The organism is Streptomyces sp. NRRL S-920 (assembly GCF_000717945.1).
GTDB lineage: Bacteria > Actinomycetota > Actinomycetes > Streptomycetales > Streptomycetaceae > Streptomyces > Streptomyces alboniger.
Genome location: NZ_JODF01000016.1, coordinates 1 through 57671 on the forward strand (window position 1 = coordinate 1; position 57671 = coordinate 57671).

General features: G+C 71.8%; 43 protein-coding genes and 1 riboswitch (1 of these 44 running past the window's edge). Of the genes, 16 read left to right on the forward strand and 27 right to left on the reverse strand.

The features are described 5' to 3' along the window. Nucleotides 1-11: 11 nt before the first annotated feature. Nucleotides 12-2369: a DUF5682 family protein gene (locus IG54_RS0113845; protein ID WP_030782299.1), complete on the reverse strand. Its 2358-nt coding sequence runs from the start codon at nt 2367-2369 to the stop codon at nt 12-14. Next, nucleotides 2366-3562, reverse strand: coding sequence for an ATP-binding protein (locus IG54_RS0113850; RefSeq protein ID WP_030782302.1), 1197 nt, complete (start codon nt 3560-3562; stop codon nt 2366-2368). Before IG54_RS0113850 ends, IG54_RS0113845 begins: the two co-directional genes overlap by 4 nt. A 153-nt stretch (nt 3563-3715) precedes the next feature. Between IG54_RS0113850 and IG54_RS0113855 the strand changes: the two genes are divergently transcribed. Together IG54_RS0113855 and IG54_RS0113860 are read left to right on the forward strand one after the other, a co-directional pair. Next, nucleotides 3716-5062, forward strand: a complete 1347-nt coding sequence (locus tag IG54_RS0113855) for an SWIM zinc finger family protein (RefSeq protein ID WP_037897081.1) — start codon at nt 3716-3718, stop codon at nt 5060-5062. 65 nt (nt 5063-5127) lie between these two features. Continuing rightward, nucleotides 5128-6795 (forward strand): DUF5691 domain-containing protein, encoded by a 1668-nt coding sequence (locus IG54_RS0113860; protein ID WP_030782307.1) that lies wholly within the window; start codon nt 5128-5130, stop codon nt 6793-6795. Nucleotides 6796-6850: 55 nt separating this feature from the next. On the opposite strand, the gene IG54_RS0113865 is transcribed toward IG54_RS0113860, so the two are convergent. Beyond that, entirely contained in the window at nt 6851-7267 is a 417-nt protein-coding gene (locus IG54_RS0113865; RefSeq protein ID WP_030782310.1) for a cobalamin B12-binding domain-containing protein, read from the reverse strand. A gap of 683 nt (nt 7268-7950) precedes the next feature. Between IG54_RS0113865 and IG54_RS0113870 the strand changes: the two genes are divergently transcribed. Then, on the forward strand, nt 7951-8751 hold the full coding sequence (locus IG54_RS0113870) for a lipase family alpha/beta hydrolase (RefSeq protein ID WP_051819503.1): 801 nt from the start codon (nt 7951-7953) through the stop codon (nt 8749-8751). 217 nt (nt 8752-8968) lie between these two features. Further along, nucleotides 8969-10498, forward strand: a complete 1530-nt coding sequence (locus tag IG54_RS0113875; RefSeq protein WP_030782317.1) for a M23 family metallopeptidase — start codon at nt 8969-8971, stop codon at nt 10496-10498. A gap of 41 nt (nt 10499-10539) precedes the next feature. Here IG54_RS0113875 and pcrA read toward each other — a convergent pair whose 3' ends face one another. Further along, complete coding sequence (gene pcrA, locus IG54_RS0113880) at nt 10540-13029, reverse strand: DNA helicase PcrA (protein WP_030782318.1); 2490 nt, start codon at nt 13027-13029, stop codon at nt 10540-10542. A 244-nt stretch (nt 13030-13273) separates the two neighbouring features. After that, nucleotides 13274-13430, forward strand: a riboswitch (cyclic di-AMP (ydaO/yuaA leader). 7 nt (nt 13431-13437) lie between these two features. On the opposite strand from pcrA, the gene IG54_RS0113885 reads away from it, so the two are divergent. Beyond that, nucleotides 13438-14709, forward strand: a complete 1272-nt coding sequence (locus IG54_RS0113885; RefSeq protein WP_030782322.1) for a C40 family peptidase — start codon at nt 13438-13440, stop codon at nt 14707-14709. Between the two features lie 115 nt (nt 14710-14824). Here IG54_RS0113885 and IG54_RS0113890 read toward each other — a convergent pair whose 3' ends face one another. Next, nucleotides 14825-15178 (reverse strand): hypothetical protein, encoded by a 354-nt coding sequence (locus IG54_RS0113890; RefSeq protein ID WP_030782326.1) that lies wholly within the window; start codon nt 15176-15178, stop codon nt 14825-14827. Nucleotides 15179-15520: 342 nt separating this feature from the next. Between IG54_RS0113890 and IG54_RS0113895 the strand changes: the two genes are divergently transcribed. Beyond that, the gene (locus IG54_RS0113895) at nt 15521-16606 is read left to right on the forward strand and encodes an NlpC/P60 family protein (protein ID WP_030782330.1); all 1086 of its coding nucleotides are present in this window, start codon (nt 15521-15523) and stop codon (nt 16604-16606) included. A gap of 33 nt (nt 16607-16639) precedes the next feature. Then, nucleotides 16640-17290: a hypothetical protein gene (locus tag IG54_RS0113900; protein ID WP_030782333.1), complete on the forward strand. Its 651-nt coding sequence runs from the start codon at nt 16640-16642 to the stop codon at nt 17288-17290. 14 nt (nt 17291-17304) lie between these two features. On the opposite strand, the gene IG54_RS0113905 is transcribed toward IG54_RS0113900, so the two are convergent. Both IG54_RS0113905 and IG54_RS0113910 read right to left on the reverse strand, forming a co-directional pair. Then, a complete protein-coding gene (locus IG54_RS0113905; protein WP_030782338.1) occupies nt 17305-18033 on the reverse strand; it encodes a LuxR C-terminal-related transcriptional regulator in 729 nt (242 codons plus the stop codon). Further along, the gene (locus tag IG54_RS0113910; protein WP_030782341.1) at nt 18030-19319 is read right to left on the reverse strand and encodes an ATP-binding protein; all 1290 of its coding nucleotides are present in this window, start codon (nt 19317-19319) and stop codon (nt 18030-18032) included. The genes IG54_RS0113905 and IG54_RS0113910 overlap by 4 nt, the downstream gene beginning before the upstream one ends. A gap of 183 nt (nt 19320-19502) precedes the next feature. On the opposite strand from IG54_RS0113910, the gene IG54_RS0113915 reads away from it, so the two are divergent. Both IG54_RS0113915 and IG54_RS0113920 read left to right on the forward strand, forming a co-directional pair. Further along, entirely contained in the window at nt 19503-20870 is a 1368-nt protein-coding gene (locus IG54_RS0113915) for a PspC domain-containing protein (protein ID WP_030782343.1), read from the forward strand. Further along, the gene (locus IG54_RS0113920; protein ID WP_030782345.1) at nt 20857-21093 is read left to right on the forward strand and encodes a hypothetical protein; all 237 of its coding nucleotides are present in this window, start codon (nt 20857-20859) and stop codon (nt 21091-21093) included. The genes IG54_RS0113915 and IG54_RS0113920 overlap by 14 nt, the downstream gene beginning before the upstream one ends. Nucleotides 21094-21267: 174 nt before the next feature. On the opposite strand, the gene IG54_RS0113925 is transcribed toward IG54_RS0113920, so the two are convergent. The 3 genes from IG54_RS0113925 to IG54_RS0113940 all read right to left on the reverse strand — a co-directional run bounded on the left by IG54_RS0113925 (nt 21268) and on the right by IG54_RS0113940 (nt 24615). Beyond that, nucleotides 21268-21807: a DoxX family protein gene (locus tag IG54_RS0113925; protein WP_030782349.1), complete on the reverse strand. Its 540-nt coding sequence runs from the start codon at nt 21805-21807 to the stop codon at nt 21268-21270. 587 nt (nt 21808-22394) lie between these two features. Next, nucleotides 22395-23660, reverse strand: coding sequence for a hypothetical protein (locus tag IG54_RS0113935; RefSeq protein ID WP_030782356.1), 1266 nt, complete (start codon nt 23658-23660; stop codon nt 22395-22397). A gap of 169 nt (nt 23661-23829) precedes the next feature. Then, on the reverse strand, nt 23830-24615 hold the full coding sequence (locus IG54_RS0113940) for a class II aldolase/adducin family protein (protein ID WP_030782360.1): 786 nt from the start codon (nt 24613-24615) through the stop codon (nt 23830-23832). A 160-nt stretch (nt 24616-24775) separates the two neighbouring features. On the opposite strand from IG54_RS0113940, the gene IG54_RS0113945 reads away from it, so the two are divergent. Next, complete coding sequence (locus tag IG54_RS0113945) at nt 24776-25255, forward strand: pyridoxamine 5'-phosphate oxidase family protein (RefSeq protein ID WP_030782363.1); 480 nt, start codon at nt 24776-24778, stop codon at nt 25253-25255. A 164-nt stretch (nt 25256-25419) separates the two neighbouring features. Here the strand turns inward: IG54_RS0113945 and guaA are convergent, their stop codons facing one another. Next, nucleotides 25420-27006 (reverse strand): glutamine-hydrolyzing GMP synthase, encoded by a 1587-nt coding sequence (gene guaA, locus IG54_RS0113950; protein WP_030782367.1) that lies wholly within the window; start codon nt 27004-27006, stop codon nt 25420-25422. 413 nt (nt 27007-27419) lie between these two features. On the opposite strand from guaA, the gene IG54_RS0113955 reads away from it, so the two are divergent. After that, nucleotides 27420-27764 carry a chorismate mutase gene (locus IG54_RS0113955; RefSeq protein ID WP_030782370.1) on the forward strand — a complete coding sequence of 115 codons (345 nt, stop codon included), beginning with the start codon at nt 27420-27422 and terminating at the stop codon, nt 27762-27764. A gap of 737 nt (nt 27765-28501) precedes the next feature. Here the strand turns inward: IG54_RS0113955 and IG54_RS0113960 are convergent. Then, nucleotides 28502-29302 carry a hypothetical protein gene (locus IG54_RS0113960; RefSeq protein WP_158708871.1) on the reverse strand — a complete coding sequence of 267 codons (801 nt, stop codon included), beginning with the start codon at nt 29300-29302 and terminating at the stop codon, nt 28502-28504. Between the two features lie 160 nt (nt 29303-29462). Continuing rightward, nucleotides 29463-29828 (reverse strand): hypothetical protein, encoded by a 366-nt coding sequence (locus IG54_RS0113965; protein ID WP_199809537.1) that lies wholly within the window; start codon nt 29826-29828, stop codon nt 29463-29465. Nucleotides 29829-30095: 267 nt separating this feature from the next. Here IG54_RS0113965 and IG54_RS0113970 point away from each other — a divergent pair, with 267 nt between their 5' ends. Then, on the forward strand, nt 30096-31076 hold the full coding sequence (locus IG54_RS0113970) for an LPXTG cell wall anchor domain-containing protein (protein ID WP_078594071.1): 981 nt from the start codon (nt 30096-30098) through the stop codon (nt 31074-31076). 157 nt (nt 31077-31233) lie between these two features. On the opposite strand, the gene IG54_RS0113975 is transcribed toward IG54_RS0113970, so the two are convergent. The 7 genes from IG54_RS0113975 to IG54_RS0114005 form a co-directional block, all read right to left on the reverse strand. Further along, a complete protein-coding gene (locus IG54_RS0113975; protein WP_030782382.1) occupies nt 31234-33057 on the reverse strand; it encodes a GMC oxidoreductase in 1824 nt (607 codons plus the stop codon). A 77-nt stretch (nt 33058-33134) separates the two neighbouring features. After that, nucleotides 33135-34751, reverse strand: a complete 1617-nt coding sequence (locus IG54_RS0113980; protein WP_030782386.1) for a succinic semialdehyde dehydrogenase — start codon at nt 34749-34751, stop codon at nt 33135-33137. A gap of 165 nt (nt 34752-34916) precedes the next feature. After that, on the reverse strand, nt 34917-36587 hold the full coding sequence (locus IG54_RS0113985; RefSeq protein WP_030782389.1) for a serine/threonine-protein kinase: 1671 nt from the start codon (nt 36585-36587) through the stop codon (nt 34917-34919). 155 nt (nt 36588-36742) lie between these two features. Continuing rightward, nucleotides 36743-38365: a serine/threonine-protein kinase gene (locus tag IG54_RS0113990; RefSeq protein WP_051819506.1), complete on the reverse strand. Its 1623-nt coding sequence runs from the start codon at nt 38363-38365 to the stop codon at nt 36743-36745. A 123-nt stretch (nt 38366-38488) separates the two neighbouring features. Beyond that, nucleotides 38489-40069 carry a serine/threonine-protein kinase gene (locus tag IG54_RS0113995; RefSeq protein ID WP_051819516.1) on the reverse strand — a complete coding sequence of 527 codons (1581 nt, stop codon included), beginning with the start codon at nt 40067-40069 and terminating at the stop codon, nt 38489-38491. A gap of 199 nt (nt 40070-40268) precedes the next feature. Then, nucleotides 40269-43166: a protein kinase gene (locus tag IG54_RS0114000; protein ID WP_037897085.1), complete on the reverse strand. Its 2898-nt coding sequence runs from the start codon at nt 43164-43166 to the stop codon at nt 40269-40271. A 177-nt stretch (nt 43167-43343) separates the two neighbouring features. Next, a complete protein-coding gene (locus IG54_RS0114005; RefSeq protein WP_030782400.1) occupies nt 43344-45416 on the reverse strand; it encodes a serine/threonine-protein kinase in 2073 nt (690 codons plus the stop codon). A 134-nt stretch (nt 45417-45550) separates the two neighbouring features. Here IG54_RS0114005 and IG54_RS0114010 point away from each other — a divergent pair, with 134 nt between their 5' ends. Continuing rightward, nucleotides 45551-46846: a serine hydrolase domain-containing protein gene (locus IG54_RS0114010; protein WP_037897087.1), complete on the forward strand. Its 1296-nt coding sequence runs from the start codon at nt 45551-45553 to the stop codon at nt 46844-46846. Between the two features lie 102 nt (nt 46847-46948). Here the strand turns inward: IG54_RS0114010 and IG54_RS0114015 are convergent, their stop codons facing one another. Further along, the gene (locus tag IG54_RS0114015) at nt 46949-48658 is read right to left on the reverse strand and encodes a glycerol-3-phosphate dehydrogenase/oxidase (RefSeq protein WP_030782418.1); all 1710 of its coding nucleotides are present in this window, start codon (nt 48656-48658) and stop codon (nt 46949-46951) included. Between the two features lie 227 nt (nt 48659-48885). Between IG54_RS0114015 and IG54_RS0114020 the strand changes: the two genes are divergently transcribed. Beyond that, nucleotides 48886-50139 (forward strand): nucleotide sugar dehydrogenase, encoded by a 1254-nt coding sequence (locus IG54_RS0114020; protein ID WP_030782420.1) that lies wholly within the window; start codon nt 48886-48888, stop codon nt 50137-50139. 77 nt (nt 50140-50216) lie between these two features. Here IG54_RS0114020 and IG54_RS0114025 read toward each other — a convergent pair whose 3' ends face one another. From IG54_RS0114025 to IG54_RS0114040, 4 genes are all read right to left on the reverse strand, one after another. Then, nucleotides 50217-51341, reverse strand: a complete 1125-nt coding sequence (locus IG54_RS0114025; RefSeq protein WP_030782422.1) for a GuaB3 family IMP dehydrogenase-related protein — start codon at nt 51339-51341, stop codon at nt 50217-50219. A 130-nt stretch (nt 51342-51471) separates the two neighbouring features. Continuing rightward, nucleotides 51472-52989: an IMP dehydrogenase gene (gene guaB, locus IG54_RS0114030; RefSeq protein WP_030782425.1), complete on the reverse strand. Its 1518-nt coding sequence runs from the start codon at nt 52987-52989 to the stop codon at nt 51472-51474. A 151-nt stretch (nt 52990-53140) separates the two neighbouring features. Beyond that, nucleotides 53141-53716 carry a sigma-70 family RNA polymerase sigma factor gene (locus IG54_RS0114035; protein WP_030782426.1) on the reverse strand — a complete coding sequence of 192 codons (576 nt, stop codon included), beginning with the start codon at nt 53714-53716 and terminating at the stop codon, nt 53141-53143. A 266-nt stretch (nt 53717-53982) separates the two neighbouring features. Next, nucleotides 53983-54594, reverse strand: coding sequence for a response regulator transcription factor (locus IG54_RS0114040; RefSeq protein ID WP_003948568.1), 612 nt, complete (start codon nt 54592-54594; stop codon nt 53983-53985). A 398-nt stretch (nt 54595-54992) separates the two neighbouring features. Here IG54_RS0114040 and IG54_RS0114045 point away from each other — a divergent pair, with 398 nt between their 5' ends. Then, complete coding sequence (locus IG54_RS0114045; protein WP_030782429.1) at nt 54993-55358, forward strand: WhiB family transcriptional regulator; 366 nt, start codon at nt 54993-54995, stop codon at nt 55356-55358. A gap of 89 nt (nt 55359-55447) precedes the next feature. Here the strand turns inward: IG54_RS0114045 and IG54_RS0114050 are convergent, their stop codons facing one another. Beyond that, a complete protein-coding gene (locus IG54_RS0114050; protein ID WP_030782432.1) occupies nt 55448-56356 on the reverse strand; it encodes a LysR family transcriptional regulator in 909 nt (302 codons plus the stop codon). A 111-nt stretch (nt 56357-56467) separates the two neighbouring features. Here IG54_RS0114050 and IG54_RS0114055 point away from each other — a divergent pair, with 111 nt between their 5' ends. After that, nucleotides 56468-57241 (forward strand): SDR family NAD(P)-dependent oxidoreductase, encoded by a 774-nt coding sequence (locus tag IG54_RS0114055; RefSeq protein ID WP_030782435.1) that lies wholly within the window; start codon nt 56468-56470, stop codon nt 57239-57241. Between the two features lie 267 nt (nt 57242-57508). On the opposite strand, the gene groL is transcribed toward IG54_RS0114055, so the two are convergent. After that, nucleotides 57509-57671 carry the final stretch of a chaperonin GroEL gene (groL, locus tag IG54_RS0114060; protein WP_030782438.1) on the reverse strand. 1466 nt of this gene lie beyond the right edge of the window, so only the last 163 of its 1629 coding nucleotides appear in the window; its start codon lies beyond the right edge, outside the window — the gene reads right to left on this strand; its stop codon occupies nt 57509-57511.

Consider the following 57671-nt stretch of genomic DNA (forward strand, 5'->3'; position numbering starts at 1 on the left):
CTCCATCCCCGTCACCCCACCGCCCCCACCAGCCCCTCCCTCCCCGCCGACGCCTCGCCGAGCAGCGCCCGCACCGTCGCCACGACCGCGTCCGCCCGCGCCGCGTCGATCTCCTCGGCGAAACCCGGGAGGCCATCCCCTCCCACGGCGGCCCCGCCTCCGGTCGGCCCGCGTCTCACCAGTTCCCCCAGCGTCCGCCGCACCCCCGGCTCGTACTCCGAGAACGTGCGGCGCAGCAACGGCAGTACGTCGATGAAGGCGTCGGCCGACACCCCGCTCAGCCATTCGTCCACCAGGCCGAGGAGCCGGTCGTCGTGGACGAGCAGCATTCCGCCGCCGGATCCGCCCCCGACGAACCCCTCGATCCAGGCGGCCCCCTCCGCCGGATCACTCCCCCGGGACAACGCGAGGCCCATGAGGCGGGCGGCTTCCTCGTCCTCCAACTCCCCGGCGTCCAGCAGCAGCCGCACACCACGCCCCCGCACGACCCCGGCGACGGCCTCCCGCCGCGCGAGCACGCGCAGCACCGAGACCCACCGGGCCCGCACCCCCTGGGAAACCGCCCCGCCGGAGCCCGCATCCGGCGTCAACTCCCCCAACATGCCCACCGCCTGGTGAACCGCGTCGACATGACCCCGCAACTCCAGAGCCGCCTCCGCGCCAAGCCCCGTACAGGCGGGCGGCAACCCGACGAAGAGCCGTTCGGCGAGACCGAGGGCCACCTCGCCGAGAGCGGCCGTGTCCGTCCCCCGCACATCGCCGTACCGCAGCGACCGCACCAGCGCGGGCAACGCCTGTGCGAGGTGCCCGACGTCCGCGTCCAGCGCGGCCCGGTCCGCGAGCACCCGCATCACCACGGGCAACGCGTCCGGCAACGCTGCCAGCAGGCACCGCTCGGCGAGGGCTGTGACGTCGGCGAGGCCCGCCGCGCCGACCGCGTCGGCCGTCGCCTTTCCGGTGGCCGCGCCCAGCACCGTGGTCCCCCACACCCCGGCCTCCGTGACCCGTACGGAAAGCTCCGGCTCCCACCGCAGCCGCCAGGTCTCCCGGAACGTCCCCGTGCTCCCCCGGGACCGCACAGGATCGCCCCAGCCGATGCCGAGGAGCCGCAGCCGGTGCAGCAGCGTGCTGCGGGCCGCGTCCGTCTCCTTGCGGAGGTCCAGCTCCAGCTCCCGCTCCAGGGCGTCCGGCTTCAGCCGCAGCTTGCGCTGGAGGCGGGTGAGATCGCGCTGGAGCGGCACCGCGGGGGCCGCGTCCGGGACCTCCCCCAGCACATCCCCGACGACGAGCTTGTCGTGCACGAGGGCGAGCGGTACGTCCGAGCCCTCGCACATCACCGCCCGCACCGCATCGGTCGTCTCGGTGAGTCCGGCCAGCGGCCGCCCCCGCATCGCGGCGAGCGTGTCGGCGAGCCGGACAGCCTCGATGACGTGCGCGGACGACACGAGCCGATCCTCCTCGCGCAGCAGCCGAGCGACCTTCGTCATCCAGCGCTCGACCGGCCGGTCCGGGGCACCGAACAGGTGGCCGTACCAGCCGGGGGACGAGACGCCCGCCCCGTACCCACTGGCGCGGGACAGTCGGCGGTTCGTCCACGGCACCCACGTCATCTCGGCCTTCACCTTGGGAAGACCCTTGAGCAGCGCCCGGTCGGCGGCCACGGCGACCTTGCGCCGCAGCGCGGGCACGTGCCAGGCCCCGCACACCACGGCCACCCGGTCGGGCCCGAACTCCTTCTGCGCGGCCCGCACGCGCAGCCGCATATGGGCTTCGCGCGCCAGGTCTCGGCCGTGCCCACCGTCCCCGTAGGTCTCGCGCAGCGCCCCCATTGCCTCGCCCAGCGCCTCGAACGGCGCGAACGCGTCACCGCCCCCCTCCCGGTGCTCGACGGCGTCCTCCCACCAGCGCTCGGGATCGTCGTACCCGGCGGTCTCGGCAAGCACGGCGAGCGGATCGATCCGCACGGCGTCCCCGTCCCCGGGGGCCGGTTCACCGCCTCCCTCTTCACCGCCTTCCTCAGCTCGTGCCAGCGAATTCGCCGCCGGCAGGTCGATGAAGCGGACCGGCACGCCGCGCCCGACGGCCCACTGGATGGCCACCCACTCCGGGGAGAACTCAGCGAGCGGCCAGAAAGCCGAGCGACCCGGCTCGTCCACGACGTGCGCGAGCAGCGCGACCGGCGGCCGCATGCCCTCGTCTGCCGCGAGGTGCACCAAGGAGTCGGCCTCCGGAGGCCCTTCGATGAGGACGGCCTCGGGCCGCCCCTCGTCGAGCGCGGCCCGCACCGCACGGGCCGACCCGGGCCCGTGGTGCCGCACCCCGAGCAGCAGCGTCCCCCCGGCCGCGCCGCCCGCCCGTGCCCCCGTCATGCGCTCACCTCCCGGCACGCGCGGTAGAAGTCCTTCCAGCCGTCACGCTCACGGACGACCGTCTCCAGGTACTCCTGCCAGATCACGCGGTCCGCCGCGGGGTCGCGCACGACCGCGCCGAGAATGCCGGCCGCGATGTCCCCGGCGCGCAGGACGCCGTCTCCGAAGTGGGCCGACAACGCCAGCCCGTTGGTGACGACGGAGATCGCCTCGGCCGTCGACAGCGTGCCGCTGGGTGACTTCACCTTCGTACGCCCGTCCGCCGTGACGCCGTCGCGCAACTCGCGGAAGACGGTGACGACACGGCGTATCTCGTCGATTCCCTCGGGTCCCGTGGGCAGGTCGAGGGAGCGGCCGATCTGGTCGACGCGGCGGGAGACGATGTCGACCTCGGCCTCGGCGCTCTCCGGCAGGGGCAGGACGACGGTGTTGAAGCGGCGGCGCAGGGCGCTCGACAGGTCGTTGACCCCGCGATCGCGGTCGTTGGCGGTGGCGATGAGGTTGAAGCCCCGCAGGGCCTGCACCTCCTGGCCCAACTCCGGGATGGGCAGGGTCTTCTCCGAGAGGATCGTGATCAACGTGTCCTGCACGTCGGCGGGGATGCGGGTCAGCTCCTCGACACGCGCCGTCATCCCCTCGGCCATCGCCCGCATGACGGGGCTGGGCACGAGCGCGTCGCGGCTCGGGCCGTGCGCGAGGAGCTGGGCGTAGTTCCACCCGTACCGGATCGCCTCCTCCGGTGTGCCCGCCGTGCCCTGCACGAGCAGCGTCGAGTCCCCGCTGACCGCGGCGGCCAGATGCTCCGACACCCAGGTCTTGGCGGTGCCGGGCACACCGAGCAGCAGCAGGGCCCGGTCGGTGGCGAGCGTGGTGACGGCGACCTCGACGATGCGGCGGGGTCCCACATACTTCGGGGTGATCACGGTGCCGTCGGGCAGCGTGCCGCCGAGCAGATACGTCGCCACCGCCCACGGCGAGAGCTTCCACCGCTGCGGCCTCGGCCGGTCGTCCTGCCCGGCGAGCGCGGCCAGTTCGGCGGCGAAGGCGTGCTCGGCGTGCGGCCGCAGCACCCCGGCCGGATCGGCGGTCGCGGACGGATTCCCGGTCCCGGCCGGATCGGTGGACGCGGACGGATTCGCGGCAGCGGCCCAATTCGCGGTCGCGGACGTCGTCGAGTCGACGGAAACGGTCATGGAGCGATCCCCCTCCAGCTCGTCCGGGCACGTCTGGCCCGGATGTGTCTCCACCGTGCACCACGCCACTGACAATCGACCCCCACGCGCCTCTGACCTGCACGGATATCCGGTGCCGGGTCGATTGTCAGTGGTGGGACCTACCTTCGAGACATGACTCAGCAGGGGGTGCGCTGGACGGCGGATCAGGTGCTGGCACTAGCGCCTGACGTCCCGTCACGCAAGGCGGGAAGCAAACTCGGCGTCGCAGGGCCGTGGTCGGAGGCGGGCAGTTCTGACGAGGGGACGGTGTGGGGGCTGTGCAAGGGCAGTGGCAGCAAGCCGTATCAGACGGTCGTGGACATCGCGGACACGGCGGGTCCGGCGTACAAGTGCAGTTGTCCGAGCCGCAAGTTCCCGTGCAAGCACGCGCTGGGGCTGCTGCTGATCTGGGCGGGCGGGGACGGCACGGTGCCGGACGGGGAGCCCCCTGGGTGGGCGGAGGAGTGGCTGGCGTCCCGCCGCGAAAGAGCGGAGAGCAAGCGGAGTCCGGCCGCGCGGCCCGCGGCCCCGGCGGACGCTGAGGCGGCGCGCAGGAGAGCGGAGAAGCGGGCCGAGCGGATCACGGCGGGGGCGATGGAGCTGGAGCAGCGCCTGTCCGACCTGCTGCGCGCCGGTACGGCGTCCGCCGAGCAGTCGGGGTACGGCCTGTGGGAGGAGACGGCGGCCCGCATGGTCGACGCGCAGGCGCCGGGACTGGCCGCGCGGGTCCGGGAGTTGGGGGCCATACCCTCCTCGGGGCCGGGCTGGCCGGTGCGCCTCCTGGAGGAGTGCGCCCTGTTGCACCTCCTCGACCAGGGCTGGCTCCACCGCGAGCAGTTGCCGCACGACCTGGCCGCCACGGTCCGCTCCCGCGTCGGCCTGCCCGCCCAGCCCCAGGATCCGCCACTGCGGGACCGGTGGCTGGTCCTCGCGCAGTACGACACGGCGGACAGCAAACTGACCACGCGCCGCATCTGGCTCCACGGCACGGACTCCGGGCGCACCGCGCTGCTCCTCTCGTACGGTGCCGCGGGCCGCGCCCCCGCGCTCGCCCTGCCGGTGGGCCTCGCACTCGACGCGGAGCTGACCGGATACGCGGGCGCGCGGCAGCTGCGAGCCGACCTGGGTGAACAGTTCGCGACCCCGGCGCCCACCGCGGAGCGGCCACCGGGCGTACGGACGGACGAGGCCACCGCCCTGTACGGCGAGGCGCTGCGTGACGACCCGTGGCTGGAGTCCTGGCCGGTGACGCTCGCGGAGGTCATACCGGCCCAGGCCGAAGGCGGATGGCAATTGGCCGACGCGGACGGGGTCCTGGCGCTCCCCATCGCGTCCTCCGCCCCCGCTCAGGGCCTCTGGCGGCTGATCGCCCTGTCCGGAGGCGGACCGCTGACGGTATTCGGGGAGTGCGGCCACCGCGGCTTCACCCCCTTGGCGGCCTGGCCCCAGGGCGCGGGAGAGACGGTGCCGCTGTGCTGACGAACAAACACGAGAACAACCGCAAGAGCACGCACGAGAACGAGCGCGACCGCGAGGAGGAACAGATGCCCGTCCCCCCGGCGAAAGCCGCGCTTCCGCCTCCCTCCCGAGGGAAGCCGCGCACCCCGCACCCCCCATGGGAGGAGCTGGTCACCTCGGCCCTGCTCGGCACCGACCGCCGCGCGCTGCCGCCCGCCCTCCACACCCCCGGCAAGGAGGCACCGGTCGCGCTCCTGGACGAGGCAGCGGTGCAGACGGTCCGCCGCAGGGCGGGACTGCGCCCGGCACCGGCCGCCGCGCCGCCCGAGCCGGCGTTGCCGGATCCCAGACCGCCCCTGCCGCCCGCGGCCCGGCGCAGACTCGCCACGCTCCTCACCGACCATCCCGGCACCGGCAGCGGCGGCAGACGCGGCGCGGCCCCGGACCTGATGGAACTCCTCCCCCAGTGGCTGGCCCTGGCCAACGCCCGGGGGTACGGAGCACCACCCGAGCTGCTTCCCGCCCTCCTCGACGCGGCTCGCGGCCGCACGGACCTGCGCCCCCAGGCGCTCACGTTCGCGGGCCCCAGAGCCCTGTGGCTGGCCCGGCTCAACCCGGACTGGAAGTTCGCCCTCCGCGCCACCCCGGGCAGCGGTCTGGCACTGCCCTCCGCGGACGACACACCCGAGGTCCAACGACTCTGGGAAGAGGGCCTCTTCGCGGAGCGGGTGGCCCTGCTCGCCGCCCTCCGCGCGCACGACGCCGGCGCCGCCCGGCGGCTGCTCACCACGACCTGGCAGACGGAACGGGCCGAGGACCGCCTGATGTTCCTCGACTCGCTCCGCACCGGCCTGTCGGCCGCGGACGAGCCGTTCCTGGAGCAGGCGCTCACCGACCGCAGCCGCAACGTCCGCTCCACGGCGGCGGAGCTGCTCTCCGCGCTCCCCGAATCGGCGCTGGCCGGGCGGATGGCGTCCAGGGCGGCTTCCTGCGTGGCCGTGGACCACGTGTCGAGCACGCCGACCCTCACGGTCGAGGCGCCGCACGAGTGCGACGTGGCCATGGAGCGGGACGGCGTCACCCCCAAGCCCCCCGCCGGTCGGGGTGAACGGTCCTGGTGGCTGGGCCAGTTGGTGGAAGCGGCACCGCTCGCCACCTGGAGCACGCGACTCGGCCATCGCACCCCGGCGGAGATAGTGGCCCTCCCCGTGGCCGACGACTGGCGTGGCGAGCTGCACGCCGCGTGGTGCCGTGCGGCCGTACGGCAGCGGGACGCGACCTGGTCAAGGGCCCTGCTCGGCATGCCCGCGGCCCCGGACGCCGCGGGCCCGGGGGCCGTGTCGCTCGCCGAGCGCGCGAAGCTCCTCGCCGCGCTGCCCGCCGCGGAGCGGGCGGACTGGGTCGCCGGATTCATAGCCTCGCACGGCCTGTCCGAGTCGTTCCAGCTCCTGGGCGTATGCGCGGTCCCCTGGACCGAACCACTGGGCCGGGCGGTCGTGGACGCGCTGAACATCGCGCGGGACGCGGGCAGTTACCCCTGGAGCTTCAGCGGGGTCATGGGCCTCGCGGAACGCTGCCTCGACCCCGCGGAAGCGGTCCGCCTGGAGACGCTCACCGCGATACCCGACGAACCGGAGGACGCGTCACCGGGAGCGGGGAGCTACTGGTCGGAGGCGTTCCAACGCCTGGTCACGACCCTGCGCCTCCGCGCGGCGATACGCGACGAACTCCCGCCGCCGACTCCTGGAGCGTGACCGCGCGTCCCGCCCGCGAGGCCGCCGAAGCACCCGCCAGAGGCGCCCCGCCCGATCAGGCCCCGGCACGCTCCTGCACGTTCGCCCGCACCCACTCCACGATCGAAGTCGTGGTCGCCCCGGGCGTGAAGATCTCCGCGACGCCCTTCTCCTTCAGCGGCGCGATGTCCGCCTCCGGGATGATGCCGCCGCCGAACACCAGGATGTCCTGCGCTTCCCGCTCCTTCAAAAGCTCGAGCACCCGCGCGAACAGCGTGTTGTGCGCCCCGGACAGGATGGAGAGGCCGATCGCGTCGGCGTCCTCCTGGATCGCGGTGTCCACCACCTGCTCGGGCGTCTGGTGCAGCCCGGTGTAGATGACCTCCATACCGGCGTCACGCAGCGCCCGCGCGATCACCTTGGCCCCGCGATCGTGCCCGTCGAGCCCCGGCTTGGCGACCACCACGCGGATCGGCCCGGCTGCCACACCCATCACTGCCTCCATGTACCGATATCCGTACCGACATCCATCTGTCCAAGCATCTGCCCAGGCACAGATACCCCGCACCGCACGGGCGGGGGAAGTGAACGAACGTTATCTCCAGCATCGCGCAAGCGGCAGTTTCGCGGTGGAGAGGGAGGGGGAAATCACACGTTGGGACACGTTCGCTGCGCGCCGTCCACCACTCAGGGGTTCGCGCCCCGCATCCGGACCAGGCGCGAGGGGAGCCGCAACGAGATCGCCGGACCACCACACCGGCGCCCGCCAGGGCGTGGTGGTCCGATGCATCGGCGACGCAACGGGGGCATGGGGCCACCGCACCGCGGTGGCGTGGAACGCCGTCGCACAGCCGACTCCTTTCTCACGACTCCCCCTAGGGCACACGGGGGACGGAGCTGTCCTCCCGTGCGCCGATCGGGAGGTCGACGATGCCGGAGCCAGTCACAGGAGCCCACCCCTTTCGCACCCTCACCCTTCCGCGGCCGAGACTGCCAAGGCTGCCGGGACTCCCCGGCCGGTCGGCACCGCACGCGCCGGCCGCGCTCCCCGCACTACGCGCCGCACTCCCCACGCTCCCATTACCCCCCACACTCCCCCTGCTGTCGTCACTCCCCTCACTCCTCTCGCTGTCGTCACTCCCCTCACTCCCCTCCCTGCCCGCGCTCTCCGCGAAGATGGCGGGCCGCCTCTCCCTGGCCCTCCTGAAAGCGACCGCGCTGGAAGTGGCGATCCTCGCGGGCCATCTCCTCCTCTACCCCTCGGGCATCGCCCAGGAGCGCAGGACGACCCCTGTCCAGCCACCCCCCGACGCGCCGCGCCTCCCCCCGGACAGCAGGCCGCCGACCCTTCTCCTGCACGGCTTCATAGACAACCGCTCGGTCTTCGTCCTGCTCCGCCGCACCCTGTCCCAGCACGACGGACGCCGCGTGGAGTCCCTCAACTACTCCCCGCTGACCTGCGACATCCGTACCGCCGCCGAGCTTCTCGGCCGCCACGTCGAAGAGCTGTGCGAGCGCACGGGCCACCATCGGGTGGACATCGTCGGGCACAGCCTGGGCGGCCTGATCGCCCGCTATTACGCCCAGCGCCTCGGCGGTGACGTACGCGTACGCACGCTGGTCACGCTGGGCACACCGCACGGGGGCACCCGCGTCGCGCCGCTCGCGGACGCGCACCCGATCGTGCGGCAGATGCGTCCGGGCTCCGCCGTGATCGAGGAGCTGAAGGAACCCGCACCGGACTGCCGGACACAGTTCGTGAGTTTCTGGAGCGACCTGGACCAGATCATGGTCCCGCTGGAGACGGCGTGCGTGGACCACCCCGACCTGATCGCGCAGAACGTCCGCGTAACCGGAATCGGCCACCTCGCGCTCCCCGTGCACCCGGCGGTCGCGAACGGCATACGCCAGGCCCTCGACCTGGCCCATCCAGGGGCCGACGCCAAGGAAGCCCCGGACGGGCTCACGGTCGCCTGACCGCAGCGGAACACCGGACCGGGGGCCCACTCGGCGAGCCCCCGGTATCGAACGTAGCTCGAACGCAGGGCCAAGCCTGTGCCCGCAGTCCTCCGAAAGACGGCCGAATGCCCGTTTCCTGAGACCATGAAACCTGCCGAAGATTGTCGCGCCCGCGTACCGCCGGGTACAGTCGCCGCACTGCTCCGCCCTTGCTGCCGAGGCGAAAGAGAAGTTGGTGAACGACCGTCACCCGTCGGGGAGCTCGACTCCCCAGTCCTCGGCACCCGGCGCCGACTACCCCCTCAACGCGACGTACGACCAGCGAAGCGCCCAGCCCGGCGGTTACGGCTACGACACCTACTCCACCGGCGGTTTCGACACCGGCAGCATCAGCACCGGAAGCTTCGACACCGGTACCTTCGCCACCGATCCCCTCTTCGGCGACATGCCCGGCACCGAGTACGACACGGGCCAGTGGGCGACCACGACGAGCACCCAGCAGCAGACGACCACGTACGACGCGCAGCAGCACGCCGCCGCCTACGACACCGGCGGCTACGACACCACCTCCGTCTGGTCGGCCGGTGGCTATCAGCAGCTCGCCGACATCCCGTCGCAGCCGGGCCCCGACAGTACGGGCCAGTGGGACACCGGCTCCTGGGACCAGGGCCCGGCGACCGGTCAATGGCAGACGCAGACCTTCGACACGGGCGCGTACGACGCCACGGTGTGGAACTCCGCCGGCGAGACACACGAGCAGCACGAGTCACCCGAAGCACGCGAGTCTCACGAGTCGCACGAAACTTCGCAGCCGTACGAGCTGACCGAGCAGTACGAGATCTCCGCCGAGGCGCCGTTCGACAGCGAGGCCCCGTTCGACAGCGAGAGCCTGTACGACGGCGAGGCCGAGGACCCGTACGACACCGACGTCCCCTACGCGAGCGCGGAGCCCGAGTCCGTCTCGGGGATTTTGGCCCCCGGCCCCCGTACCGCCCGCGGCAAGAGCGGCGGATCCGGTGCGGGCCGGTCCAGGGCCCGGCGCCGTACCCCCGCCAAGCGCTCCGCCCTCCTCACCGTCGCCGTGCCGTCGGCCTGCGTGATGGGCGTCGCCGGGGTGGCGGCCGCGTCCGTGGGCAGCTTCGGCGGGGACGGCGAGAAGGAGACGACGGCCTCCGCACCGGACGCCACGTCCGTGAAACCCTCCACCGCCAACAGCAAGCTGGACACCCAGCTGGCCAACCTCTCCGCGGACGCGGGCGACTTCGCGGACCGCGCGAGCCGCACGCAGGAACGTATCGACCTGAAGGCCGAAAAGGTCGCCGCCCAGAAGAAGGCGGCCGCGGAGGCGGCGCGCAAGGAGCGGCTGCGCCCCAAGTTCGCGCTGCCGGTGAAGCAGCACGGTCTGAGCGCGCAGTACGGCCAGGCCGGCGTCAACTGGATGTCGGCGCACTCCGGCATCGACTTCCCCGTCTCGTACGGCACGGAAGTCTTCGCCGCGACCGACGGCACCGTGACCACGAAGTGGAACAGCGCCTACGGCAACATGGCGATCGTGACCGCCAAGGACGGCACGGAGACGTGGTACTGCCACCTCTCCTCGCACAAGATCTCCAGCGGTCCCGTGAAGGCGGGCGAGACCATCGCCTACTCCGGGAACTCCGGCAACTCCACCGGACCGCACCTGCACTTCGAGGTGCGCCCCAGCGGCGGCTCGGCGATCGACCCGCTGCCGTGGCTGCGCAGCCACGGCCTCGACCCGACGTAACTCCGCCGCCCCCGGCGCGGCTCCGGGCGCCGCCCGGAGCGTTACAGCTTCTCGACCGGCGCGTACCTCAGCAGGAGCCGCTTCGGCTTGGGCTCGCCGAAGTCCACCGTCGCCTCGGCGTTCGCCCCCGTGCCCTTCACCCCGACCACGGTCCCGAGGCCGAACTGGTCGTGCGTGACCCGGTCCCCCACCGCCAGCGAGACCACCGGCTTCTCCGAGGCGCGGCGCGTGGCGAAGCCCTGCGCGCCACCCGTGCGCGAACGCGACGACGACAGCGACGAGGCGATGCCCGCGGCGGGACCGGACGAGGCGGGGGCGCCGACGGAGCCCTTCCGCTTCCAGTCCAGATGGGTATCCGGAATCTCTTCGAGGAAGCGTGAGGGCGGGTTGTACGAGGGCTGGCCCCAGGCGCTGCGCATCGAGGACCGGGTGAGGTAGAGCCGCTCACGCGCGCGCGTGATGCCCACATAGGCGAGGCGGCGCTCCTCCTCCAGCTCCTTGACCTGGCCGAGGGAGCGCATGTGCGGGAAGACGCCGTCCTCCATGCCGGTCAGGAACACCACGGGGAATTCGAGGCCCTTGGCGGTGTGCAGCGTCATGAGAGTGATGACTCCGGAGCCGTCGTCCTCCTCATCCGGAATCTGGTCGGAGTCGGCGACGAGCGCGACGCGCTCCAGGAAGTCGGAGAGGGTGCCGGCCGGGGCGGGCCCCTCGTCGCCCTCCGCCTGCGCCGCCTGGGCCTGGGCGTACTCCTGCTCGAACTCCAGTGCCACGGCGGCGAGTTCCTGGAGGTTCTCGATGCGGGTCTCGTCCTGCGGGTCGGTGGAGGCCTGCAACTCGGCGAGGTAGCCGGTCCGTTCGAGGACGGCCTCCAGGACGACGGCCGGGCCCGCGCCGGACTCGACGACGGTGCGCAGCTCTTCCATGAGCGTGTTGAACCGCTTGACGGCGTTGGTGGAGCGGGCCGCCATGCCGTACGCCTCGTCGACGCGGCGCAGCGCTTGCGGGAAGGAGATCTTCTCGCGCTGCGAGAGCGCGTCGATCATCGCCTCGGCGCGGTCGCCGATGCCCCTCTTGGGGACGTTGAGGATGCGCCGCAGCGGCACCGCGTCCTCGGGGTTGGCGAGAACGCGCAGGTAGGCCAGCACATCGCGGACCTCCTTCCGCTCGTAGAAGCGGACGCCGCCGACGACCTTGTAGGGCAGGCCGACGCGGATGAAGATCTCTTCGAAGACGCGGGACTGGGCGTTCGTACGGTAGAAGATCGCGACGTCGCCGGCCTTCGCGTCGCCCGCGTCCGTGAGGCGGTCGATCTCGTCGGCGACGAACTGCGCCTCGTCGTGCTCGGTGTCGGCCACGTACCCGGTGATACGGGCGCCCGCGCCCTGGTTGGTCCACAGGTTCTTCGGGCGGCGGCTTTCGTTCCGCTCGATGACCGCGTTCGCGGCGGTCAGGATCGTCTGCGTGGAGCGGTAGTTCTGCTCCAGGAGGATCGTGGTCGCGTCGGTGTAGTCCTCCTCGAACTGGAGGATGTTGCGGATGGTGGCGCCGCGGAAGGCGTAGATCGACTGGTCCGCGTCACCCACCACGCACAGCTCCGCGGGGTCGTCGCCCTCGCCTCCGGAGGGGCCGACCAGCTCGCGCACCAGGGCGTACTGGGCGTGGTTCGTGTCCTGGTACTCGTCGACCATGACGTGCCGGAAGCGGCGGCGGTAGTGCTCGGCGACGTCCGGGAAGGCGCGCAGGAGGTGGACCGTCGTCATGATCAGGTCGTCGAAGTCCAGCGCGTTCGCCTCGCGCAGGCGGGACTGGTACATGGCGTAGGCCTCGGCGAGGGTCTTCTCAAAACCGTCGGCGGCCTGGGCGGCGAAGTCCTCCTCGTCGATCAGCTCGTTCTTCAGGTTCGAGATCTTGGCGCTGAAGGACTTCGGGGGGAACTTCTTCGGGTCGAGGTCCAGGTCGCGGCAGACCAGGGCCATCAGCCGCTTGGAGTCCGCGGCGTCGTAGATCGAGAAGGAGGACGTGAAGCCCAGCTTCTTGTACTCGCGGCGCAGGATGCGCACGCAGGCGCTGTGGAAGGTCGAGACCCACATCGCGTTGGCCCGGGGGCCGACGAGCTGCTCGACGCGCTCCTTCATCTCGCCCGCGGCCTTGTTCGTGAACGTGATCGCGAGGATCTGGCCGGGGTGGACACCGCGCTCGGCGAGGAGGTACGCGATGCGGTGGGTCAGTACGCGGGTCTTGCCGGAGCCGGCGCCGGCGACGATGAGCAGCGGGGAGCCCGCGTGCACGACGGCCGCGCGCTGGTTCTCGTTCAGCCCCTCCAGGAGCGTGGCCGGGTCGATGACCGGGCGCGGGGCTCCGTCGCGGTAGTGCGAGTCCCGGGTCATGGGCACGTCGAACTTCCCGCTGAACAAGTCGTCCGGAACCGGTTCCGGAGCGCTGTCCTCGGGCGGCGGCGGGGGTTCTTCGTCCGCGGCCCCGGAAGGCCGCATGTCCGCCAGGAAGCTGTCATCAAAGAGGCTGCTCATCGCCTCCCGAGTCTAGGCGGCCCCACTGACAACCCGCCCCGGGTTCCGGCCACCCCGGGGCTGTTCACGCCGCGGCCGCGCCCGGTCACGCTCCGCCACTCCGCTGCGGGCCTACGCCCTGACGCTCGTAGAGTCACGAAAATGTATCGGTCATATCGAACATCATCCTTCACACGTGCCTCACAAGTTGGTTAGCGTGCTCCGCGGGCCGCACGTCCCCCCACCGGCGAACCCCGCCGGGAACGGGTGGCCCCCGCCGAGTCCGACGTGTTCGGAACCGGGGACCCACCGAAAACTTGGGGTGAATCGGTCCCGTACTTCGTACGGGACCGTAGGGCAACCTTCCGGACCACCCGCCCGAACCCGACAGCTAACCCGGTAGGCGGTGTACGGAAGGAGTCGCCTCCCTTGGCGTCGCACCGCAAGCCGCGGGGCCGGTCAGCCGGCATACGCACCACCCCCGCCGTCGGTATCACCACGGCCGCCCTCACGTCCGTGGCGCTCCTGTCGCAGAGCGCGCAGGCAGCACCCTCCGCGCCGACAGCGCCCTCCGCGCCGGTGGAACCCAGCCTCGACGAGGTGAAGAAGAAGGTCGACGACCTCTACCGCCAGGCGGGCGTGGCCACGCAGAGGTACAACTCGGCCAAGGAGAAGACCGAGAAGCAGCGCAAGAAGGTCGACCGTCTGCTCGACGGCGTGGCCAGGCGCGCGGACAGGCTGAACGAGGCGCGCCAGGAGCTGGGCTCCTTCGCCGCCGCGCAGTACCGCACCGGCACCGCGTCCGAGACCGCCACGATGATGCTCGCCAACGACCCTCAGGGCTACTTCGACCAGAACCACCTGGCGGACCGGCTGACCTCGCGGCAGAAGAAGGCCGTCGACGAGTACCGGGCGGAGCAGGCGACGGCGACGAAGCAGCGTACGAAGGCGGCGAAGAGCCTCAAGACGCTGAGCGAGTCCCGGGACGACCTCAGGGCGAGCAAGCGGGCCGTCCAGAGGAAGCTGGGTGAGGCGCGCGGACTGCTGTCGCGGCTGACCGCCGAGGAGAGGGCGCGGCTCGCCGCGATCGAGCGGAGGAAGGAGCGGGAGGCCAAGCGCAAGGCCGAGGATCTGGCCCGCGAGCAGGCCGCGGAGGCGGAGCGCAAGCGCAAGGCGGAAGAGGCGGCGCAGAGGGAGCGGGAGCAGGAGCGGGGAGGGGGCCAGGGCTCCTCCGGGCCGGACACCGGCTCGGGTTCGGGTGCCGGGTCCGGCTCGGGTTCGGGTGCCGGGTCCGGCTCGGGCTCCGGTTCCGGTACTGGTACTGGTTCCGGCAGCGCGGAGGGCGGCTACGCCACGAAGGCCGCGAAGGTCATCGGCTTCGCCGAGGCCCAGATCGGCAAGCCGTACGTCTGGGGCGCCACGGGACCCGACTCCTACGACTGCTCCGGGCTCACCCAGGACGCCTGGAAGGCCGCGGGGATCTCCCTGCCGCGCACCACGTGGGACCAGGTGAAGGTCGGCACCACCGTGAAGACCGCCGATGCCGCCCCCGGCGACCTGGTCTTCTTCTACGACGACATCAGCCACGTGGGGATCTACATCGGCGACGGCAAGATGATCCACGCCCCGAAGCCGGGCGCCAACGTACGCGTCGAGTCGATCTACTCCATGCCGCTCCACAGCGTGGTGCGCCCGGCGTAACCACGAGAAGCATCCGCTGACGGCCCTCTATGCGAAACGGCCCTCTACGCGCGCGTGGCCCGCACTCTCCCGGGAGAGTGCGGGCCGCGCGCGCGTAGAGGGCCGTCAGCGGGGATCAGGTCCACAGAACGGCGATGAAGATGTTCGCCGTGGTCAGCAGCCCCACCGCGCCGAAGACACCCTTGTCGACCTTCTCCTCGTCCCGCTTCACGTAGACCAGCGCGAGGATCACGATCAGCACGGCCATCTTGATGCCGATCTTGAGGTTGTTGACGGCGTTGTCGTCCGCCTGGTTGAGGCCCACCAGGACCACTCCGGTGACGAGCATGGTCAGCGCGCCGTGGAGCATCGCGGGGCTGAAGCGGGCGCTGCCCTGGCCCATCTGCTTCATCTGGGTGAGGAAGCCGCCCAGGAGCGAGGCGATGCCGATGATGTGCAGGCCGACGAAGAGATGGATGAGTACGTCCATGAGGCCGGAGCCTAACCGGGCCCCCTGCCGCTTGCCGCAGGCGGCCCCTTACCACCCGCTGACGGACAGGCGGGCCGCAATCGACACATTGGTCATAGTTACGCGTGAACAGGGCTTCGATCGATGGTCGGCACGGACAGACACAGTCACCTTTCCGCCCACTCCCGCCCATTACGCGCAATCCGTCACCACGCCGTGACGGCCAGGTTTAGCGTCCTCCCCCAGGTGACCGGCTCCCCACCGCCGCCCTCCCGGGGCGGCAGTCGGCCACCACCGCCGAGAAACCCGGCGGCGGCCCGCTCCCCCTGTGTGGGTCGCCGCCGGCCAGCGAAGGAGCCCCTCGTGGCAGCGCACCGCAAGCCCAGACAGCGCTCGCTCAGCGGCCACACGGCCCGCACCGCCGCCATCCTCGCCCTCGCGGGAGCCGCCTCGGCGACCGCCCTCCAAGGCTCTGGGCACGCGGACCCACGGCTCAGCCCCGCCGCGGTGAAGGCGAAGGTCGACGCGCTCTACCGCGAGGCGGAGGTCGCCACCGAGAAGTACAACGGTGCGAAGGAGAAGGCCGACAAGACCGAGAATTCGCTCGGTGAGCTGCGCGACGAGGCGGCCCGCAAGCAGGAGGAACTCAACTCCGCCCGCGCCGCCCTGGGTTCCTACGCGGCCGCCCAGTACCGCGCGGGCGGCATCGACCCGTCCGTCCAGCTCGCGCTCTCCTCGGACCCCGAGCAGTTCCTGGACCGCGCCTCGCTGGCCGACCGGGCGGGCAGCCGCCAGTCCGCGGCCATCGGCGGCGTACGCAGAAAGCTCCAGGAGGTCGACCAGCTGCGCGCCGAGGCCGATGACCGCCTGTCGACCCTCCGCTCGCGCCAGGCGGAACTGAGGAAGCACAAGAAGACCGTCACCACCAAGCTCGGCGAGGCCAAGCGACTGCTGGCCCGGCTCACCGAGAAGCAGCGCGCGCAGTTCGCGGGCGACGAAGGCTTCGCGGGCGACGAAGGCAGGGCCACCCGCTCGGACGCCCGCACCGCAGCCCCCGGTGCCCGCGCCCCCGAGCCGGGCAGCGCGGCGAAGGCTCCCAACGCCCGTGCCGCCGCGGCCGTTTCCTACGCGTACCGAGCGATCGGCAGCCCCTACGTGTGGGGCGCGACGGGCCCGAGCGCCTTCGACTGCTCGGGACTGACGCAGGCCGCCTACCGCTCGGCGGGCGTCTCACTGCCCCGCACCACGTACGCCCAGATCGCCGCGGGCGAGCGCGTGCCACGCTCGGCACTGCGCCCCGGTGACCTGGTGTTCTTCTACTCGGGCATCAGTCACGTCGGCATCTACGTCGGGAACGGCCAGATGATCCACGCCCCGAACCCGAGCGCTCCCGTACGGCTCGCGCCGATCGACCGGATGCCGTTCGCGGGCGCCACACGGGTGGCGTGAACCTGCCCTCGCGGCCCACGTAATGTCGGGTCCATGCCCAGTCGTACGCTGCCGCCGCCTCCCCCTCCCGTACATCTGCGCACCTGGCCGGACCGGCAGACGATGCTCAGGGACCGCGGCCTGGCCCTCCACGATCTGCGCGGGCGGCACCTGGGCGTGCACCGGCTGCTCCTGCTGTGGCTGTGCGGGTTCGGCGCCGTCATCGGCTGGGCCCTGCTCGTGCAGCCGCTCAAGCTCATCGAGGAGGAGGACGCCACGGGGATCATCCTCGGCCCGGTCCTCGCCGTCCTCGGACTCGCGGCGCTCGGCCCGGCGGTGGTCGGCATCGTCCTCGGCATCCGCCGCGACCGGCGCATACGGGAACTCTCCGAAGCCTGGCTCGCGCTGGACCGCCATCCCGCGTCCGACGCCCGCCTGCGCTCCCCCGGCCTCAGCCTCCTGTGGCTCCTGTCCTCCCTCGCCCTGTGCACGCTCGGCCTGTGGGCGTCCTTCGCGGCGGCCGCGTACGCCGAACCGGGCCACGAGACCTACGCCGACGTCGCCCTCGGCATGGGCACGGGCCTGATCCTGTGGCTCACGGGCCTCGTGGGCTGCACGAAGGCCGCAGGCCACTACCGCTGGGCGCTCCGGAAGCTGGGCCCGGCCCCGACGCCCACCGGCCCCCGCCACCAAGGAGCGCTCTGACTATCTGAGAAAGCTCAGACCAGCCGTCGCGCCGTCGCCCACCGCGTCAGCTCATGGCGGTTGGAGAGCTGAAGCTTCCTCAGAACCGCCGAGACGTGCGACTCGACCGTCTTCACGGAGATGTAGAGCTGCTTGGCGATCTCCTTGTACGCGTATCCGCGCGCGATGAGCCGCAGCACCTCCCTCTCCCGCTGCGTGAGACGGTCCAGGTCCTCGTCGACCGGCGGCGCGTCCGTCGAGGCGAAGGCGTCCAGGACGAAGCCCGCCAGCCGCGGCGAGAACACCGCGTCGCCTTCCTGCACACGGAAGATGGAGTCCACCAGGTCGGTGCCGGTGATGGTCTTGGTGACATAGCCGCGGGCGCCGCCGCGGATGACACCGATGACGTCCTCGGCGGCGTCGGAGACCGAGAGCGCGAGGAAGCGCACCGGATTCTCCGCGTCGGCCATCAACGGCGAGCAACGGCGCAGCACTTCCACGCCCCCGCCACCGGGAAGGTGCACGTCCAGGAGCACGACCTCGGGGCGCGCGGTTGTGATCACCGTGACCGCCTGGTCGACGTCGGCGGCCTCGCCGACCACCTCGACGCCCGTGATGTCGGTCCGGCCGATCTCCGCCTGCACTCCGGTACGGAACATCCGGTGGTCGTCGACCAGCACGACTCGCACGCGACGCCCGCCCGCACCGCCCTCGTCCGACCCCGTCGGCTCCGCGGGTTCACTCGCCTCGGTCGCGTCGCTCATGTCGTCGCCGTCCTCTCCATTACCAGCTCGACTTCCGTGCCGCCGCCCGGCACCGCGCGCAGTCGCGCCGTGCCGCCGTTGCGCTGCATGCGGCCGATGATCGATTCTCGTACGCCCATGCGGTCGTCGGGAACGGAATCCAGGTCGAAGCCGGGGCCCCGGTCCCGGACGGACACGAACACCTTCTCTTCCTCGACTTCGGCGAAGACCTGCACCGCACCGCCTTCGCCACCGTACTTGGCGGCGTTCACCATGGCTTCCCGCGCGGCCTGCATCTGCGCGGTCAGCCGGTCGTCGAGCGGGCAGTCGCCGACCACGACGACCTCGATCGGGACGCCGTGCTTGTCCTCGATCTCCGCCGCGCTGTGGCGTACCGCCTCGGCGAGGGTGTCGGGCTCCTCGTCCTCGTCCTTGCCGGTGCCTTCGGGTTTGTAGAGCCAGACGCGCAGGTCGCGCTCCTGGGCGCGGGCGAGGCGGCGCACCTCGCTCGCGCTCTCCGCGTTGCGCTGGATCAGGGTCAGGGTGTGCAGCACGGAGTCGTGCACATGGGCGGCGACCTCGGCTCTCTCCTGGGCGCGGATGCGCATCAGCCGCTCCTCGGAGAGGTCCTGTGTCATGCGGACGAGGTAGGGACCGGCGAGCAGCGCGATACCGACGAGCACGGCCAGCGCGGCCTGCAACACGGCGCCGAGATGCGCGGCGGAGCCCTGGAGCACGAATATGCCGGAGACCCCGGCGCCGACCAGGAGCACCCCGGCCGCCGACCGGGCGAGCGTCAGCGTGCGCCGACGGCGGCCGACGGCCATCCAGCGGGCCCTGCGGGCATTGTCGGCCTGGCGCCAGACGAGAGCGACGCCGGCGGCGACGAGCAGTGTCGGCACGACGTACGCCTTGGTCGAGCCGTCCAGGTCCACATTGCCTACGAAGACCATGGAGACGACGACCATCGCGAGGAGCGCGACGATCTGGCCCTTGTCCGGCTTGCGGGCCACGAGTCTTCGGCGGCCGTCCGGTGACGTATCGGTCGTGACGGCCGCGGGTGGCCGCTCGGCGTCGACGCCGCCGATACCGAGCGGGACGAAGAACCAGAACGCCCCGTATAGCAGAGCACCAAGGCCGTCCGCCGTGAACAGGCCGACGAAGATGAGCCTGACCCAGATCACGGGCAGTCCGAGATGCCCGGCGAGGCCGCGCGCGACTCCACCGAGCCAGCGCCCGTCACCGCTGCGGTAGAGCTTGCGCAGCGGTCTGACGGCGTCGAGGGGAGGTGCGGCGGCTTCCGGCATGTCTCGATATTCACACGCGGGCGCGGACGCGGACATCAGGGTCGACCCCCGAGACTTCCCTGATCTGGGACCCTGCCCCGGCCCTGTCAGGGACGGTGCCGGAAGCGTCTCAGGGGCGATCTCAGGGTCGGACCAGGGTTTTCCCGACTGCCGCGGCGGGCCACGGGCCGTCACCATGGACACATGACAGATCAGCAGCCCGCCGAGACGGAGACCGAGGCCGCCATCCGCGACGCCCTGTCCGGCGCGCACGGCGAGCCGGACGACCCGGCGTACGGCCATGAGCCGGGCCTGCTCGCGCAGGAGCGGAAGTTCCACCGCGATCGCCGGCACAAAAGGCTCGGCGGGGTGTGCGCGGGGCTCGGGCGGTACTGCGACATGGACCCGGTGATCTTCCGCGTCGGCGTCGCGATCCTCGCTATCACCAGCGGACTCGGCCTGGTGATCTACGGCTTCGCCTGGCTCTTCGTGCCGTACGAGGGCGAGGAGGAGAACGAGGCACGCAAAGTCCTCTCGGGCCGGGTCGACGGCCAGGCCCTGACGGCCGTGCTCTTCGCGCTCGTCGGCTGCGGCGTCTTCCTCACCCTGTTGAACAACGGCGGAGCACTCACCTTCGCCGCGGTCCTCACCCTCCTCCTCGCGGGCGCGGGGTACTGGTCGCAGCAGCGCGCCGCCCTCGATCCCGACCCGGTCTCCGCGCAGGCCGCGGCGGACGCCCCGCCCGAGGCGAAGGCGCCGCCCGTCGCCGGGGGCCCGTCCTGGTGGCGTGACCCCATAGTCAAGGACGGCACGTACGACGGGATCTCCGGCTATTTCTGGGGACCAGAAGGCCTCGACATCGCCTACCAGCCGACGGGCCACCACCAGGGCGTGCACCGCGCCAAGGCGGCGGCGCCCGCCCCACCGCCCCCGCCTCGCGGGCCGCGCTGGATCGGCGGTTGGGTGTTCCTCCTCGCGCTGCTCGCCGGCGGCCTCGGCACCGGCTTGACCTGGGAGGACCAGCCGCTCGGCACGACGTTGCAGACGGGCCTGGCGTGCGCCCTCGCGGTGTTCGGTCTCGGGATCGCGCTCAGCGCCTTCCTGGGACGCACCGGGGCGGGTTCGATCGTGCTCGCGGTGCTTACCGCAGGCCTCCTCGCGACCACGGCGGCCCTGCCGAAGAACATCACCACGCACTACGCCCGCACCGACTGGATACCGGCGTCGGCGGCGGACGTCCGCCCGCAGTACGAGGTGGGTCTCGGCACAGGCAAACTCGACCTGAGCAAGATCGACATTGGCAAGGGCCGGACACTGGAGACCAGCGCCGAGACCGGCATGGGCGATCTCAAGGTAATCGTGCCGAAGGACGCCACCGTGCGGCTGAACGCGGAAGTGGGCATCGGCGACATCGTGTTGCCGGGCGACGAGAGCAAAGACCTGGACATCGCTCCGGACCGGGAGAAGAAGGTGACGCTGAAGCCGCCCTCGGGCAGCAAGGACGGCGGCACGATCGATCTGCGGCTCGAAGTGGGCGTCGGACTAGCGAAGGTGACCCGTGCTGCGTCATGAACTCCACCCCGGCAAGCTGGTGGCAGGCCTCTCCCTGCTGACGGTCGCCGTCGTGTACGCGGGTGATGCGGGCGGCGCCTGGGAAGCGCCGTGGTTCGTCGCACTCCCGCTCGTGATGGCGGGCCTGCTCCTGGCAGGCGTCACGGCGGCGATCCACGGAATACGCCCGCGCGGTGCGACCCGCCCGGACGGCAGCTCGGGCCGCGGAGCACCGCGGGGTTGAGGCTCTGCGCGGGGTTGGGGCTCTGCTGACCGAGCCGCTCCCTCGCGGGGGGCTGGGCCGGGCCGGGGCCCGCGTGGAGCGGGGCCGGTCGGATCGGCGGGGCGTGCTAGAGCTTGCCGGGGCTACTAGAGCCTGCTGGGGCCTACTGACCTGCTGAGGCCTGCCCGGGGTCGGCTACGGCTTGCTAGGTCCGGTGAAACCGTGGGGCTCTCCGCGGCGGGCGGCGAGCATGGCATCGGCGGAGAAGACCGATGCCCCGGCGAGCACCAGCGGCAGCCATGCCATCAGATACGCGAGGTCGTTGCCGTAGTAGTAGGGGTCGGTGGACCAGCTGACGGTCAGCCAGAGGCTGAGCGAGATCAACGCGCCGCCCAGTGCGGCGACCCGGGCGAAGAGGCCGATCAGGGTGCCGATGCCGACGAGGAGTTCACCGATGGCGATGGCGTAGCCGAAGCCCACGGGGTTCTTGAGGGAGAGGTCGACCAGGGCGGGGACCGCGGAGATGTCGCGGATCTGCTCCATCATCTGGCCGATCGAGCCCACTCCGTCCGCGCGCATGAAGGAGCTGTCCGTGAGCTTGTCGAGACCGGCGTAGAGGAAAGTGACGCCGAGGAAGATCCGCAGGGGGAGCAGGGCGTAGCGGGTGGCGGTCTCCCGCCACCCGTCGCGCCGGGGGTAACTGGTGTGCCGGTCCGTCCGCATGCCGTGAGCCATGGCCTTTCCGCCTCTCCCATCGACCCCGTCTTCTGACCTTACGTACGAGAAGAGGCCGCTGCTCACCCGACGTGCGGCGCAATTCCACAACACCGGCCGGAAGACCCCGAGTCGGTGATCGGAAACCCAGGGGGGGAGGCTTTAATGCGTCAGCCAAAGTGGTGCACGCGATGGCGGGGCTGGGTCAGGCGGTGGCCTTTGCGGGATGGCCGGTGGCGGGGCTGGGTCAGCCACCGGCCGATGCGGGACGACCGGTGGCCAATGCCGGACAGCCGGTCGCTGAGCTGGATCAGCCAGTGGCCGGGCGGAGACAGCCAGCAGCCGGGCAGGGACAGCCAGCGGCCGATGCGGGACGACCGGTGGCCAGCGCGGGACAGCCGGTCGCTGAGCCGGACCAGCCAGTGGCCAGCCTCGATCAGTCGGTGGCTTATGCGGGACAGCCGGTCGCTGAGCTGGATCAACCAGCGGCCGGGCTGGCTCAGCCAGCGGCCGGACAGGGTCAGCCACCGGCCGACGCTGGGTGGCCAGCGGCCGATGCGGGACAGCCGATGGCCGATGCCGGACGGCCGATGGTCGAGCCCCTTGGTTCAGTCCGTGACGTCGATCGCCACGCGGTTCGTTTCCAGGCCCGCGGCGGTGACCACCTGGACGTCGACGCGGCCCGGCTCGACGTCGACGGGGACGGGCACGGTCAGTGTCACGTCGGCCGGATTGCTGAAGCCACCGGGTACGGGCACGAGGGGGACGTGGACGTGGACGGCACCGATGCGGACGACCATGCGGGCGAGGCGGTCCGCGTCACCCGCCCCGGGCGGGACGAAACCCGCGCCGCGGATCTCGATGTCGTCGCCTGTGCGGATCGGTGCGTCGAGATCACCGGCCTCCCGCGCGCGGACGACGGAGAGGATCACGGGGCGGCCGCCTTCTGAGTACTTCCCCGCCAGGTATGTCGCGGCCGACACCAGCACCAGTACCGCCAGCCCCCATGGCAGATCGGGCAGTTGCTCGGGCCGCCGCGCGAGGCGTACGGCGCTGAACACGACGGCGGCGGCGCTGATCAGGACGTACTGCGCGTCGGTGAAGCTGCCGCGGCCCGCGTCGTCGGTGAGCGGGTCGGCGGCCCGGGGCCGGTCCGCGGGCACCTTCTGTAGCCGCTGGCCCAGCACACGCAGACCGACGACCCGGCGTACGAGGACGGCGACCCCGCACACCACGGCGAGGACGGTCACCATCCCGGCGGCACGGCCTAGTTCGAGCCCGGCGATCAGCTCGTCCCGTCGGCCGTTCCCTGAGGCCACGGCCAGCTGGCCGATGAGGACGAGGACCGCGAAGACCACGAGGAGCACCCAGGAGGCGGCCACGGCACGCGAGGTGGAGAGCCGGTTGTCCTCGCCGACCACGGGTGCGAGGACGCCGCCGCGCTCCCGGTGGACGTATGCCACACCGGTCAGCAGTGCGCCCACCGTCAGCCCGGCGAGGAGCCCGGCCGTGCGCGCCGCGGTCCAGCCGGTGCCGATCGCGGTGAGCGCCTGGGCCAGGAGGAGTACGAGGAAGGAGCCCCAGACGACGCCGAGCGTGCGCGTCCACAACCGCCGCAGCCAGGCCTCCCCCTCGGCCCTGCCGCGCTCGGCGACGGCCCGCGCGGACTGCGTCAGCTCGTCCGACACCCACTGCCGCGACGCGCCCGCCGAGTGCGCGACGGCCGCAGGCAGGCCCTGCCCGGCCGCCAGTTCGTCGCGCTTGGTGAGGAACGCGGCCACGGCACGCCGGTGCCCCTCGCGCGCGCCGTGCGGGCAGCCGCCGCACGTGCAGCCGCCCCCGTGCGCGCCCTGTCTCGCCTCCTGCACCGCCAACGCGTACGCCGCCTTCCCCACCCTCGGAGCCCCTGAGGGGCGTTGTGAACTTCCTTGCAGAGAAAGGGAATTGTGCCGCACTGAGGGGCGAATGAATCCCGTGGGTCAGGTCAGCGGGGGTGAATGGGCCAGCTGCGCGTTGACGGACGGGTGGCGGGTGGCCGGGGTCTCAGGTCAGCAGGTCCGGTTCGCTGCGGCTGATGTCCTGCCACAGGGGCTGGTAGTTGATCCACGCGACCAGGTCGCCGCCGAGCTGCTCCCGCGTCTGTACCGCCTGTTTATGGCCGATCAGCACCGGGCGGCCCGCGGCCCGGGCGCTCAGCTGGACCTGGCAGGAGCGTTCCATGGAGAGGAACCACCAGGCCGCGGCGTCGACGGAGTCGCCGACGGTGAGCAGGCCGTGGTTGCGCAGGATCAACGCTTTGTGGCCGCCGAGCGCGGAGGCGATCCTGCGCCCCTCCTCGGCGTTCACGACGACGCCCGTGTAGTCGTCGTACAGCGCGTGACTCTCGTAGAAGGCGCAGGCCTCCTGGGTGATCGGGGCGAGGAGGTCGCCCAGCGTGGAGAGCGCGCGGCCGTGCAGGGAGTGGCAGTGCGCGACGGCTACGACGTCGGGCCGCGCGAGATGGGCCTGGGCGTGCACGGTGAAGGCGGCCTGGTTGACGTGATAGCGCCCTTCGACCACCTGGCCGTCGGCGTTGGCGAGGACGAGGTCGCTTACGGTGACGTGCTTGAAGGGCATTCCGAACGGGTTCACCCAGAAGCAGTCCGTGTGTTCCGGGTCCCGGGCGGTGATGTGCCCGGAGACGCCCTCCTCGTATCCGAGCCGTCCGAAGATCCGCAGGGCCCCGGCGAGCCGCTCCTTGCGATACCGCCGTTCGTCCTCCGGCGAGTGGTGCACGGGCGGCATCGCGAACCGCAACCGCTCGACGGGTATCGGCGTGGGCGCCTGCATAGGACCTCCATCCTCGGCTGTACGGGGCGGAAGTTACCGGCGGTCCGCGCAGGAGGACAGGGGCGCCAGGTGAGAAGACAGGGGCGTCAGGTGAAGGGAGTGCGCGAAGGAGTCTCGATACCGGACAAGAGGTGTCGGGTATTGATGTCAGACTTGGCGTATGACGTCGAACTGGGCGGCCTTCGTTGCCGCGGAACCTGCTCTCGCCCGCACCGTCGAGGACCGATTCGGCGCCTTCACCCACCATGCCCTCGCCACGCTCCGCAAGGACGGCTCGCCGCGGACCACGGGGATCGAAGTGCGCTTCCTCAACGGGGAGTTGTGGCTCAGCATGATGCCGGGCTCCCTCAAGGCGCTCGACCTGCGCCGCGACTCGCGCTTCGCGCTCCAGGCGAATCCCGGGTCCGGTACGGAGATGGGGGGCGGCGATGTCCGCGTCGCGGGCCGCGCGGTCGAGGTGCGAGACCCGCGGGAGATAGCGCGCTATGCGGAGGTGGTCAATCCGCCGGACCCGGACGCGTTCCACCTCTTCCGTGCCGAGCTGACGGAGGTGGTGCGCACGTACATCGAGGACGAGAAGTACCTGGCGGTGCAGCTCTGGAAGCCGGGTGCACCGCTGCGTACGACTCGGCGGACGTGAGGCGCAGGACGCGAAGCGGCAGACACCGGCTATGCCTGCGGACACCGTCGGCGACGCAAGCGGCCGGACGTGAGCGGCCGGGTGTGAGAAACGCCGGTGCCGCCACTTCCGTTCGGGAAGTGGCGGCACCGGCGTTCAGAGAACCTCGGGGAGGACCGTGGTGGTCACTCCCACTCGATGGTGCCCGGCGGCTTCGACGTCACGTCGAGGACCACGCGGTTGACCTCGGCGACCTCGTTCGTAATGCGGGTCGAGATCTTCGCGAGGACGTCGTACGGCATGCGGGTCCAGTCGGCCGTCATGGCGTCCTCGGACGAGACGGGGCGCAGCACGATCGGGTGGCCGTAGGTGCGGCCGTCGCCCTGGACGCCGACGCTGCGGACGTCGGCGAGCAGCACGACCGGGCACTGCCAGATGTCCCGGTCGAGACCGGCGGCCGTCAGCTCCTCGCGGGCGATGGCGTCGGCTTCGCGCAGCAGGTCGAGGCGTTCCTTGGTGACCTCGCCGACGATGCGGATGCCGAGGCCGGGGCCGGGGAAGGGCTGGCGCTGGACGATCTCGTCCGGCAGGCCCAGCTCGGCGCCGACCATGCGGACCTCGTCCTTGAACAGCTTGCGCAGCGGCTCGATGAGCTTGAACTCGAGGTCCTCGGGGAGGCCGCCCACGTTGTGGTGGGACTTGATGTTCGCGGTGCCGGTGCCGCCGCCGGACTCGACCACGTCGGGGTAGAGCGTGCCCTGGACCAGGAACTCGACCGGCTGGTCGCCGGGGGCCTCGGCGACGATCTCCGCCTGGGCCTGCTCGAAGACGCGGATGAACTCGCGGCCGATGATCTTCCGCTTCTCCTCGGGGTCGGAGACCCCGGCGAGCGCGGCCAGGAACCGCTCCTGGGCGTCGACGACCTTGAGCTGTACGCCGGTCGCGGCGACGAAGTCCTTCTCGACCTGCTCGGTCTCGTCCTTGCGCATCAGGCCGTGGTCGACATATACGCAGGTCAGCTGCGAGCCGATGGCCTTCTGGACGAGCGCCGCGGCGACGGCGGAGTCCACGCCGCCGGACAGGCCGCAGATGGCGCGCTTGGTGCCGACCTGCTCGCGGATCGCGGCGACCTGCTCGTCGATGACGTTGCCGGTCGTCCAGTCGGGCTTGAGGCCCGCGCCGCGGTAGAGGAAGTGCTCCAGGACCTGCTGGCCGTGCGTGGAGTGCATCACCTCGGGGTGGTACTGCACGGCGTACAGCTTCTTCTCGTCGTCCTCGAAGGCGGCGACCGGTACGACGTCCGTGGACGCGGTGACGGTGAAGCCCTCGGGCGCCGCGCTGCACGCGTCGCCGTGCGACATCCACACGGACTGCTCGGTCGGGGTGCCCTCGAAGAGGGTGGAGCTGGGCTTGGAGACGGTCAGGGGTGTCCGTCCGTACTCACGCGCGCCGTTGTCGTCGACGGTGCCGCCGAGCGTGGTCGCCATCAGCTGGAAGCCGTAGCACATGCCGAAGACGGGGACGCCGGCCTCGAACAGGCTGCGGTCGACGGTGGGCGCGTGCTCCGCGTACACCGACGAGGGGCCGCCGGAGAGGATGATCGCCGCCGGCTCCTTGGCGAGCATCTCGGAGACGGGCATCGTGCTCGGCACGATCTCGCTGTAGACCCGGGCCTCACGGACGCGACGGGCGATGAGCTGGGCGTACTGCGCTCCGAAGTCGACGACCAGAACGGTGTCGGGAGCGGCGGCAGCGTGGGGCGCTGATGGCACGGCGGCGGCCTTCCGGCGTTGAGCGTTGAGCGAGAGGCTCAGTGCGTGTGCAGGGGGTCTGTTTTGTCGATTCTACCGGGCGCGGCGGTGCCTCCCTCGTCGCATCCGACGGAAGTCCGCGGCAGAGAGCGCGCCCGCGGACAGGCGTCTCAGCATGCGAGCGGCCCGCCGTATCCGATTGACCCGGCACGCGCGCGGGAGGGCATACTGGCCCCGTGAACAAGCACCTCGGCTTCCTCTTTACCTATGGCACCCGGCCCGCCGGCTGCCATGGTCGAGCTGCTTGATCCACTGACAAGCGACTTCCCAGGCGCCCCGGGCCGACAAGGCCCGGGGCGTTCTGTCTTTTCCGGGCCTCATCGCTCCGGGGCACCTCGCCCGCGAGAACCCCAGGAATCACAAGGAGCCCCCACATGACCGCCACCGTCACCCCCGTAGCCACCGCCACCTCCGCCACCTCCGCCGCCTCCCTCGCCTCCGCGACCGCTGAGAAGACCGGCGCCCGCACGCCCGAGGCCGTCGGCGTGATCGAGAACGCCCGTGAGCGGATCGACGCGCTCGACGACCGCATCATCGGGCTCGTCCAGGAACGGATGGCCGTCTCGGCCGTGATCCAGGAGGCCCGCATCACCTCGGGCGGGCGCCGCGTCAGCCTCTCCCGCGAGATGGAGATCCTCGGCCACTACAGGGACGCGCTCGGCAAGCCCGGCACGACGCTCGCGATGACGCTCCTGGAGCTGTGCCGGGGCCGCGTCTGACCTCCGCCGCGCCCAGGTAGGGCCGCCCGGGCGCCTGCGGATCTGAGTTCGGGTCGCTTCTCACCCGTACGGCGCGTGACCGGGCCCGGGCGGGCTTCGTTGGTCCCGATGTCCGTCTCAGCCAGGGGCGGGCCCGCAAGAACCACGCGTGGCTCCGCTGGAGCGATGAGGCGTACGGCTCGCGTCGTACGCCGTGGGACCTCGCTCCAGCGATGTGACCGGACGGCAGGGGACAGCAGCCCGGTCACCCAAGAGAACGGTCGGCTCCGGGGACGCCCGGGGTCGGCCGGCCTCCGTCCCGACTCCCCTGCGCCACCCCCGTAACCCCCGTAACCCCCGTAACCCCCTGCCATCCCACCCCTTTGCCTATAGATGTGGTCGAAACGGTTGCGCCCCCGACAACCCATCGAGCACGATGCCTAGGAGGGCGGGCAGCCTAGGAGGGCGGACAGTTCCCGGGCCCCCGTCCGCCATGGCACTGCCAATGGTCGATACCACGCGAGCGCCCCAAGTGCGCCGGGTCGGCCACCGGCGCACTGAACCACCGGCACGCACCGCGTCGCTGGCACGCACCGCACCACCAGCCCGCCCCGCATCACCGCCCCGCCGAAGGACCAGCGGCGCACTCCCCCAGCGCCGCCCCGCGGCACCGACGCTGCCCTGACGTCGGTGCTGACGGCCAAGGGCCCCGCGGATCCGTCCCGCGGGGCCCTTCGCTCAGCACCGAACCAGGCGGGCTACAGCTTCGCGAGCTTGTCGACCTGCGCCTCGACGATCTTGGTCGGCACGCCGAACTCCTTCGGCTTGAGCAGGTTGATCGAGTAGAAGGCGGCGAGCGTCGAACCACTGCGTACGACGGTGAAGCTCATCGGCGTCTTCTGGCCCTCGATGAGACCCACGACCTTGTACGACACGGCCTCGTCGCCCGACTTCGGGGCGGGCAGGGCGGCGACCTCGCGGTACTTGGAGCCGGCGTGCTCGTACGCGTCGCAGTTCTTGGTGGCCGTACGAAGGCCGTCCATGACCTTCTCCGCGTCGCCCTTCTCGTGGGCGAGCAGCGCGAGCGTGATGACCGTGGCGTCCAGCTCGTCGGGGCCGGTCATGGTCCGACCGACGCGGGCCTTGGACGCCGGGTCGGTGGCGAGCATGAACATGTTCGCGAGCGGCTGGCACGTGGCCGGTTCGGAAGGCACGGTCTGGGCGGGCATGTCCGCGGCGGACAGCTTCTCCAGCTTGTAGCCCTTGAGGTCGCCCTCGGCGAGCACCGCCTTCTCCAGGTCGGCGGTGGTCAGCGCGCCCGACTTCTCGCCGGCCGGCTTCGCATCCCCCTCGCCCTTCTCGCCCTTCTCGCCCTTCTCGCCCTTCTCGCCCTTCTCGCCCTTCTCGCCCTTCTCGCCCTTCTCGCCCCCGGAACCCTGCGCGGACTTGGCCGGTTCCGACGGCTTCTTGCCGTCGTCGTCGCTGCCACACGCTGCGGTCAGGCCCAGCGCGACCGTGACGGACGCGGCCACGACGGCCCGAGACACAGATGACTTCACGTTTCCTACCTTCACTCGCACGGCGTGGGCGACGGCCCGCGCCGAGGCGAAATGAAAGCTGCAAACACGCCATCTTTGCCAGCGATTCACGTAATGATCGGAAACCGCCGGAAAGGTTGTACGCGGCGTATGTGAGGTTGCACCACGCCCGCCCGGGACTTCACCAGCCCCAGATCCAGAACCGGAACGGGCTGAGTACCGCGATCGCCAGGGCCATGCAGCCGATCACGATCACCACGCTCCACACCCGGCGGCGGCGCTCGGACCGTGCGTCACGGCGCGGGCCCACGGGCGCCGAGCGCCAGTCGTCGGGCCGCCATCGCACGGACTCGGCATCGCGCCTGGCGCGCCTGCGGCGCAACCGCCCGGCCCGTTGCACCTGCTGGCGCGCGGCCTCCTCGTCCAGGCGCCGCAGCCTTTCGGCCACCATGCGGGCCCGCGCGGACGGCTCCTTCGGCGCGGACGAGCGGATGTCCCGCTCGCTGTCCTTCTCGAACTTCTCCCACACCTCGTCGGGTATGGCCAACGCTGTTCCCTCCCCGTATCTCTCCATCACCCCCTCGGGCGGGGGCAGTTCTACGGCACCCCGTCCCGGCGGCACAAGCGATGTGACTCACGCCATATAGGGGTTCTGCGAATGCGAAGACAACCATTCCCAGGGGTCGCAGGTCATGCATGCAGCAACAACGACCACATCCGCGCTGCCGTCCGGCGGCGCGCCGGACTTCTTGAGGACTTCATGAAGCTTCGCCGTGCCATGGCAGCAGCGGCCGTTACGGCTGTCCTAGCCCCGATGGCGCTCCTGTCCGCCCCCGGCGCGTTCGCCGTCGAGGGCACCGAGCCCGCCAAGCCCGCCCCGGCGTCCGGCCCGACTCCGGGCCCGAAGCTCGACCCGGCGAAGAAGCCCACCCTGCCGAAGCCCCCGGCCGACAAGCCGACGAAGGCCGAGGAGCCCAAGAATCCGGATGATCCGGGGAATCCGGAGGACCCGGGGAATCCGGAGGACCCGGAAGAGCCCGGCGAGCCGGGCGCTGAGCCCACCGAGCACGGCTCGGACGACGAGCAGGAGCCGCAGCCCGTCCACTGCCCGGTCAACGGCAAGGGCGTCGACCCAGACTCCGAGCTGGAGATCGATCTCGCCGGGCTGCCCAGCAAGATCGTCGCGGGCAGCGGCTGGCACCGGTTCGAGCTGACCGCCACCAACCCCACCGGGGAGGCGTTCGGCGAGGTCAACTGGCTTGTGACCGTGGACAACGACGTGGACAGCGAGGACGAGCGGGACTATGTGAGCACCCACTCCGATCTCCAGTTCATCGACCCCGAGACCAAGGCCTGGAAGTCGGTCGACGAGTTCCCCGCCCACGGTGTCGTCGAGCTGGGCGCCGAGGAGACGGTCGACATCCAGCTGCGGCTCAAGGTCGGCGCCGGGGCCCCGGTCGGCAAGGCCTACGCGACAGGCGTCGGCCATTACGTCGACTCCGAGCTGGACTGCACGCACAACTCGGCCGACGAGGAACCGCTGAAGATCCTCAGGCCCCGCAGCGAGAACAAGCACCCGGGCACGCCGAAGCCGACCAATAAGGCGACCAAGAAGCCGTCCGTCGTCACGCAGCCGCAGGGCGGCGCCGACGACCTCCCCGTGACCGGCAGCCTCGCCGACACCGGGTCCAGCTCGGCGCTGCCGGCCATCGGCCTCATCGGCGGCGCCGCCGTGGTCGTCGGCGCGGGCGCGGTGTTCGTCGTACGCCGCCGCAAGGGCGACACCGCCGGATAGCAGCGGCCGCCGCACGACAGCGGCACCCAAGCACGCGGAAGGACCTGCGCTCGGAGGGGGGCGCAGGTCCTTACGTGTATGTCCCTACGTGTATGTCCTTACGTGTATGTCCTTACGTGTGTGCGACCGCACGACGGTGCACGCAGCGGACGTACGCCTACTTCTTGGGCGGCACCGTCGGCATCCCGAGGAACGGCAGCCTCAGCGCGCCGAAGGCGTCCGCCGGGACCGCCGGGGTCTTCGGTTCCACGGCCGCGAGCCGCACATACCGCTCGCCCTGCGCCGGACGCGGGTCCTCGCCGCCCTTGTTGGGCCAGAACGACATCGCCCGCTCGGCCTGCGCGGTGATCGTCAGGGACGGGTTCACGCCGAGGTTCGCGGAGACCGCGGCGCCGTCGACGACCGAGATCCCCGGGTGGCCGTAGAGCCGGTGGTAAGGGTCGATGACACCGGTGTCGGCCGAGTCGCCGATGGGGCAGCCGCCCAGGAAGTGGGCGGTCAGCGGGGTGCCCATCAGCTCGCCGATGTTCGAACCCGCGAAGCCGTTGATCTCCTTCGACAGGAGTGTCGCCGCGCGCGTGGCCTCCGGGATCTGCCCGGGGTTGGGCGCGCCGTGGCCCTGCCGGGCGGTGAGCAGGCCCTTACCGAGCCCCTTCTCCTTGCGGTACGTGGTCAGGGAGTTGTCGAGCGACTGCATGACCAGGCCGATGATGGTCCGCTCCGACCAGCGCCGGTTGGAGAGCGAGCGGACCAGCAACGAGGGGTGGCGGGCGACGTTGCCGAGCCAGCCGGCGACCCGCGCCTTGCCGCCCTTCGCGCTGTACGGGACCTGGAGCACGGTCAGGCTGCCCATGGCGTTGGACTTCTTGCCGTAGCGAACGGGTTCGATGTGCGTGTTCTCGTCCGGGTGGATCGACGAGGTGATCGCGACGCCCCGGGTGAAGTCCGCCTTCCGCGCGCCGTGCCGCTTGCGGTAGCGGCGGTCGGTGGTCTGGGCGCCCACCAGGGCCTCGGAGTTGGTGCGGGTCATCGTGCCGAGCCGCGAGGAGACGCGCGGGAGCAGGCCGCTGTCCTTCATGCGGTGCAGCAGCGTCTGCGTGCCGTACGTACCGGCGGCGACGACGACCTTGCGGGCCGTGAAGACGCGGCCCCTGCCCTTGCGCTTGTCGTCCGTGGGCAGCGTCGCCACGGCGTAGCCGCCCCGCGAGTCCTCCGTGAGGGAGACGACCGACGTCATCGGGTGGATGACCGCCCCGCCCTTCTCCGCCAGGTAGAGGTAGTTCTCGTTGAGGGTGTTCTTCGCGCCGTGCCGGCACCCGGTCATGCACTCGCCGCACTCGGTACAGGCACGCCGCGAGGGCCCCGCGCCGCCGAAGTAGGGGTCGGGGACCTCCGCGCCGGGCCGCGCCGTCGACGTACCGTCCGCGTCGTCCTCGTCGCCGAAGAAGACGCCGACGGGCGCCATGTGGAACGTGTCCCCGACGCCCATCTCCTCGGCGGTGGCCTTCAGATGGACGTCCGATGGCGTGGTCGTCGGGTTGAGCCGTACGCCGAGCATGCGCTTGGCCTGCTCGTAGTAGGGGCGCAGCTCGTCCTGCCAGTCGGTGATGTTCTTCCACTGCGGGTCGTTGAAGAACGGGGCGGGCGGTACGTAGAGGGTGTTGGCGTAGTTCAAGGAGCCGCCGCCGACGCCGGCGCCCGCGAGGACCATCACGTGGCCGAGCAGGTGGATGCGCTGGATGCCGAACAGGCCGAGGGCCGGGGCCCAGAGGTAGTTCTTCAGGTCCCAGGAGTTCTTCGGCAGCGTCGCGCGCGTGAAGCGGCGGCCGGCTTCGAGGACGCCGACGCGGTAGCCCTTCTCCGTCAGGCGCAGGGCGGACACCGCGCCGCCGAAGCCGCTGCCTACGACGATGACGTCGTAGTCGTACGCGTCGCCGGGCACGTCGGTGCCCTGGTTTTGGGCAGAGCTCTCCTGTGACATCGACCTCTCCTCGTCAAATTGCCCGCGGGCCGTCCGTGGTTGCTCGCGCAGTTCCCCGCGCCCCTTACGGGGCGCTGCTAACGCAGTCGGAGCGCCTTCATGACCTTGAGGCTCGTGCTCATGAACGCCGCGTACTTCTCGTCGTCCAGACCGAAGGCCGGGGCGAGCGGCATGAGCCGCTGCTGGGCGACGGTCTGCGCCTCGGTGAACTTGAGGATGCCCTCGGAGCCGTGCCGGCGGCCGAGGCCCGATTCCTTCATGCCGCCCATCGGGGACTGCACGCTGCCGTAGGCGGGCGCGTACCCCTCGTTGATGTTCACCGTGCCGGTGCGCAGCCGGGCGGCGATCGCGCGGCCGCGGCTGCCGTCCTTCGTCCAGACCGAGGAGTTCAGGCCGTACGGCGTGGAGTTGGCGAGTTCGATCGCCTCGTTCTCGTCCGTGAAGCGGTAGAGGGAGACGACCGGGCCGAAGGTCTCCTCGGCGCAGACCGCCATCGGGGCCTCGACGTTGTCCAGGATCGTCGGCTCGTAGAAGTAGGGGCCGATGTCCGGGCGCGCGACGCCGCCCGCGACGAGCGTGGCGCCCTTGGCAACGGCCTCCTCGACGTGCCGGGTCACGGTCTCCAGCTGCCGCTCGCCGACGAGCGATCCCATGTCGGCGCCGTACGCGAGGGACGTGCCGAGCCGCATCGCCCTCGTCCGCTCGGCGAAGCGCTCCACGAACCGGTCGGCTATCGACTCATGGACGTACAACCGCTCGATCGATATGCACAGTTGCCCGGCGGAGGAGAAGCAGGCGCGCACCGCGCCCGCCGCGGCCTTGTCGATGTCGGCGTCGTGCAGGACCAGCATCGCGTTCTTGCCGCCCAGTTCGAGCGAGACGCCGACCAGGCGGGCCGCGGCGCCCTGGGCGACCTCGCGGCCCGTGCGCGTGGAGCCGGTGAAGGAGACGTAGTCGGCGTGCTTGACGATCTCCGGGCCGACGACCGGGCCGTCGCCGAGGACGACCTGGAAGACCTCGGACGGCAGGCCCGCCTCGATGATCAGGTCGCGGGCCCACAGGGCGGTGAGGCAGGTCTCCGTGTCGGGCTTCATCACGAGCGCGTTGCCCGCGACGAGGGCGGGCAGCGCGTCGCCGATGGAGAGTTCGAGGGGGTAGTTCCAGGGGGCTATCTGCCCGACGACTCCGCGGGGTTGGCGGTTCTCGGTGACCTTGGTGAGGGTCGGGACGACGCCGGTGTGCCGCTTGGGGCCCAGATAGGAGGGGGCCTTGCGGCCGTAGTGCCGGGCGGCGACCACCACGGCCTGGATCTCCTCGTGCGCGTGGAGGCGGGCCTTGCCGGTCTCCAGCTGGATCAGGTCGAGCACCTCGGCCTGCCGCTGGAGCACCAGGTCGTGGAAGCGGAGCAGCACGGCGGCGCGCTGCCGTACGGGCGTCCTGGCCCAGGCGATCTGAGCGATGCGGGCCCGCTGGAAGGCGGTCGCCACGTCCTCGGGGGTGGACTCGGGCAGGTCGGCCAGCCTCTCGCCGGTGAGCGGCGTGTGGTTGGCCGTGCGCCCCGAACCGATGACGTCACGGGTGAGCTGGGCTATCAGCTCGGGCGTGACCACGTCGGCGGCGGTACGCGCGCCTGCGGGGGCCGGGGCGGTCGGGTTCGTTCCGAGGGGCGCTGCGGTGGCCTGCGAGTCCGTCATGCTCGTGAGAGTAGGCCTACGTCAGGGTTTTGGGTACCCATCGGTAACGGGCTTCACCGGCCCCTCGCACGGCGCCAGTGATTGCTGGCGACAAAGGCGCTGATCAGGGCGTTGTCGCCAGCGAGGCGGGGCGTCAGCGAGGCGTGGCGGCTGTGGGGAGAATTCTCAGAGCCGGTCGAGTTCCAGGTCGGCGACGGCCCTCTCGGCGACCTCGCGGCCGCGGGCGGTGAAGTCGCCCTTGCCCGGGTAGCTCACGAGCAGCTTGTACATGTCGCCGCCCTTCGTCTTGTAGTAGAAGGCCTTCAGTTCGCGCGGGAGGGGGTTCTCGCTGTCCGTGGTGGAGTAGACGACGGTGTTCTCCGCGGCCTTCTCCCCCTTGAACTCGGTCTCCTTGGGGTCGCTCCTGGGAGCGGGGTCGGAGGCCATGCCCATGGTGTAGTTGCCGGACTCCTTGAAACCGGCGTCGTCGTCGTACATCTCGGCGGCCGCGGTCGCGGCGATCTCGCCGCTGGTGTTCGTGGACTTCTTCAGGAGGGAGAGGCTGATCCAGACGCTGCCGCTCGGGTCGGTGTACCGGACCCAGTCCTCCTTCTCGTTGGAGTTGTCGTCCTCGGCCTTCCGGTAGCCGGCGGGTGCGGCGACGGTCGCCGCCAGCTCCTTCACCTCGTGCTTCCGCCACCCCTCGGCGTCCTGCGAACCGGCGAACGGGTTCAGCGCCACCAGCACGCCCGCCGCCACCGCCACGACGACCACCCCGGCGATGACGGACAGGGCCTTGCGGCTCAGGAAGACCCCCTTGCCGTTCCGTCCGTCACCGCCGCCCGCGACCGTGACGACCTGCGTGGGCGCCGGCTGCGGCGGCCTCGCCGCCTCCTCCAGGAGGGCGCGGACCCGCGCGGCGTCGGGGCGGTGCGCGGGGTCCTTGGCCAGCAGGCCGTTGATCGCCTCGGCGAGCGGGCCGGAGGCGGAGGCGGGCGCGGCGGGCGTCGCGTTGAGGACGGACTGGAGCGTCGCCGGGGTGTTGTTGCGGCGGAACGGCGAGACGCCCTCCGTCGCCGCGTACAGGACGACACCCAGCGACCAGAGGTCGGAGGCCGGGCCGGGGCGCTGGCCCAGCACCCGCTCCGGGGCGATGAACTCGGGGGAGCCGACGAAGCCGCCGGTGTCGGTCAGACTGGTCTCGCCCTCGATCTGGGCGATGCCGAAGTCGGTGAGGACGACCCGGTCGTGCCGGCCGAGCATGACGTTGTCCGGCTTCACGTCACGGTGCAGGACGCCCGCGTGGTGCGCGGCGTCCAGGGCGTTCAGGACGTCGAGGCCGATGCGCGCGGCGTCGCGGGCGCCCAGCGTGCCCTCCTGGAGCGCGGCGCCGAGCGAGCGGCCCTGGACCAGCTCCATCACGATCCACGGCTGCCCGTCCTCGACCGCCACGTCGTGGACGTTCACGACGGCGGGGTGGTCGAGGCGGGCCGCGGCGCGTGCCTCGCGGCGCATCCGCTCGAAGGCGTTGGCGCGCTCACGCTCGGGCAGGTGGTCGGGAAGGCGCGGCTCCTTCACGGCGACCTCGCGGTCCACCGTCTCGTCCTTGGCACGCCACACCGTGCCCATCCCGCCGTGGCCGAGCTTGGCCAGCAGCCGGTAGCGGCCCGCGATCAGCCGGCCCGCGCCGGGGTCGGGCTCGGACGGCTGGTTCGGCACGGCCTGGGTGGGCACGGCAGGGGCGGGCTGGGCGTAGGGGTTGTCGGGCTGCCCGGGAGCGCCGGGTTCTCGCGGTGGCCGCAGACCGTAGCTGGTGGGCTCGTACGGGCCGTATGAGGTGCCCCCGTCATTACTCATGCCCCCATGACTACCGTGCCGGGCACCTCTGTTTCCAGCCAGGCCCCCCACTTGTGACCTGCGTGATGCACGCGACCGCACCGAGGCACGCCGCAGGGCTCCCCTTAGCAACGTACGAACATGCCGCGCGCTACCGGCGTACGACGTGACGCCCGCTACCGGCGTACGAACGTATCGACCGCCGTGTCGAAGTACTTCCGCGTCTGCTCCGCCTGCTCCGCCGGGCCCGAGACCCACACCTCGTACATCCTGCCGCCCTCCTCCCAGCACAGGTCGTACGTGTGCCGCTCGCCGCGGCTCTTGCTGGGACCGTCCCAGGTGAACTCCCACAGGGCGGCGGGCCTGCCGTTGCGTGTGGTCTCGGTGACCTCGCCGTTGCGGTAGCCGGGGTTGTTCCGCGGCCCCTCGGTGTCGGCGCGGCGCTGCGCGGCGAGCGGGCCGCCCGGCTCGGGGTCCGTCTCCTTGATGCCGATGCGGTAGGTGTCGCTCGGCGAGACGTAGAAGATCCGCGGCCCGTCCGTCTCCCGCGTATAGCCCTTCGGTACGGCGATCGTGAAGCCCTCGGGGTCCTTCGCCAGCCGGTAGCCCTCGGGGGGCTGGGGCGTGGAGGGCCCAGGCGTGGACGGCCGGGGCGTACGCGTGCCCTGAGTGACCGTCACCGTGGGGGTCGCCCTGCTGACGGTGGTGGAGGGCGAGGCCGAGTTCGGTGGCGTATCGCCGCCCCCGTCCCTGCCCAGCAGGAGCGCGGTCGCCGAGACCCCGGCCCCGGCCACGGCCGCCACCAGCGCCGCGGCGATCAGCATGACCCGGCTCTGGCGGCTGCGCGGCCCGTCGGACTCGGCTCGGCCCGGCGGCAGTTCGCGGCGCACGCCGATGAAACCGCCGTGCGAGGCCGGGCCGCCGTTTCCGGGCCGCTCGGGCATGCGCCCCGTCTCGACGTACGCCCGCAGCAGCCGTTCCGCCTCCGCCGCGTCCAGGCGCCGGCGCGGGTCGCGTTCCAGGAGGCCGAGGACGGCGGGGAGGAGCGGCGCCGCGCTGTCCGGTGGGCGTATCTCCTCGTAGACGACCGCGTGCAGGACGCCGCCGATGGAGTCCCTGCGGAAGGGCGACTCACCGGCGAGCGCGGTGACGAGCAGCGCGCCGAGCGACCACAGGTCGGACTCGGGGCCGGTCTGCTCGCCCGCGATGCGCTCGGGCGCGGTGTACTCGGGGGAGCCCACGAACGACCCCACTTCCGTGAGCGTCGTCGCCCCGGTGACCTGCGCGATCCCGAAGTCGGTGAGGACGACACGGCCGGTGGCCCGCTCCAGGAGCACATTGGCGGGCTTGAGGTCGCGGTGCAGGATGCCCGCCTCGTGGGCGGTGCTCAGCGCGCCGAGGAGGTCGATGCCCATGCGGGCGACGGTGTCCGCGTCGATCGGCCCGTGCCGCGCGATGCGCGCCGCCAGCGAACCGCCGTCGATCAACTCCATGACGATGAAAGGCTGTTCGTCCTCCACGACCACGTCGTGCACGACGACGATGTGCGGATGCCGCAGCTGCGCGACAGCACGCGCCTCGCGCAGGGACCGCTCATGCTGCTGTGTGGCCTCGGTGTCGGAGAGCGTCTCGTCCCGCTCCAGTTCCTTGACGGCGACCTGCCGCCCGAGGAGCAGGTCGGCGGCCCGCCACACGACCCCCATGCCGCCCCGGCCGAGCCGCGCCTCCAAGCGGTAGCGGCCCGCGATCACACGGTCGCTGTCGCTGCTCCCACCTGCGCGGTCTCCCAGGCTCCCCATGCGGCCATCATGCCCCACAGGTGTGCGAACGGAATGCGTCTCACCGAGCGGCGGGCGGGTTCCGGCCGCCGCCGCTTGGCGCACCGGGGGCGCACCGCATGCCCCAGGGGCGCGCGGGGGCGCTCAGCCCTCACGCCATCCCCGCAGCATCGCGTCGAACCGCTGCCGCGTGACGGCCCAGTTGTCGGCGGGGGCCGACATGTAGAGGGCGTACTCGACTCCGTCACGGCTGAGATACGTCTGTTCGATGGCGCGGCGCGGGCCCGCGGTGGTGTCGTTGGAGCCGGCGGTCCAGCTGAACTCCCAGAGGGCGCCCTGCTGGTCGCGGAACGTGTTGGAGTTCAGGTGCAGCCGCCGGTAGTCGTGGAGCTTGTCGCGCAGCGGCTTCTCCAGGGACAGCTGGTGCAGATACGGAGACTCGTACTGCGGCTGCTTGTCGACGGCGATGCGCAGGAAGCGGCGGCCGCCGTCGGGCGTGTAGTCGACCTGGTTGCCGTCGACCTCACGCTTCCAGCCCTTGGGCAGCATGAGGCTGAAGCCGTTCGGGTCCTTCACCCGCTCCCAGCTCCGGGGGATGCTGCCGACGGTCCTGCCGGCGTCGTCCTCGGCGGCGCGGGACCTCTCCTGGCCGTCGCCACCGCCCGTGAAGTGCAGAAAGCCGAAGACGCCACCGCCGCCGAGCAGCGCGGCCACGACGGCGAGGGCGACGACGGCAAGCGGGCGACGGCTCCCGGACCCGGGGGCGAGCGCGGTGGGAGCGGGCGCGGAGGAGGACCCGTGCGCCACCGTCCCGGAACGCGCCGCCGGCCTCCCACCGGAGCCCTCGCCCCCGCGCCCGGCCGCCCCCTCCACCACCACGGTCGCGGGGTCCACACCGACCGGCCCGGCGACGGGGTGCCGCCCCTGGGCATGGGCCTGTGTCGGCACGTACGCCTGCGCCCCGCTCGGCCGCCGCCCCTCCGCGGCCTCGGCGAGCATCAGCTCGGCCTCCTCCGCGGTGGGCCTGGCCGCCGGGTCCTTGCGCAGGAGGGCGCTGATGACGGGTGCGAGGACGCCCGCGTGCTCGGGCCGCGCGGGCTCCTCGGTAACCACGGCCTGCATGGTGCCGATCGGTGACGTACGCCGGAACGGGGAGTTCCCCTCCACCGCCGTGTACAGTGTGGCGCCGAGCGCCCACAGGTCGGACGCCGGGCCGGGGTTCGCGCCACTGACCCGCTCGGGCGCCAAGTAGTCGACGGAACCGACGACTTCCCCGGTCCGGGTGATCGTCGAGTCCCCCTCGATCGCCGCGATCCCGAAGTCGGTGAGCAGGATCCGCCGGTCCTCGGACAGGAGTACGTTGCCGGGCTTGACGTCGCGGTGCAGTACCCCGGCCGCGTGCGCGGCGCGCAGGGCCCTGAGGGTCCACAGGCCGATGCGGGCGGCCTCCACGGACTCGACGCGGCCCCGCTCCTTGACGGCGTCCGCCAGCGAACAGCCCTCGACCAGCTCCATCACGATCCAGGGCCGGTCGTCGTACTCCACTACGTCGTGGACGGTGACGACGGCGGGGTGGTTGATCCTGGCGGCGGCCCGCGCCTCGGTCTGCGTGCGCGCGAAGAGGACCGCGCGGTCGGCCTCCTGCACGAACTGCGCGGCCGTCAACTCCTTGACGGCGACGGCACGGTGCAGCACCTCGTCCTGGGCACGCCACACCCGCCCCATGCCACCGCGGCCGATGGGCTCCCCGAGTCGGTAGCGGCCCGCGAGGAGCAGGCCCTGGCTCTGATTCACGTTCCCCCGCAGTGGTCTTGGCGCAAGGCCAGGTTAAGGAGGGGGAGGCCCCCAGGGAACCGCAGGGGGTGGGTGTCACGGCTGATGCGGGCTCAATGTGGTGCTGGTGGCGCGCTGTGCGGGCTGCGGCCTAGCCGGAGACCTGGTAGGACTTCGCCGCCTGCTCGTACAGCCGCGACACCTCGTCCCGCTCCGCCTCGGGCCCCCGCACCTGCACCACGTGGTACTTCCCGCCGACGACCATCGCGAGATTGCGTACGTAGATCTCGCGGCCCTGCGCGTCCTGCCAGGTGAACTGCCCCTCGGCCATGGCCCGCCCGCCGACGTCGATGCGCCGCATGCCGCTGGACGTCGCCCAGGAGGAGTCGCGGAACGGCTGCAACTCGCGCTCGTGCTCGCGCTGGTACTTCATGGGGTCGCTGCCGTAGCTGTCCGTCGTGTCACGTCCCGGCACGACGAGCAGTTCGAAACCGCCCTGGGTGTAACGGACCTGACCCCGACCGTTCTTGGGCTGCCGGTCCCAGCCGCTCGCCACGGCGACGCGGAAGCCCTCCGCGTCCTTGCGCAGGGCGAAACCACGCGGCACCTCGGGCCCGGACGTCTGCGGCTCTTGCGAACTGGGGCTCTTGCCGGCCTCGTCATCACCGGAGCTGCCCTTGCCCGGCTCGTCCTTGCCCGGCTTGTCGTCGCCGGGTTTGCCGTCGCCGGGTTGCTCCTCGTGGCTGGGGCCCGCGCTCGACTCACCGGCGGTCCCCGCGCGGTCGCCCGACCCCCCGTCGTCGGACTCGGGCAGGAACAGGATGGCGTACGCGACCGCCGCGACGAGCCCGACGAGGATGGCGATGAGCAGCAACCGCCCGAGGGAGCGAGGCCGCGCGGGCCCCCGGGCCTGCGGCCGACGGGCCGACCCGGCCTCGCGTAGGGGGCCCCTGGCCTCGCGGAGGGGGCCGGGCTCCCGCTCGCGTGGCGGCGGGTCCTCGCGCAGCCGCCGCGGCTCGCGGCCATGGGGCCCGCGCGCGGCCTTCACATCCCTGCCGCGCCCGCGCTTGTGCCGACCGTGCCCCTGGCCCGTGGTGGCGGGCGCGGCCGCACGGCGTTTGCGCACGACCTCCCCCCTGCGGCGTACGACGGGCAGGCGTCCGGCGTCGTAGGGCGGCACCGGCACGACGTGCGCCCCGGCCTCCGGCTCCGGCGCGGAGCGCACCAACGAACGCAGCCAGCCGCTCAGTTCCTCGAAGTCCAGCCGGTCGGTGGGGTCCTGGCGCAGCAGGGACTCGACGACGGGCCGCAGCGGGCCGCACTCCTCGGCGAAGGCGGGCGGCTCGGCGCATACCAACTGGACGAGTTCCGCGGTGTTGTCCTCGGGGTAGGGCGCGTGTCCCTGAACCGCGCGGAAGAGCAGCGCCCCGAGGGCCCACAGGTCGGTGGCGGGGCCGATGGGCGCGGCGAGCTGCCAGTTCTCGTGCACCGGGCCCGCCTGCTCGGGCGCCCACCGCTCGGTGACGGCGCCGACGACGACCATGCGCGCGTGGCGGGCCCGCTCGGCGTCCAGCGCGGTGGTGGGACCGCGCCGCCCCGCCGCCTCGCCCTCGGCCGCGCCCCAACCGCCGGGCTCCCGGCACTCCTCGCCGCTCTCCCCGTACCCGTCGTACGCCCCGGGCGCGCTCCGCCCCCGGCCGTCACCCGCACTCCGCCGGTGCGCGACGGGCGCCGGGCCCTGCCCCGGGACCGCGCCTTCACGGCGGGCCGTGCCCTCCAGATGGGCCCCGCTCTCACGAGTGGCCGCACCCTCGCGCCGGGCTACGCCGCCGCCACCCACAGGCATCCCCGGCCACCCAGTCCCACCGGAACCGGCACCGGGCCCATCAGGCCTCTCTCCACGTCCCGCCGAGCCGGTCGCGTCCCCGCTCCTTGCCGAGGGCACCCCGCCGCGCGGCAGCGCCCCGTGCCAAGACTTCGTCTCCCCGACTCCATAAGGGTCCGAGATCCGGCCGGCCGTGTTCGAGGCCTCCCCGAAGCCGCCGCCCTCGGCGCTCCGCGGGCCCGGCACCCCGGACGTCTCCTCGTCGACCCTGGCCGCCGCCCGCGCGGCCCCCGCGCGGTACGCCGCGATGGACCCGCCGCGCGCGCCCCGCGCCTCACCCCAAGCAGCCCCCGCGGCCCCAGCTGCCTCCGCCGCTTCCGACGCCTCGGCAGCCCGCCGCGCCGCGAACTCCCCTGCTCCCCCGGGCCCCCCGGGGCCCCCATACGCTCCGTACGTCTCCGGCGCAGGCTCGATCGGCACCTCGTCGGCCTCGTACGCGGCATCGGAGGCATCGGCCTCCTCGTACGCCCCGGCGTACGCTCCCTCATACGCCGCCACGTTCCCGACCGATCCCGCCGACCCCGCGGCCTCCCCCGCCTCCACGGGCCGTGGGTCGTATCCGCACAGCGCCTCCTCGGCCGCCCCGGCCGCCAGGCCCGTCAGCATCACGCGGCCGTCGTCGCAGATCAGCACCGTGCGCGCGGTGATGTTCCGATGCACCCAGCCGTGCGCGTGCAGCACCCGCAGCGCCGCCAGGACGTCCGCCGCGACCTCCGCCGCGCGGTACGGGCTCAGCGGCCGGTCCGCGAGGAGCGCCGCCAGTGGCCTCGCCGCCACCAACTCGCTCACTATCCAGAGCGAGCCACCCTCCGCGAACACGTCGAAGACCTGGTCCAGGCGAGGGTGGTCCGGTATCTGCGCGGCCGTCTGCGCGGCCTCCATCGCGCGCCGCACCGCCGGGTCCGTGGGCCTGCGCGTCGTCCGCGCCGAGGTCCGCCGCACCCCGGTGCCGCCCGCCCCCGCCCGGGGCACGAACCCCTCGGGCAGGTCGTCCTCGTCAAGGACCTCCGCCTCGACGATCTCGGGCAGCGGAACCTGCCTGACCAGGACTTCCTGCCCGCTGTACGTATCGAAGGCACGGGATTCGGCGAGTTCGTACTCGTCCGAGGGCGGTAGCGGCAGGCGGTAGCGGTCGGCGAGCACCCGACCCGCGTAGTCGTCCACGACGCCTCCCCCGTCCGCCCGGTGGTCAATTCCGTTCGTCTTGTGGCTCGTTGCGGCTGCGTACGGTCCGCAAGCACTCACGATACGTGCCGTTGGCGAACCGCAATGAGGGGATACGAGATCTCAGGGCCCGAATCTCAGGCCCCGGATCTCAAGCCCCGCATCCCCCGCCCCGACTCACGACTTCGGCTGGAACGTCTTCGTGAAGGTCCGCCACGTGTCCCGCCGCTGATCGCTCTTCCACTCGTCAGCCTTGGCCGTGTACATGATTCCGTAGCCGAGCCCGCCGTTGACGACGAAGCCGCGGTCGACGGAGCGGTACTTGGTCCCGCCCTCCACGTAGGTGAACTCCCAGTCAGCGGTGTTCCACCCGCGGAAATCCACCTTCTCTATCCGTATCCGGTCATACTGCGACCGGACCATGCCGTTCTCCTGGTTCTTCCAGTCGCGCACCGGGTTGTCCTTGGGCGAGGTCGTCCAACCGATCAGCAGCTTCTGGCCGTTGGGGCCGGTGAACCGCGCGCCCGCGATTCCGGTGGACTGGTACTTCCACCCCTTGGGCAGCCCGATCTTGAAGCCCTGGTCGTGCTCGTACGTCGACTCGGCGCCGTCACCTGGCTTCTCGCCGTCGTCGTTCTGGCTGGGGTCGTGTCCCTCGCCCTCGTCCGAGTCCGAACCCTTGCCCGGGTCGGTGCCCTGGCCCTGGCCCTCTTCCTTGTCGTCCCCGGACCCGGACCCTGACCCGGAACCGGAGCCCTTGCCCGTGTCCTTGCCGGCGTCGTCCTTGCCCTGGCCGCCGGCGCTCGCCCCGCTGGACGCCGCCTTGTCGCCGCCCTTGCTGTCCTTGCCGGACGTGCCGTCCTCATCGTTCGAGAGCGCGAAGGCCAGCACCGTACCGAGCACCGCGAGTACGGCCACCACGGACACGATCACCAGCGTGCGGCGCGGCACCACATCGGTGAGCGATGCCTTCGGGGGCACCCGCGGCGGCGTGCCCGGCGGTGGCGGCACGGCCGCCCCGGCCCCGGCGCCTGCCGTGGTCCCGTAGCCCGAGCCGGCCGCCGACCCCGTCGCCGGGCCGGACCCCGCGCCCGAACCGGACGCCGCGCCCACCGCGGTCCCGGTCACCGCCGAGGTCGCCTTGCGGACCGACCGCAGCGCCCCCTTCAGCCGATCGGCCGCCTCCTCGCCCTTGCGCCCCGCGACGGACCCGGAAGCGGCGGCCGAACCCGCGGCGCCCGCGGCAGCCGTGCCCGCGCCCGGCTTCTTCGTCAGCCTGGCCGGGGTGCCCGACCTGAGCGACTTGGCCGTCTTGGCCTGCTTCTTCGGCAGCGGTGGCAGTGGAGGCAGCGGCACGACCTTGGTCGCCTCGACCGGTTCCGGCTCGGCCTTGGCCTCCGGGGCGTGGATGACGTCCATCAGGAGCGCTCGCGCCCCCGCGTCGTCGAGCCGCTGCTCGGGGTCCTTGGCGAGGAGGCCGTAGATGACCTTCTCCAACGGCCCGGCGTTCGTGGGCTGTTCCACGTCCTCGGTCATCACCGCGGTGAGGGTCGCGATCGCCGACCCCTTGTCGTACGGGGGTACGCCCTCCACCGCCGCGTACAGCAGGCCGCCCAGCGACCACAGGTCGGCCGCGGGACCCGGCTTGTGCCCGCGGGCACGCTCCGGGGAGATGTACGAGGGGGCGCCGACGAGCATGCCCGTCGACGTGATCGACGGGTCGCCCTCGACCTGCGCGATGCCGAAGTCCGTGAGCACGACCCGGCCGTCCTCGGCGATCAGCACGTTCGACGGCTTCACGTCGCGGTGCAGGATGCCCTCGCGGTGGGCGGACCGCAGCACGTCGAGCACGGCGAGGCCGACCTCGGCCGCCCGCTTCGGCGTGAGCAGCCCGTCCTCGCGGATCGCCTCCGCGAGGGACTTGCCCTCGACCAGCTCCATCACGATCCACGGCCGGTCGTCCTCGTCGACCACGTCGTAGACCGTCACCGCGCTGGTGTTGCGGATCCGCGCGATCGCCTTCGCCTCGCGCAGCGTCCGCGTGATGAGCCGCCGCTTCTCCTCCTCGTCGATGCTCGAGGGGAACCGCAGCTCCTTCACCGCGACCGTACGGCCCAGCGTCTCGTCCTTGGCGCGCCACACGGTGCCCATGCCGCCGCGGCCGAGCACCTCTCCCAGCCGGTACCGGCCGGCAAGGAGACGTTCGCTCCTGTCCCGACGGGACTCACCCGTCTGCTCCGCGTCCGACATGCGTCCCCTCTGCTGCTACCGCTGCTACCGCGCAACCCGCCCTGACAGAGCCTTCATTGTCCCCTACCCGGGGACCGGCCGACGCCCAGGGTCCACCGTCCCGCATGATGGACCGCGCACAAGGAGGGAGCGCCATGCCGACACCGCGCTCACTGGCGGCCATCGTCCTGGCGGCGACCCTCATCAGCCTGACGGCAGGCCCGCCGCAACCCACGACGACGACCACGGACGCCACTCTTCCGCTGCTCATCGGCCGAGGCAAGGCCCCGGCCGCGGCCCTCCTGACCCGCGAACTGACCGCACCGCTCCCGAGCACCGCGGGACCGCTCGGCCAGCGGGCCCCCGCAGAGCCACAACAGCCCCACCGGACAAGGCCCGCACGCTTCGCCACGCCGGTCGCCGGTACGCCGCGACCGAAGCCACCCCGGGCGATGACAGCGGCCCCGAAGCCGGTCAGACGGCCCCGCGTTCACTTCGCCCACGCCGCCCGCACCGGCCCCGCCCCCACCCGCGCCGACCACTTCCGGGTGGGCAGCATCACCAAGACGTTCATCGCGACGGTCGTCCTCCAACTCGCCGCCGAACACCGGCTGTCCCTGTCCGACCCCGTGGAGCGCCACCTCCCCGGGCTCGTACGCGGCCCCGGCGCCGACGGCCGGCGCATCACCCTGCGCGCTCTGCTCACCCACACCAGCGGCCTCGCCGACTTCACCGCCGTCACCCACGGCACCCCCCCCCCCCCCCCCCCCCCCCCCCGGGGGGGGCCCCACCCCCCCCCCCCCCCCCGCCCCCCCCCCCCCCCCGTCACTCCCATCCGGGCGGTCCGCACCGCCCTGGCCCGCCCCGCGTCCCCCAAGGGCCGCTGGGCGTACTCCAATACGAACTACGTCCTGCTCGGCATGGTGATCGAGCAAGTCACCGGCCACACCTACGCCACCGAGGCCGAGCGCCGTGTCCTCGGACCCCTCCGTCTCACCGGCACCTCGTTCCCCGGTGCTCGCACCACGCTCCCCTCTCCCCACGGTCGCGCGTACACGAGGGACGGCGAGGACGTCACCCGGCTCGACCCCCGCGTCGCGGGCGCCGCGGGCGAAGTGATCTCCACCCTCGCGGACCTGAACCGCTTCTACGCCTCCCTGCTCACCGGCCGTCTCCTCCCCGCCCCCTTCCTGCGCGAGATGCTCAACACCCGCACCGCACACGGCCGCTACGGCATGGGGCTGTACCCGTACAAACTCCCCTGCGGCACCACGGTGTGGGGCCACAACGGCCACATCGCCGGCAGCTACGTCCGCACCGCCGCCACCCGCGACGGCCGACGCGTCCTCACTTTCCGTGTCAACACGGACAAGCTGGCCGACCCCGGTCTGGAAACGGCCCTCCTGGCGGCCGAGTTCTGCCCCCGCGCCGCGCAGCGGCCGTCTCGCTAGGGCCTGTCCGGCGGATCAGGCCGCACTTGGGTGGCGGTCACCTTTCTGTGCAGATCGGCGTGCCAGGCCCCGCGGCCCGCGGCATGATCCGCCGGACAGGCCCTAGGCGAGCGGCACGATGTCCGGTGCGCCCAGCCGCGCCGCGTCCGCCGTCAGGTCGTCCGGCTGCCGCTGCGACTCCCGCTCGGCCTCCACCCGCTTCTCGTAGTGCTGCACCTCCCGCTCGATCTGGTCCTTGTCCCAGCCGAGGACGGGCGCCATCAGCTCGGCGCACTCCCGGGCGCTGCGCGTGCCCCGGTCGAACGTCTCGATCGAGATGCGGGTGCGCCGGGTCAGCACGTCGTCGAGGTGCCGGGCGCCCTCGTGCGACGCGGCGTAGACGATCTCGGCGCGGAGGTAGTCGTCGGCGCCCGGCAGCGGCTCGCCGAGGGCCGGGTCCGCGGTGATCAGTTCGAGCACCTCCTCGGCCAGTGCGCCGTACCGGTTCAACAAGTGCTCCACGCGCACCACATGGAGGCCCGTGCGCGCGGCGGTCCTCGCCCTGGCGTTCCACAGCGCCCTGTACCCCTCGGCGCCGACCAGGGGGATGTCCTCGGTGACGCACTCGGCGACCCGCTGGTCCAGCGCGTGCACGGCCTCGTCGACGGCGTCCTTGGCCATGACGCGGTACGTCGTGTACTTGCCGCCCGCGACGACCACGAGGCCGGGCGCCGGATGCGCGACCGTGTGCTCCCTGGACAGCTTGCTCGTGGCGTCCGACTCCCCGGCGAGCAGTGGGCGCAGGCCGGCATAGACCCCCTGGACGTCGTCCCGGGAGAGGGGCACCGCCAGGACCGAGTTCACATGCTCCAGGAGGTAGTCGATGTCGGCGCTGGACGCGGCCGGGTGGGCCTTGTCGAGGTCCCAGTCCGTGTCGGTCGTGCCCACGATCCAGTGCCGTCCCCAGGGGATGACGAACAGGACGCTCTTCTCGGTCCGCAGGATCAGTCCGGTCGTGGAGTTGATGCGGTCCTTGGGCACGACCAGGTGGATGCCCTTGGACGCCCTGACGTGGAACTGCCCGCGCTCGCCGACCATCGCCTGTGTGTCGTCCGTCCACACGCCCGTGGCGTTGACCACCTGCTTGGCGCGGATCTCGTACTCCCCGCCGCCCTCCACGTCCTGCACCCGGGCGCCGACCACGCGCTCGCCCTCGCGCAGGAAGCCGGTGACGCGCGCGCGGTTGGCGACCTTCGCGCCGTACGCCGCCGCGGTGCGCACCAGGGTGGCCACATAGCGGGCGTCGTCCATCTGCGCGTCGTAGTACTGCATCGCGCCGACCAGCGCTTCCTTCTTCAGGCACGGGGCGACGCGCAGGGCGTGGCGGCGCGTCAGATGGCGGTGCATGGGCAGGCCGCGGCCGTGCCCGCGCGACATCGACATGGCGTCGTAGAGCGCGACGCCCGATCCGGCGTACAACCTCTCCCAGCCCTTGTGCTGCAAGGGGTAGAGGAACGGCACGGGCTTCACGAGGTGCGGGGCGAGCCGCTCCAGGAGCAGGCCGCGCTCCTTCAGCGCCTCCCGCACGAGCGCGAAGTCGAGCATCTCCAGATAGCGCAGTCCGCCGTGGATCAGCTTGCTCGAACGGCTGGAGGTGCCCGACGCCCAGTCCCTGGCCTCGACCAGGCCGGTGGACAGGCCGCGGGTGACCGCGTCGAGAGCCGTCCCCGCGCCGACCACCCCCGCGCCCACGACCAGGATGTCCAGCTCCCGGTCGGCCATTCCCGCAAGTGACTCGGCACGCTCGGCCGGCCCCAGTGTCGCTGTCCTCACCGCTGCCTCCCGCTGTGATCGGGTGTGGTCGGACTCACATCATGCCCAGATTTCGTCCCCGCCCGCCGATCTCACCCGCAGCCTGTGGACAACACTCCGGACTTCGGCGCGAGGCAATACCGCAAATCGGTCATATTTACTCCTAGTCTGACATTGCGCTGGTCCGCCTTGTCCACAGGGCTTGCGCGCTCGTCCCGCTCCGGCTATTGGGAGGACGGCCCACCGCCATGCCCGCAGATCTCGCAGTCATCGGTCTCGGCCACCTCGGCCTGCCCCTCGCGCAGGCCGCCGTCGCCCGCTCCATCGCCACCATCGGCTACGACCCGGTCCGCGCCACCGACCTGGCAGGCGGCCGCCTGCCCTGCGACGGTGCCGAGGGAACCCTCACCGCCGCCGACGTACGCCGGATGCTCTCGGGGGGCTTCCGGCCGACCACCGACCCGGCCGAACTCGGCAGGGTCCGCACCGCCGTCATCTGCGCCCCCACTCCGCCCGCCGCCGACCGCTCGCTCGACCTGAGCCAGGTGGCCGAGGCCGCCCGGGCGCTGGCCGCGCGGCTGCGCCCGCACACCACCGTGATCCTCGAATCCCCCGCGTACCCGGGGTCCACCGAGGAATTCGTCCGTCCGATCCTCGAATCCGGCTCGGGCCTGCGCGCGGGCCGCGACTTCCACCTCGCCTACTCCCCGGGCCGCCTCGACCCCGGCAACCGCTCGCACGGCTACGCCGGCACCCCGAAGGTCATCGGCGGCCTCACCCCGGCCTGCACCGAATCGGCCGCCACCTTCTACGGCCGCCTCACCGACAAGGTCGTCCGCGCCCGAGGCCCCCGCGAGGCCGAGACCGTGCACCTCCTGGAGACCAACTACCGGCATGTGAACATGGCGCTGGTCAACGAGATGGCGGTGCTCTGCCACGACCTCGGCATCGACCTGTGGGACGTCATCCGCTGCGCGGAGACCAAGCCCTTCGGCTTCCAGGCCTTCCGGCCCGGCCCCGGCGTCGGCGGCCACGGCGTCCCCCTGGACATCCCGAACCCGTCCCGCGGGGCCCGCCCCCTGCGCATGGTCGAACTGGCCCAGCAGGTCAACGACCGCATGCCCCAGTACGTCATCCAGCGCTCGGCGACCCTGCTCAACGAACACGGCAAGTCCGTCCGCGGCGCCCGCGTCCTGCTCCTCGGCGTCACCTACAAACCTGACCTGGCCGACCAGCAGGGCGCCCCCGCCCAGGAGGTGGCGACCCGCCTCATGGAGCTGGGCGCGGCCGTCAGCTACCACGACCCCTACGTCTCCAACTGGAGCATCCTCGGCAGGCCCGTCCCGCGCGCGGACTCCCTCTACGAGGCGGCGGCCGACGCCGACCTCACGATCCTGCTCCAGCACCACCGCACGTACGACCTGCAAGGCCTGGCCGTGAAGGCCCAGCTCCTGCTGGACACCAGGGGCGCGACCCCGGCGGGCGCGGCTCACCGCCTCTGAGTACGCGGAAGGGCCCCGGTACGCACGTACCGGGGCCCTTCCGTAGAGCAGCGTCCAGAAACTGGACCCTCAGATGCTCACCGCTTGTGCTGCGAGTCCGCGACCGTCACCTCGACGCGCTGGAACTCCTTCAGCTCGCTGTAGCCCGTCGTCGCCATCGCGCGGCGCAGCGCCCCGAAGAAGTTCATCGAGCCGTCCGGGATGTGCGAGGGACCGGCGAGGATCTCCTCGGTCGTGCCGACCGTGCCCAGGTGGACCTTCTTGCCGCGCGGCACGTCCTCGTGGACGGCCTCCATGCCCCAGTGGTGGCCCTTGCCGGGCGCGTCCGTGGCGCGCGCCAGCGGGGAGCCCACCATCACGGCGTCGGCGCCGCATGCGATGGCCTTGGGCAGGTCACCGGACCAGCCCACGCCGCCGTCGGCGATGACGTGCACGTAACGGCCGCCGGACTCGTCCATGTAGTCACGGCGGGCGGCCGCGACATCGGCGACGGCGGTGGCCATCGGCACCTGGATGCCCAGGACATTGCGCGTGGTGTGCGCGGCGCCGCCGCCGAAGCCGACCAGGACGCCCGCGGCGCCCGTGCGCATCAGGTGCAGGGCGGCGGTGTAGGTGGCGCAGCCGCCCACGATGACCGGCACGTCCAGCTCGTAGATGAACTGCTTCAGGTTCAGCGGCTCGGCGGCGCCGGAGACGTGCTCGGCGGAGACGGTGGTGCCGCGGATCACGAAGATGTCCACCCCGGCGTCCACGACGGCCTTGGAGAACTCGGCGGTGCGCTGCGGGGAGAGCGCGGCGGCGGTGACGACGCCCGCGTCGCGCACCTCCTTGATGCGCTGCCCGATCAGGTCGGCCTTGATGGGGGCCGCGTAGATCTCCTGGAGGCGCCGGGTCGCGGTCTCCGAGTCCAGCTCGGCGATCTCGTCGAGCAGCGGCTGCGGGTCCTCGTACCGCGTCCAGAGGCCTTCGAGGTTCAGGACGCCGAGGCCGCCCAGTTCACCGATGCGGATGGCCGTCTGCGGCGAGACGACCGAGTCCATGGGGGCCGCCAGGAAGGGCAGCTCGAAGCGGTAGGCGTCGATCTGCCACGCGATCGAGACCTCCTTCGGGTCGCGGGTGCGCCGGCTCGGTACGACGGCGATGTCGTCGAAGGCGTACGCGCGGCGGCCGCGCTTGCCGCGCCCGATCTCGATCTCAGTCACGTTGTGGGGCCTTTCCCTCTTGGTCTGCCTGTCCAGTATCCCCGACACACACGGAAGGGGCGGCCCCGGTGAGCCGGGACCGCCCCTCCACGCGCGCGTGGAGCCGCAAGGCCGTGTGATACCGCTGAAGCTACTTACTACGGCTGTAGTTCGGCGCCTCGACCGTCATCTGGATGTCGTGCGGGTGGCTCTCCTTGAGGCCCGCGGACGTGATGCGGACGAAGCGGCCGTTGGCCTGGAGGTCGGGGACGGTACGCCCGCCGACGTAGAACATCGACTGGCGCAGACCGCCCACCAGCTGGTGGACGACCGCCGAGAGCGGGCCGCGGTAGGGGACCTGGCCCTCGATGCCCTCGGGCACCAGCTTCTCGTCGGAGGCGACGCCCTCCTGGAAGTAGCGGTCCTTGGAGAAGGAGCGCTGGTCGCCGCGGGACTGCATCGCGCCGAGCGAGCCCATGCCGCGGTACGACTTGAACTGCTTGCCGTTGATGAACATCAGCTCACCCGGGGACTCCTCGCAGCCGGCGAGCAGCGAGCCCAGCATGACCGTGTCCGCGCCGGCGACGAGCGCTTTGGCGATGTCTCCGGAGTACTGGAGGCCGCCGTCGCCGATGACCGGGACACCGGCCTCCTTGGCGGCGAGCGACGCTTCGTAGATGGCCGTCACCTGCGGCACGCCGATGCCGGCGACGACACGCGTCGTACAGATGGAGCCGGGACCGACGCCGACCTTGATGCCGTCGACACCGGCGTCGATGAGCGCCTGGGCGCCCTCGCGGGTGGCGATGTTGCCGCCGATGACGTCGACGCCCGGGGCGTCCGACTTGATCTTGGCGACCATGTCGCCGACCAGGCGGGAGTGGCCGTGCGCGGTGTCGACGACGATGAAGTCGACGCCCGCGGCGACCAGGGCCTGGGCGCGCTCGAAGGCGTCGCCCGCGACGCCCACGGCGGCGCCGACCAGGAGGCGGCCCTCGCCGTCCTTGGCGGCGTTCGGGTACTTCTCGGCCTTCACGAAGTCCTTGACCGTGATGAGGCCCTTGAGGACGCCCGCGTCGTCGACCAGCGGAAGCTTCTCGATCTTGTGGCGGCGCAGCAGCTCCATGGCGTCCACGCCCGAGATGCCGACCTTGCCGGTGACCAGCGGCATCGGCGTCATGACCTCGCGGACCTGGCGGCCGCGGTCGTTCTCGAAGGCCATGTCGCGGTTGGTGACGATGCCGAGCAGCTTGCCCGCCGCGTCGGTCACCGGGACGCCGCTGATGCGGAACTTCGCGCAGATCGCGTCGGCCTCGGCGAGCGTCGCGTCCGGGTGCACCGTGATCGGGTCGGTGACCATGCCGGACTCGGAGCGCTTCACCAGGTCGACCTGGTTGGCCTGGTCGGCGATGGAGAGGTTGCGGTGCAGCACGCCGACGCCGCCCTGGCGCGCCATGGCGATCGCCATGCGGGACTCGGTGACCTTGTCCATCGCGGCCGAGAGCAGCGGGACGTTCACCCGCACGTTCTTCGAGATGTACGAGGAAGTGTCGATCTGGTCGGGCGCCATGTCCGACGCGCCCGGCAGCAGCAGCACGTCGTCGTAGGTCAGCCCGAGCGTCGCGAATTTCTCGGGCACCCCAGTCGAAGAACCGCCGTTTGCAGTCATGACACCTTCCCCAAATGGCCTTGATCGGTGCGGATGTCCATGCTAACGGGAACGAGGGGTGTCTCATTCCACGACCAAGATCATCGGCAAGCTTTGTACGTTCGTACGTCTCTGTGTTCGCCTGCGGTTACCGCTCCGTCTTCGCCTGCGGTTACTGCTCGGCGAGCGCCCGCAGGCGGCTCAGCGCCCGGTGCTGGGCCACCCGCACCGCCCCCGGGGACATCCCCAGCATCTGGCCCGTCTCCTCGGCCGTGAGCCCGACGGCGATCCTGAGGAGCAGCAGCTCGCGCTGGTTGTCCGGGAGGTTGGCGAGGAGCTTCTTGGCCCACTCCGCGTCGCTGCTGAGCAGGGCGCGCTCCTCGGGGCCGAGCGAGTCGTCGGGCCGCTCGGGCATCTCGTCGGAGGGCACGGCGGTGGAGCCGGGACGGCGCATCGCCGCGCGCTGGAGGTCGGCCACCTTGTGCGCGGCGATCGCGAAGACGAACGCCTCGAAGGGGCGTCCCGTGTCCTTGTAGCGCGGCAGGGCGAGCAGGACGGCGACGCAGACTTCCTGCGCCAGGTCCTCCACGAAGTGGCGAGCGTCACCCGGCAGTCGGGACAGCCGGGCGCGGCAGTAGCGCAGCGCGAGGGGGTGCACGTGTGCGAGCAGGTCGTGCGTGGCCTGCTGGTCGCCCTCTACGGCGCGAAGGACGAGGGCACCGATCACCGTCGTCTTGTCATCGCGCATCGGTCCATGGTGCCTTGACGCTGACTGATCTGTGGCACCGCGTCCGTAGTTGTGCACTGAAGCGTTATGAGCAGGTGCGCCGGAACTCATCTCCTGCGCCCTCCCCTCCCGCTCGATCGACTCGTCCCCGAGGAACTCCACACCTCAAGGATGCGGCATCGGCCGCGAAGCGACAGCAACCGCTCCCGAGAGGGGGTGCGGCGGGCGTCGGGCACCCCGCCCACCACATGGCGGGCGGGGAGGGCCGGGCCCCCGCTGCGGCACACTCAGCGGACCAGACCCCAGCGGAAGCCGAGCGCCACCGCGTGCGCCCGGTCCGAGGCGCCGAGCTTCTTGAAGAGCCGCCTGGCGTGCGTCTTCACGGTGTCCTCGGAGAGGAACAGCTCGCGCCCGATCTCCGCGTTCGAACGGCCGTGACTCATGCCTTCCAGGACCTGGATCTCACGCGCGGTGAGCGTGGGCGCGGCGCCCATCTCGGCCGAGCGCAGTCTGCGCGGGGCGAGCCGCCACGTCGGGTCGGCGAGCGCCTGCGTGACCGTCGCGCGCAGTTCGGCGCGCGAGGCGTCCTTGTGCAGATAGCCGCGGGCACCGGCGGCGACCGCGAGCGCGACCCCGTCCAGGTCCTCGGCGACGGTGAGCATGATGATGCGCGCACCGGGGTCGGCGGACAGCAGCCGCCGGACGGTCTCGACGCCGCCCAGACCGGGCATGCGTACGTCCATCAGAATCAGGTCCGAGCGGTCGGCACCCCAGCGGCGGAGGACTTCCTCGCCGTTGGCCGCCGTCGTCACACGCTCGACACCGGGCACGGTCGCGACCGCGCGGCGGAGCGCCTCTCGGGCAAGCGGGGAGTCGTCGCAGACGAGGACGGATGTCATGACTGTCCTCCGCGGCTCTCACAGCTGCTGCGCGTCACCTTGAGCCTCCAGGCTGGTACATATTCGTCACCTGTGCGGTTGACGCTCTCGGACACCTGCCCGAGCGCTTCTTCTTTCAACCGCCTCGCACTCTCAACGACGGTCACCCGAAAGAGTTACGGGGCAGTCAGCCATCTTCGGCACTCTACGTGAGGGCGCGGACACAGCGCAGAGCGTGCGGCACACCCTCAAGGTTTCATCACAAGCTATGCCCCATTTAGCGCCTTTTGTTCCCTTTTGCCGGTGTCTATGGCTAGATTCGCAATGAGTCATATTTTCATCTCCTTAGACAGTAGATGTACGGTCATAACGGTCATGGACACCGTATCCGCGTCAGAACGGCTTCAAGGGGACCAGCAATGGCAGATTTCTCCCGCCTTCCCGGACCGAACGCAGATCTGTGGGACTGGCAGCTCCTCGCGGCCTGCCGCGGGGTCGACAGCTCGCTCTTCTTCCACCCGGAGGGCGAGCGGGGCGCGGCGCGCAGCGCGCGAGAGAACTCCGCCAAGGAGGTCTGCATGCGGTGCCCGGTGCGCGCGGAGTGCGCCGCTCACGCACTCGCGGTGCGCGAGCCGTACGGCGTATGGGGCGGACTGACGGAGGACGAGCGCGAGGAACTCATGGGGCGGGCGCGCAATCGCCTGGTGACGGCGGCGGCGTCGACATCGGCTTCGGCTTCGGCTTCGGCTTCGGCTTCGGCAGGGAGAGCCGTCTCGCACCACTGAGGCGCCGTGTCACCTCTCTGAAGGAACGTTTCTTCGAACTTGCGGACGGGTGGGCGCCCTCAGCGCCCCACCGTCGGCGCGCTCCCCCATCAGCGCGCCGCAGCCCGCGCGAGGTGGTCCAGCGTGGCGGCGACGGCCGGTACCTGCGCCAGGTCCGGAAGCGTGAGCGCGACGATCTCCCGTCGCACCGCCGGCTCCACCGTCACCGTGCGGGCACCCCTGGGACGTACCGAATCGATGGCGAGTTCGGGCAGGACCGCGACCCCCAGGCCCGCGCCGACCAGGCCGATCACCGTCGGGTAGTCGTCGGTCGCGAAATCGATCCGGGGCGCGAAGCCGGCGGCCTCACAGACCTCGACCAGTTGCCTGCGGCAGCGCGGGCAGCCCGCGATCCACGGCTCGTCGGCGAACTCCCCGATGGTGACCGCCTCCGCCCCGGCCAGCCGGTGCTCCTCGGGTACGAGACCGACGAGCCGGTCCGCGAGCAGGGGCCGTACGACGAGGTCGTCCCACTCCTCCGCCGCGGACGCGCCCTCGGACGCGCCGTCGTAGCGAAACGCCAGCGCCACATCGCAGTCGCCCTCGCGCAGCATCTCCACCGAGCGCGGCGGCTCGGCCTCGACGAGGGAGACACGCGTGCCCGGGTGCGCCGCGCGCAGCGCCGCGAGGGCGCCGGGGACGAGCGTCGAACTGCCGCTCGGGAACGAGACGAGCCGGACCCGGCCCGCGCGCAGGCCCGCGATGGCGGCGACCTCCTCCTCCGCGGCGGTGAGCCCGGCGAGGATGCCCGTGGCATGCCTGACCAGGGCTTCCCCCGCCTGCGTCAGACGCATCTCGCGGCCGGTGCGGATCAGCAGCGGCGTGCCGGTGGAGGATTCGAGGGCCTTCATCTGCTGGCTCACCGCAGGCTGGGTGCAGCCGAGTTCACGGGCCGCGGCCGAGAAGGAGCCGGTGGTGGCCACGGCGCGCAGGACACGGAGATGACGGGCCTCGATCATGCTTCGAGCATAAGTGATGCTTGGGCCTGTCACGAAATGTCATGACGCGCCTTTGAGACAGTGGGGCGCGTGTGTCACACGCTCGTTATCGGGGCTCACTAGCCTTGGGCCATGACTACGGCTCTGATTACGGGATCCACCGCCGGCATCGGCGCCGCCTTCGCGCGACGCCTCGCCGGCGACGGCCACAACCTCGTCCTGGTGGCGCGCGACACCAAGCGGCTGCGCGAGCAGGCGACCGAACTGCACGACCGGCACGGCATCGAGGCGGAGGTCCTCACCGCGGACCTCGCCACCGACGGCGGCATCGAGTCCGTCGAGAAGCGGCTGGCGAACCGCAGGGACCCGGTCGATCTGCTGATCAACAACGCGGGGTTCGGCAACAAGGGCCGGTACCTGGAAGTCCCGATGAGCGACGAGCTGACCATGCTCAAGGTGCACTGCGAGGCGGTGCTGCGGCTGACGTCGGCGGCCGCGGGGCCGATGCGGGAGCGCGGGCGGGGCGGGGTGGTGAACGTCGCGTCGGTCGCGGCCTTCGTACCGCGCGGCACGTACGGCGCCTCGAAGGCGTGGGTCGTGCAGTTCACGCAGGGCGCGGCGAAGGACCTGGCGGGCAGCGGGGTGCGGCTGATGGCGCTGTGCCCCGGCTTCGTGCGTACGGAGTTCCACGAGCGGGCCGGGATGGGCACGTCCAACATCCCCAACTGGATGTGGCTCGACGCGGACAAGCTGGTGGCCGCTGCGCTGGCCGACTTGGCGCGGGGCCGGACCGTCTCCATCCCCGATCCGCGCTACAAGGCCCTGATGGGCCTGGTGAAGGTGACGCCGAGGTCCCTGCTGGGGGGCGTCACGTCCCGCACGGGCCGGAAGTACGGGCCTCAGTAGGTCTTATAGGCCTCGCGTCTGCCGGGTCGGTGCTCGTCGCCGACCGCGGGCCGTGGTCCGTCCTCGCGCAGTTCCCCGCGCCCCTGACGGGGCCCGGTGGTGCGCCCCTTCAGGGGCGCGGGGAACTGCGCGACCGGCCAAGAACAGACTCGCACCCGGTACGGACAGAGCAACCCGGCAGACGCGCCCCCGAAAAGGGCTGAGGCCCGGCTCCCCCCGCAAGCAAGGGAAGCCGGGCCTCAGTCACCGTTCAAGCGAGCGCAGCGGTCAGTGCGAGTGACCGTGGCCGTGGCCGTGCCCGGCCTCCGCCTCGTCCTCCGCCGGCTTCTCGACGACCAGGGTCTCGGTCGTCAGGAGCAGGGAGGCGATCGACGCGGCGTTCTCCAGCGCGGAGCGCGTGACCTTGACCGGGTCGATGACGCCGGCCTTG

What these genes read in the sequence shown, in the direction of transcription:
- IG54_RS0113910 (WP_030782341.1), bottom strand. Translation starts at nt 19,319, where the DNA reads ATGCCGGAAGCCGCCGCACCTCCCCTCGACGCCGTCAGACCGCTGCGC.
- IG54_RS0113845 (WP_030782299.1), bottom strand. Translation starts at nt 2,369, where the DNA reads ATGACGGGGGCACGGGCGGGCGGCGCGGCCGGGGGGACGCTGCTGCTC.
- IG54_RS0113865 (WP_030782310.1), bottom strand. Translation starts at nt 7,267, where the DNA reads ATGGGTGTGGCAGCCGGGCCGATCCGCGTGGTGGTCGCCAAGCCGGGG.
- IG54_RS0113995 (WP_051819516.1), bottom strand. Translation starts at nt 40,069, where the DNA reads ATGGGGCGGGTGTGGCGTGCCCAGGACGAGGTGCTGCACCGTGCCGTC.
- guaB (WP_030782425.1), bottom strand. Translation starts at nt 52,989, where the DNA reads ATGACTGCAAACGGCGGTTCTTCGACTGGGGTGCCCGAGAAATTCGCG.
- IG54_RS0114040 (WP_003948568.1), bottom strand. Translation starts at nt 54,594, where the DNA reads ATGACATCCGTCCTCGTCTGCGACGACTCCCCGCTTGCCCGAGAGGCG.
- IG54_RS0113915 (WP_030782343.1), top strand. Translation starts at nt 19,503, where the DNA reads ATGACAGATCAGCAGCCCGCCGAGACGGAGACCGAGGCCGCCATCCGC.
- IG54_RS0113905 (WP_030782338.1), bottom strand. Translation starts at nt 18,033, where the DNA reads ATGAGCGACGCGACCGAGGCGAGTGAACCCGCGGAGCCGACGGGGTCG.
- IG54_RS0114050 (WP_030782432.1), bottom strand. Translation starts at nt 56,356, where the DNA reads ATGATCGAGGCCCGTCATCTCCGTGTCCTGCGCGCCGTGGCCACCACC.
- IG54_RS0113855 (WP_037897081.1), top strand. Translation starts at nt 3,716, where the DNA reads ATGACTCAGCAGGGGGTGCGCTGGACGGCGGATCAGGTGCTGGCACTA.
- IG54_RS0113980 (WP_030782386.1), bottom strand. Translation starts at nt 34,751, where the DNA reads ATGACGGACTCGCAGGCCACCGCAGCGCCCCTCGGAACGAACCCGACC.
- IG54_RS0114055 (WP_030782435.1), top strand. Translation starts at nt 56,468, where the DNA reads ATGACTACGGCTCTGATTACGGGATCCACCGCCGGCATCGGCGCCGCC.
- IG54_RS0114035 (WP_030782426.1), bottom strand. Translation starts at nt 53,716, where the DNA reads ATGCGCGATGACAAGACGACGGTGATCGGTGCCCTCGTCCTTCGCGCC.
- IG54_RS0114010 (WP_037897087.1), top strand. Translation starts at nt 45,551, where the DNA reads ATGCCGACACCGCGCTCACTGGCGGCCATCGTCCTGGCGGCGACCCTC.
- IG54_RS0114045 (WP_030782429.1), top strand. Translation starts at nt 54,993, where the DNA reads ATGGCAGATTTCTCCCGCCTTCCCGGACCGAACGCAGATCTGTGGGAC.
- pcrA (WP_030782318.1), bottom strand. Translation starts at nt 13,029, where the DNA reads ATGAGCAGCCTCTTTGATGACAGCTTCCTGGCGGACATGCGGCCTTCC.
- IG54_RS0113970 (WP_078594071.1), top strand. Translation starts at nt 30,096, where the DNA reads ATGGCGCTCCTGTCCGCCCCCGGCGCGTTCGCCGTCGAGGGCACCGAG.
- IG54_RS0113945 (WP_030782363.1), top strand. Translation starts at nt 24,776, where the DNA reads ATGACGTCGAACTGGGCGGCCTTCGTTGCCGCGGAACCTGCTCTCGCC.
- IG54_RS0113990 (WP_051819506.1), bottom strand. Translation starts at nt 38,365, where the DNA reads ATGGGGAGCCTGGGAGACCGCGCAGGTGGGAGCAGCGACAGCGACCGT.
- IG54_RS0113900 (WP_030782333.1), top strand. Translation starts at nt 16,640, where the DNA reads ATGCCCAGTCGTACGCTGCCGCCGCCTCCCCCTCCCGTACATCTGCGC.
- IG54_RS0113860 (WP_030782307.1), top strand. Translation starts at nt 5,128, where the DNA reads ATGCCCGTCCCCCCGGCGAAAGCCGCGCTTCCGCCTCCCTCCCGAGGG.
- IG54_RS0113940 (WP_030782360.1), bottom strand. Translation starts at nt 24,615, where the DNA reads ATGCAGGCGCCCACGCCGATACCCGTCGAGCGGTTGCGGTTCGCGATG.
- IG54_RS0113955 (WP_030782370.1), top strand. Translation starts at nt 27,420, where the DNA reads ATGACCGCCACCGTCACCCCCGTAGCCACCGCCACCTCCGCCACCTCC.
- IG54_RS0113870 (WP_051819503.1), top strand. Translation starts at nt 7,951, where the DNA reads ATGGCGGGCCGCCTCTCCCTGGCCCTCCTGAAAGCGACCGCGCTGGAA.
- IG54_RS0114005 (WP_030782400.1), bottom strand. Translation starts at nt 45,416, where the DNA reads ATGTCGGACGCGGAGCAGACGGGTGAGTCCCGTCGGGACAGGAGCGAA.
- IG54_RS0113925 (WP_030782349.1), bottom strand. Translation starts at nt 21,807, where the DNA reads ATGGCTCACGGCATGCGGACGGACCGGCACACCAGTTACCCCCGGCGC.
- IG54_RS0113890 (WP_030782326.1), bottom strand. Translation starts at nt 15,178, where the DNA reads ATGGACGTACTCATCCATCTCTTCGTCGGCCTGCACATCATCGGCATC.
- IG54_RS0113850 (WP_030782302.1), bottom strand. Translation starts at nt 3,562, where the DNA reads ATGACCGTTTCCGTCGACTCGACGACGTCCGCGACCGCGAATTGGGCC.
- IG54_RS0113975 (WP_030782382.1), bottom strand. Translation starts at nt 33,057, where the DNA reads ATGTCACAGGAGAGCTCTGCCCAAAACCAGGGCACCGACGTGCCCGGC.
- IG54_RS0113985 (WP_030782389.1), bottom strand. Translation starts at nt 36,587, where the DNA reads ATGAGTAATGACGGGGGCACCTCATACGGCCCGTACGAGCCCACCAGC.
- IG54_RS0114020 (WP_030782420.1), top strand. Translation starts at nt 48,886, where the DNA reads ATGCCCGCAGATCTCGCAGTCATCGGTCTCGGCCACCTCGGCCTGCCC.